51 protein-coding genes and 1 riboswitch (2 of these 52 running past the window's edge) are annotated in these 57671 nt (G+C 59.7%); of the genes, 32 read left to right on the top strand and 19 right to left on the bottom strand.

Features of this window, described 5'->3' with window-relative positions; translation table 11 throughout:
- The 4 genes from AC1RJ3_RS07110 to AC1RJ3_RS07095 form a co-directional block, all read left to right on the top strand.
- Positions 1 to 753: the 3' portion of an L-carnitine dehydrogenase gene (locus AC1RJ3_RS07110; RefSeq protein WP_103320268.1), read on the top strand. Its footprint begins 213 nt before the window's first position; only the last 753 of its 966 coding nucleotides appear in the window; its start codon lies off the left edge, out of view; its stop codon occupies positions 751 to 753.
- Positions 754 to 932: 179 nt separating this feature from the next.
- Positions 933 to 1409: a thioesterase family protein gene (locus AC1RJ3_RS07105; protein WP_054594386.1), complete on the top strand. Its 477-nt coding sequence runs from the start codon at positions 933 to 935 to the stop codon at positions 1407 to 1409.
- A gap of 21 nt (positions 1410 to 1430) precedes the next feature.
- Entirely contained in the window at positions 1431 to 2594 is a 1164-nt protein-coding gene (locus AC1RJ3_RS07100) for a gamma-butyrobetaine dioxygenase (protein ID WP_347928202.1), read from the top strand.
- Positions 2595 to 2982: 388 nt separating this feature from the next.
- On the top strand, positions 2983 to 3246 hold the full coding sequence (locus AC1RJ3_RS07095; protein ID WP_019694012.1) for a hypothetical protein: 264 nt from the start codon (positions 2983 to 2985) through the stop codon (positions 3244 to 3246).
- A gap of 152 nt (positions 3247 to 3398) precedes the next feature.
- Here the strand turns inward: AC1RJ3_RS07095 and gbdR are convergent, their stop codons facing one another.
- Complete coding sequence (gbdR, locus tag AC1RJ3_RS07090) at positions 3399 to 4502, bottom strand: choline metabolism transcriptional regulator GbdR (protein WP_054594388.1); 1104 nt, start codon at positions 4500 to 4502, stop codon at positions 3399 to 3401.
- A 551-nt stretch (positions 4503 to 5053) separates the two neighbouring features.
- Positions 5054 to 6430, bottom strand: a complete 1377-nt coding sequence (locus AC1RJ3_RS07085; RefSeq protein ID WP_054594389.1) for an L-serine ammonia-lyase — start codon at positions 6428 to 6430, stop codon at positions 5054 to 5056.
- Between the two features lie 430 nt (positions 6431 to 6860).
- Here AC1RJ3_RS07085 and AC1RJ3_RS07080 point away from each other — a divergent pair, with 430 nt between their 5' ends.
- From AC1RJ3_RS07080 to choV, 3 genes are all read left to right on the top strand, one after another.
- A complete protein-coding gene (locus AC1RJ3_RS07080; protein ID WP_019694015.1) occupies positions 6861 to 7811 on the top strand; it encodes a choline ABC transporter substrate-binding protein in 951 nt (316 codons plus the stop codon).
- Between the two features lie 66 nt (positions 7812 to 7877).
- Positions 7878 to 8723 (top strand): choline ABC transporter permease subunit, encoded by an 846-nt coding sequence (choW, locus tag AC1RJ3_RS07075; RefSeq protein ID WP_054594390.1) that lies wholly within the window; start codon positions 7878 to 7880, stop codon positions 8721 to 8723.
- A complete protein-coding gene (gene choV / locus AC1RJ3_RS07070; protein ID WP_054594391.1) occupies positions 8720 to 9898 on the top strand; it encodes a choline ABC transporter ATP-binding protein in 1179 nt (392 codons plus the stop codon). The genes choW and choV overlap by 4 nt, the downstream gene beginning before the upstream one ends.
- A 267-nt stretch (positions 9899 to 10165) precedes the next feature.
- Here choV and AC1RJ3_RS07065 read toward each other — a convergent pair whose 3' ends face one another.
- Together AC1RJ3_RS07065 and AC1RJ3_RS07060 are read right to left on the bottom strand one after the other, a co-directional pair.
- Complete coding sequence (locus AC1RJ3_RS07065; protein WP_371917630.1) at positions 10166 to 12106, bottom strand: BCCT family transporter; 1941 nt, start codon at positions 12104 to 12106, stop codon at positions 10166 to 10168.
- Positions 12107 to 12226: 120 nt separating this feature from the next.
- On the bottom strand, positions 12227 to 12364 hold the full coding sequence (locus AC1RJ3_RS07060; RefSeq protein ID WP_493078134.1) for a hypothetical protein: 138 nt from the start codon (positions 12362 to 12364) through the stop codon (positions 12227 to 12229).
- A 225-nt stretch (positions 12365 to 12589) separates the two neighbouring features.
- Here AC1RJ3_RS07060 and betI point away from each other — a divergent pair, with 225 nt between their 5' ends.
- The 10 genes from betI (at position 12590) to yccS (ending at position 27532) form a co-directional block, all read left to right on the top strand.
- Entirely contained in the window at positions 12590 to 13195 is a 606-nt protein-coding gene (gene betI / locus AC1RJ3_RS07055) for a transcriptional regulator BetI (protein ID WP_054594393.1), read from the top strand.
- Between the two features lie 96 nt (positions 13196 to 13291).
- The gene (gene betB / locus AC1RJ3_RS07050; RefSeq protein ID WP_493078132.1) at positions 13292 to 14764 is read left to right on the top strand and encodes a betaine-aldehyde dehydrogenase; all 1473 of its coding nucleotides are present in this window, start codon (positions 13292 to 13294) and stop codon (positions 14762 to 14764) included.
- Between the two features lie 214 nt (positions 14765 to 14978).
- Positions 14979 to 16682: a choline dehydrogenase gene (betA, locus tag AC1RJ3_RS07045; RefSeq protein ID WP_054594395.1), complete on the top strand. Its 1704-nt coding sequence runs from the start codon at positions 14979 to 14981 to the stop codon at positions 16680 to 16682.
- 269 nt (positions 16683 to 16951) lie between these two features.
- On the top strand, positions 16952 to 17647 hold the full coding sequence (locus AC1RJ3_RS07040) for an RraA family protein (RefSeq protein WP_054594399.1): 696 nt from the start codon (positions 16952 to 16954) through the stop codon (positions 17645 to 17647).
- A 144-nt stretch (positions 17648 to 17791) separates the two neighbouring features.
- Positions 17792 to 19234 (top strand): TldD/PmbA family protein, encoded by a 1443-nt coding sequence (locus AC1RJ3_RS07035; RefSeq protein ID WP_493078129.1) that lies wholly within the window; start codon positions 17792 to 17794, stop codon positions 19232 to 19234.
- Entirely contained in the window at positions 19234 to 20571 is a 1338-nt protein-coding gene (locus AC1RJ3_RS07030) for a TldD/PmbA family protein (RefSeq protein ID WP_493078127.1), read from the top strand. Before AC1RJ3_RS07035 ends, AC1RJ3_RS07030 begins: the two co-directional genes overlap by 1 nt.
- Before the next feature lie 195 nt (positions 20572 to 20766).
- Positions 20767 to 22194 carry a multidrug transporter subunit MdtD gene (gene mdtD / locus AC1RJ3_RS07025; RefSeq protein ID WP_493078125.1) on the top strand — a complete coding sequence of 476 codons (1428 nt, stop codon included), beginning with the start codon at positions 20767 to 20769 and terminating at the stop codon, positions 22192 to 22194.
- A 154-nt stretch (positions 22195 to 22348) separates the two neighbouring features.
- Positions 22349 to 23686: an ATP-dependent RNA helicase DbpA gene (dbpA, locus tag AC1RJ3_RS07020; RefSeq protein ID WP_237142987.1), complete on the top strand. Its 1338-nt coding sequence runs from the start codon at positions 22349 to 22351 to the stop codon at positions 23684 to 23686.
- A gap of 192 nt (positions 23687 to 23878) precedes the next feature.
- Complete coding sequence (locus AC1RJ3_RS07015; RefSeq protein WP_054594403.1) at positions 23879 to 25057, top strand: BaiN/RdsA family NAD(P)/FAD-dependent oxidoreductase; 1179 nt, start codon at positions 23879 to 23881, stop codon at positions 25055 to 25057.
- Positions 25058 to 25348: 291 nt separating this feature from the next.
- A complete protein-coding gene (gene yccS / locus AC1RJ3_RS07010) occupies positions 25349 to 27532 on the top strand; it encodes a YccS family putative transporter (protein ID WP_054594404.1) in 2184 nt (727 codons plus the stop codon).
- A 151-nt stretch (positions 27533 to 27683) separates the two neighbouring features.
- On the opposite strand, the gene AC1RJ3_RS07005 is transcribed toward yccS, so the two are convergent.
- Positions 27684 to 28421: a substrate-binding periplasmic protein gene (locus tag AC1RJ3_RS07005; protein ID WP_054594405.1), complete on the bottom strand. Its 738-nt coding sequence runs from the start codon at positions 28419 to 28421 to the stop codon at positions 27684 to 27686.
- 265 nt (positions 28422 to 28686) lie between these two features.
- Between AC1RJ3_RS07005 and AC1RJ3_RS07000 the strand changes: the two genes are divergently transcribed.
- A complete protein-coding gene (locus AC1RJ3_RS07000) occupies positions 28687 to 29139 on the top strand; it encodes a GNAT family N-acetyltransferase (RefSeq protein WP_054594406.1) in 453 nt (150 codons plus the stop codon).
- A 43-nt stretch (positions 29140 to 29182) separates the two neighbouring features.
- Here AC1RJ3_RS07000 and AC1RJ3_RS06995 read toward each other — a convergent pair whose 3' ends face one another.
- From AC1RJ3_RS06995 to AC1RJ3_RS06985, 3 genes are read right to left on the bottom strand one after another with little or no spacing between them, the layout of a single operon-like run.
- Positions 29183 to 29479: a winged helix-turn-helix domain-containing protein gene (locus AC1RJ3_RS06995; protein WP_493078122.1), complete on the bottom strand. Its 297-nt coding sequence runs from the start codon at positions 29477 to 29479 to the stop codon at positions 29183 to 29185.
- Between the two features lie 23 nt (positions 29480 to 29502).
- Positions 29503 to 29994: a M48 metallopeptidase family protein gene (locus AC1RJ3_RS06990; protein WP_019694032.1), complete on the bottom strand. Its 492-nt coding sequence runs from the start codon at positions 29992 to 29994 to the stop codon at positions 29503 to 29505.
- 42 nt (positions 29995 to 30036) lie between these two features.
- A complete protein-coding gene (locus AC1RJ3_RS06985; RefSeq protein ID WP_493078120.1) occupies positions 30037 to 32160 on the bottom strand; it encodes a putative bifunctional diguanylate cyclase/phosphodiesterase in 2124 nt (707 codons plus the stop codon).
- A 313-nt stretch (positions 32161 to 32473) separates the two neighbouring features.
- Between AC1RJ3_RS06985 and AC1RJ3_RS06980 the strand changes: the two genes are divergently transcribed.
- The 3 genes from AC1RJ3_RS06980 to AC1RJ3_RS06970 all read left to right on the top strand — a co-directional run bounded on the left by AC1RJ3_RS06980 (position 32474) and on the right by AC1RJ3_RS06970 (position 35040).
- Positions 32474 to 33145, top strand: a complete 672-nt coding sequence (locus AC1RJ3_RS06980) for a polysaccharide lyase family 7 protein (protein ID WP_054594410.1) — start codon at positions 32474 to 32476, stop codon at positions 33143 to 33145.
- A 527-nt stretch (positions 33146 to 33672) separates the two neighbouring features.
- Complete coding sequence (locus tag AC1RJ3_RS06975; RefSeq protein ID WP_347928208.1) at positions 33673 to 33966, top strand: fructose-bisphosphate aldolase; 294 nt, start codon at positions 33673 to 33675, stop codon at positions 33964 to 33966.
- A 249-nt stretch (positions 33967 to 34215) separates the two neighbouring features.
- Complete coding sequence (locus tag AC1RJ3_RS06970) at positions 34216 to 35040, top strand: aspartyl/asparaginyl beta-hydroxylase domain-containing protein (protein WP_347928209.1); 825 nt, start codon at positions 34216 to 34218, stop codon at positions 35038 to 35040.
- Between the two features lie 292 nt (positions 35041 to 35332).
- On the opposite strand, the gene AC1RJ3_RS06965 is transcribed toward AC1RJ3_RS06970, so the two are convergent.
- The 7 genes from AC1RJ3_RS06965 to tkt form a co-directional block, all read right to left on the bottom strand.
- Positions 35333 to 35704, bottom strand: a complete 372-nt coding sequence (locus AC1RJ3_RS06965) for a hypothetical protein (protein ID WP_493078117.1) — start codon at positions 35702 to 35704, stop codon at positions 35333 to 35335.
- Between the two features lie 281 nt (positions 35705 to 35985).
- The gene (gene fba, locus AC1RJ3_RS06960) at positions 35986 to 37050 is read right to left on the bottom strand and encodes a class II fructose-bisphosphate aldolase (protein WP_019694035.1); all 1065 of its coding nucleotides are present in this window, start codon (positions 37048 to 37050) and stop codon (positions 35986 to 35988) included.
- Between the two features lie 294 nt (positions 37051 to 37344).
- Positions 37345 to 37677, bottom strand: coding sequence for an MliC family protein (locus AC1RJ3_RS06955; RefSeq protein ID WP_054594418.1), 333 nt, complete (start codon positions 37675 to 37677; stop codon positions 37345 to 37347).
- A gap of 59 nt (positions 37678 to 37736) precedes the next feature.
- Positions 37737 to 37958, bottom strand: coding sequence for a hypothetical protein (locus AC1RJ3_RS06950; RefSeq protein ID WP_054594419.1), 222 nt, complete (start codon positions 37956 to 37958; stop codon positions 37737 to 37739).
- Positions 37959 to 37992: 34 nt separating this feature from the next.
- Positions 37993 to 39156 (bottom strand): phosphoglycerate kinase, encoded by a 1164-nt coding sequence (locus tag AC1RJ3_RS06945; RefSeq protein ID WP_493078114.1) that lies wholly within the window; start codon positions 39154 to 39156, stop codon positions 37993 to 37995.
- 25 nt (positions 39157 to 39181) lie between these two features.
- The gene (gene epd, locus AC1RJ3_RS06940) at positions 39182 to 40267 is read right to left on the bottom strand and encodes an erythrose-4-phosphate dehydrogenase (protein ID WP_347928212.1); all 1086 of its coding nucleotides are present in this window, start codon (positions 40265 to 40267) and stop codon (positions 39182 to 39184) included.
- 190 nt (positions 40268 to 40457) lie between these two features.
- The gene (gene tkt, locus AC1RJ3_RS06935; protein WP_054594422.1) at positions 40458 to 42455 is read right to left on the bottom strand and encodes a transketolase; all 1998 of its coding nucleotides are present in this window, start codon (positions 42453 to 42455) and stop codon (positions 40458 to 40460) included.
- Between the two features lie 273 nt (positions 42456 to 42728).
- Here tkt and AC1RJ3_RS06930 point away from each other — a divergent pair, with 273 nt between their 5' ends.
- The 4 genes from AC1RJ3_RS06930 (at position 42729) to AC1RJ3_RS06915 (ending at position 47272) form a co-directional block, all read left to right on the top strand.
- Positions 42729 to 43724, top strand: coding sequence for an ArsR/SmtB family transcription factor (locus tag AC1RJ3_RS06930; protein WP_493078111.1), 996 nt, complete (start codon positions 42729 to 42731; stop codon positions 43722 to 43724).
- Positions 43725 to 43742: 18 nt separating this feature from the next.
- The gene (gene metK / locus AC1RJ3_RS06925) at positions 43743 to 44933 is read left to right on the top strand and encodes a methionine adenosyltransferase (RefSeq protein ID WP_054594424.1); all 1191 of its coding nucleotides are present in this window, start codon (positions 43743 to 43745) and stop codon (positions 44931 to 44933) included.
- A gap of 158 nt (positions 44934 to 45091) precedes the next feature.
- A complete protein-coding gene (gene ligB, locus AC1RJ3_RS06920; RefSeq protein ID WP_493078109.1) occupies positions 45092 to 46780 on the top strand; it encodes an NAD-dependent DNA ligase LigB in 1689 nt (562 codons plus the stop codon).
- A gap of 96 nt (positions 46781 to 46876) precedes the next feature.
- Complete coding sequence (locus AC1RJ3_RS06915) at positions 46877 to 47272, top strand: DUF1090 domain-containing protein (RefSeq protein ID WP_427547169.1); 396 nt, start codon at positions 46877 to 46879, stop codon at positions 47270 to 47272.
- 182 nt (positions 47273 to 47454) lie between these two features.
- Here AC1RJ3_RS06915 and AC1RJ3_RS06910 read toward each other — a convergent pair whose 3' ends face one another.
- Positions 47455 to 47904 carry a c-type cytochrome gene (locus tag AC1RJ3_RS06910; protein ID WP_347928216.1) on the bottom strand — a complete coding sequence of 150 codons (450 nt, stop codon included), beginning with the start codon at positions 47902 to 47904 and terminating at the stop codon, positions 47455 to 47457.
- A gap of 128 nt (positions 47905 to 48032) precedes the next feature.
- Between AC1RJ3_RS06910 and mltA the strand changes: the two genes are divergently transcribed.
- On the top strand, positions 48033 to 49205 hold the full coding sequence (gene mltA, locus AC1RJ3_RS06905; protein ID WP_103316715.1) for a murein transglycosylase A: 1173 nt from the start codon (positions 48033 to 48035) through the stop codon (positions 49203 to 49205).
- Positions 49206 to 49279: 74 nt separating this feature from the next.
- Here mltA and AC1RJ3_RS06900 read toward each other — a convergent pair whose 3' ends face one another.
- Both AC1RJ3_RS06900 and AC1RJ3_RS06895 read right to left on the bottom strand, forming a co-directional pair.
- A complete protein-coding gene (locus AC1RJ3_RS06900) occupies positions 49280 to 49663 on the bottom strand; it encodes an MAPEG family protein (RefSeq protein WP_103316718.1) in 384 nt (127 codons plus the stop codon).
- A gap of 35 nt (positions 49664 to 49698) precedes the next feature.
- A complete protein-coding gene (locus AC1RJ3_RS06895; protein ID WP_493078105.1) occupies positions 49699 to 50532 on the bottom strand; it encodes an EamA family transporter in 834 nt (277 codons plus the stop codon).
- A 198-nt stretch (positions 50533 to 50730) separates the two neighbouring features.
- On the opposite strand from AC1RJ3_RS06895, the gene AC1RJ3_RS06890 reads away from it, so the two are divergent.
- Positions 50731 to 51900 carry an MFS transporter gene (locus AC1RJ3_RS06890; RefSeq protein ID WP_493078103.1) on the top strand — a complete coding sequence of 390 codons (1170 nt, stop codon included), beginning with the start codon at positions 50731 to 50733 and terminating at the stop codon, positions 51898 to 51900.
- A gap of 178 nt (positions 51901 to 52078) precedes the next feature.
- Here AC1RJ3_RS06890 and AC1RJ3_RS06885 read toward each other — a convergent pair whose 3' ends face one another.
- Positions 52079 to 52483, bottom strand: coding sequence for an acyl-CoA thioesterase (locus AC1RJ3_RS06885; RefSeq protein WP_103316724.1), 405 nt, complete (start codon positions 52481 to 52483; stop codon positions 52079 to 52081).
- 198 nt (positions 52484 to 52681) lie between these two features.
- Positions 52682 to 52784: riboswitch (S-adenosyl-L-homocysteine riboswitch) on the top strand.
- Between the two features lie 22 nt (positions 52785 to 52806).
- Here AC1RJ3_RS06885 and ahcY point away from each other — a divergent pair.
- The 5 genes from ahcY to rhlE2 form a co-directional block, all read left to right on the top strand.
- Positions 52807 to 54216: an adenosylhomocysteinase gene (ahcY, locus tag AC1RJ3_RS06880; RefSeq protein ID WP_054594433.1), complete on the top strand. Its 1410-nt coding sequence runs from the start codon at positions 52807 to 52809 to the stop codon at positions 54214 to 54216.
- Positions 54217 to 54408: 192 nt separating this feature from the next.
- Complete coding sequence (metF, locus tag AC1RJ3_RS06875; RefSeq protein WP_054594434.1) at positions 54409 to 55254, top strand: methylenetetrahydrofolate reductase [NAD(P)H]; 846 nt, start codon at positions 54409 to 54411, stop codon at positions 55252 to 55254.
- A gap of 88 nt (positions 55255 to 55342) precedes the next feature.
- The gene (locus AC1RJ3_RS06870; protein ID WP_493078100.1) at positions 55343 to 56425 is read left to right on the top strand and encodes a hypothetical protein; all 1083 of its coding nucleotides are present in this window, start codon (positions 55343 to 55345) and stop codon (positions 56423 to 56425) included.
- Between the two features lie 56 nt (positions 56426 to 56481).
- Complete coding sequence (locus AC1RJ3_RS06865; protein ID WP_347928221.1) at positions 56482 to 57297, top strand: substrate-binding periplasmic protein; 816 nt, start codon at positions 56482 to 56484, stop codon at positions 57295 to 57297.
- A gap of 227 nt (positions 57298 to 57524) precedes the next feature.
- Positions 57525 to 57671, top strand: the beginning of a protein-coding gene (gene rhlE2 / locus AC1RJ3_RS06860) for an RNA helicase RhlE2 (RefSeq protein WP_054594437.1). It continues 1713 nt past the right edge of the window; the window shows 147 of its 1860 coding nt (coding positions 1-147); its start codon is at positions 57525 to 57527; its stop codon lies beyond the right edge, outside the window.

The raw sequence follows: 57671 nt of genomic DNA, 5'->3' as shown, positions 1-57671 counted from the left end.
CGCTTTGTCGCAACCATCGAAGAATGCGTGCGGGATGCCGACTTCATCCAGGAAAGCGCCCCGGAACGCCTTGAACTGAAACTCGAACTGCACAGCAAAATCAGCGCGGCGGCCAAGCCCAATGCACTGATCGGTTCCAGCACTTCAGGGCTGTTGCCGAGCGAGTTCTACGAGGGCTCGACCCACCCGGAACGCTGCGTAGTCGGCCATCCGTTCAACCCGGTTTACCTGCTGCCACTGGTGGAAGTGGTCGGTGGCAAGAACACTGCGCCAGAAGCGGTGCAGGCAGCGATGAAAGTCTACGAATCGCTGGGCATGCGCCCGCTGCATGTGCGCAAGGAAGTACCGGGCTTCATCGCTGACCGTCTGCTCGAAGCGCTGTGGCGCGAGGCACTGCACCTGGTCAACGACGGCGTGGCAACCACCGGCGAAATCGACGATGCGATCCGGTTTGGCGCCGGGCTGCGCTGGTCGTTCATGGGCACGTTCCTGACCTACACCCTGGCCGGTGGCGATGCCGGTATGCGGCACTTCATGGCGCAATTCGGTCCGGCGTTGCAACTGCCATGGACTTACCTGCCCGCACCGGAATTGACCGACAAGCTGATCGACGACGTGGTCGACGGCACCAGCGATCAACTGGGCAAACACAGCATTTCAGCGCTGGAACGCTATCGTGATGATTGCTTGCTGGCGGTGCTGGAGGCGGTGAAGACCACCAAGGCCAAACATGGCATGACCTTCAGCGAGTAAGCGCAATACCCCGTGGCGAGGGAGCTTGCTCCCGCTCGGCCGCGAAGCGGTCGTAAAAACCGGTAAAAGCGTTTTATCTGATAGAACGCAACTGCAGGTTTTGAGACTGCTACGCAGTCCAGCGGGAGCAAGCTCCCTCGCCACATGTGTTAACCCATGAACATTTGTGGAGCGGCACCATGCCAGCCCTAACTACCTATACCACCAAAATCATCCCCGACTGGGTCGACTACAACGGCCATCTGCGCGATGCGTTTTACCTGCTGATCTTCAGCTACGCCACCGATGCGCTGATGGATCAACTGGGCATGGACAGCAACAACCGCGAAGCCAGCGGCAACTCGCTGTTCACCCTCGAACTGCACCTCAACTACCTGCATGAAGTGAAGCTCGGCGCCGAGGTCGAGGTTCACACCCAGATCATCGGTCACGACCGTAAACGCCTGCACCTCTATCACAGCCTTCATCTGGTCGGCGAAGAGCAGGAACTGGCGGGCAACGAACAAATGCTGCTGCACGTCGACCTCGCGGGGCCGCGCTCGGCACCGTTCAGCGAGTCGGTACTGAACAAACTGCGGGCCATGAGCGCATTGCAATCGGACCTGCCCACCCCTGCCTATATTGGCCGCGTGATCGCATTACCGCCGGAAAAATAACAATCAAAACAAGGAGTTCGCATGAACACCGCCGCCGCTGTTGCCGACTTCCGCAGTTACCCTTTGATCAGTGCATTGACCACCGTGCAAACCCTGGCGGATCACGTGCTGGTGAAGTGGGCCGATGGCCGGGTCAGTCCTTTTCATCATCAATGGTTGCGCGACAACTGTCCGTGCCCGGTTTGCGTGTATGCCGTGACCCGTGAACAGGTGCTGGAAATCGTCGATGTCGCTGAAGATCTGTACCCCGTCGTGGCCCAAGTGGATGCTCAGGGCTGTCTGTCTATCGACTGGCTGGACGGCCATACCAGCCGCTTCGACCCCGGCTGGTTACGTGCTCACGCCTATGACGACGAATCCCGCGCCGAGCGCAGCGCCGGCAAACCTAAAAGCCAGTTGTGGAACAACCAACTGAAGCTGCCGGTGTTCGACTATCAGGCGGTAATGGACGATCCCAAGGCGCTGCTGCAATGGCTTCTGGCACTGCGCGATATCGGCCTGACCCAAGTACGCGGCGTCCCCACCGAACCCGGCTCACTGACGCACATTGCCAAGCGGATTTCGTTTATCCGCGAGAGCAATTTCGGTGTGCTGTTCAACGTGCAATCCAAGGCCGACGCCGACAGCAACGCTTACACCGCATTCAACCTGCCGCTGCACAGCGACCTGCCGACGCGCGAGTTGCAACCGGGGCTGCAATTCCTGCATTGCCTGGTCAATGACGCGGACGGCGGCGAGAGCATTTTTGTCGACGGTTTTGCCATTGCCGACGCCTTGCGTCAGGAAGACCCCGAGGCCTTCCGTGCGCTGTGCGAGATCCCCGTGGAGTTTCGCAACAAGGACCGCCACAGCGACTACCGCTGCCTGGCGCCGATCATCGCCCTCGATACGCTGGGACAGGTGTCGGAAATCCGCATGGCGAATTTCCTGCGAGGGCCGTTCGATGCTTCGGTCGAGCAGATGCCCAAGCTGTATCGGGCCTATCGACGCTTTATCGCCATGACCCGCGAAGCGCGTTTCCGGCTCATCACCCGTCTCAACCCCGGTGAAATGTGGTGCTTCGACAACCGCCGAACCCTGCATGCCCGTAACGCTTTCGACCCCACCAGCGGTGCCCGGCATTTTCAGGGCTGCTACATCGATCGCGATGAATTGCTCTCGCGCATCTTGGTGTTGCAACGCTAGACCGTGTCATCGTTCATCGTCGGAACGCCGCCCGGAGCAAGCCTTGCTCCTACGAGGGTATCTGGTTACCTCCCCTGTAGGAGCAAGGCTTGCCCGCGATGGCGTCGCCTCAGACAACACACCCACACCTGATTCACAGACAAAAAAAACCCCGATCAAGCCGTGACAGGATCGAGGCAGAAGTTACTGTTGAGGAGCTGTTGCGCGAGGGTGACCAAACCTTCGTGAAGCCAGCTGAATCCAGTGTGCCTACTCCCCACTCACGCAAGTTAGTCGAAAACGACCTGTTCATAGGTATTGCGGCCATTGCGACAAATCGTCCTTGCCCCGCCCCATCACCGCTACCAGAATCGAACCACGACACCGTTCCCTGAAGAAGGATTGCGTCATGATGCACGCTGATTTGATTGACCAGGAAGACCTGTTGGGCCAGCTCAAGGCACGCGGATTTGAAGTCCCGATGGGAGCCACTGCAGAGCAGGCCTGTGAATGCGCGGTACGTGGCCTGGATGACACGCGAGCCTATGAGCTGCGCAAAATGGTCAAGGATATGTACACCAGCAGCGCGACTATTCTGCCCGCCGTGCGCCAGGCGATCGACAAGCAACTGCTGCCGGCATTGGCGCTGTACCAGCAGAGCCGTAGCGCCTGATCACTCTCTGTGGCGAGGGAGCTTGCTCCCGCTCGACCGCAAAGCGGTCGCAAATCCGGTAAACGCGTTTGACTGACATTGCGCGTTCTTCGATTTGGGGCTGCTACGCAGCCCAGCGGGAGCAAGCTCCCTCGCCACAAAAGCGCGCTCAGTTAGAGCCTTACGCTAGCGAAAGTCGACTCGTTGCGCGCCTGACTCAACGCCGACATCGGTCCGGACAACGGTGCCAATACCAGTGCCTGCGGGATCGGCATCATTGCCACCTGTTGGGTGGTGTTGGAACCGACGCGTTCGTCACGCGGAGGAATGCCGAAGTATTCGCGGTAGCACTTGGAGAAGTGCGGGGTCGACACGAAGCCGCAGACCGAGGCAACTTCGATGATCGACATCGGCGTTTGCTTGAGCAATTGCCGGGCGCGGATCAGCCGCAGCTTGAGGTAGTAGCGCGACGGCGAGCAGTGCAGGTATTTCTGGAACAGCCGCTCCAGCTGACGACGTGATACCGCGACGTACACCGCCAATTCATCGAGGTCGATCGGCTCTTCAAGGTTGGCTTCCATCAGCGCGACGATTTCCTGCAACTTCGGCTGATTGGTGCCCAGCATGTGCTTGAGCGGCACGCGCTGGTGATCCTGTTCGTTGCGGATGCGCTCGTAGACAAACATTTCCGAAATCGCTGCCGACAGTTCGCGGCCGTGGTCGCGGCTGATCAGGTGCAGCATCATGTCCAGTGGCGCGGTGCCGCCAGAGCTGGTGAACCGGTTACGGTCGAGGGTGAACAGGCGAGTGCTCATCGCCACCCGTGGGAAAGCTTCCTGCATCGACGCCAGACATTCCCAGTGCACGCTGCAATCGAAACCGTCCAGCAGACCGGCGCAGGCCAGGGCCCAACTACCGGTGCAGACCGCACCGAGACGGCGCGACTGACGGGCCTGGCTTTGCAGCCACGACACGTGTTCACGGGTCACCGTGCGTTGAATGCCGATGCCGCCACAGACAATCACGGTGTCCAGGGGCGGGGCTTTGTGCATGGAGGCGTCAGGGGTGATTTGCAGGCCGTCACTGGCCCAGACCTGGCCGCCGTCAACGGTGAGCGTGCTCCAGCGATACAACTCGCGACCGGACAATTGGTTGGCCATGCGCAGGGGTTCTACTGCAGAGGCCAGAGAAATCAGCGTGAAATTGTCCAGCAGCAAAAAGCCGATGGATTGAGGCGCACGGTTCTGGGGTTGCGCCCCGGAGTTGAACGACGTCATCGCGGTATCTCCTCACACAAAGCGGGTGATGGCCTCAGGCGGAGGCTCTTGTTATGGCCATCGTTCTCTTGCGTGAGACGGGGCTTTGTTATGACAGAGCAATTGCCATGCCTAAAATTGAATGCTCATTCAATAACTCCTGAAAACGACGTCGCGATGTGTCTATATGTGTCTATAGAGCTCAGTCGATGCGCAAGGGTTATCAGGCTGGCAGATGCCCTACCCCGCGGGGTGTGAGCAAATCGGTAGCACTTTTGGGAAGCGCATCAAAAGTGCCGGGAAAGAGTGTCACCCCAAGCACAGGTGACGAGCGGTCAGCGCCCGGAATGACGTCTGACCGCAGGAGATTTTTGTTGCCTATTTGCGACGCGCTAAAAGGTGGCGCTCTGTTGGATCAGTGTTCACTTAGCGCGCAGTTTTGACTGGTCCACTGTGGCGAGGGAGCTTGCTCCCGCTCGGCCGGTCCGCGCTCGGGCGCAGCAGTCGTAAAGATTCAGGGCCGCTTCGCGCCCCAGCGGGAGCAAGCTCCCTCGCCACAGGGCTCTGCGATCTCAGCACTCAACCGCGCTGACCGCCAACCCACCGCGTGATGTTTCTTTATATTTATCGTGCATGTCGGCGCCGGTATCGCGCATGGTGCGGATCACCCGGTCCAGCGAGATGAAGTGCTGACCGTCGCCGCGCAAGGCCATTTGTGCAGCATTGATCGCCTTCACCGCGGCAATCGCGTTGCGCTCGATGCACGGCACCTGCACCAGCCCGCCGACCGGATCGCACGTCAGGCCAAGGTTATGCTCCAGACCGATTTCCGCCGCGTTGCAGAGTTGCTCCGGCGTCGCCCCAAGAATCTCCGCCAACCCCGCCGCCGCCATCGCGCAAGCCGATCCGACTTCGCCCTGGCAGCCGACTTCAGCGCCGGAAATCGAGGCGTTCTTTTTACACAGGATCCCGACCGCTGCTGCACCAAGGAAATAGTCGACGACGTTAGCGTCCGTCACCGCCTCGCTGAACTTCATGAAGTAGTGCAACACCGCCGGGATGATTCCCGCTGCGCCGTTAGTCGGTGCCGTGACCATCCGCCCGCCTGCCGCATTTTCTTCGTTAACCGCGAGGGCGAACAGGTTGACCCACTCCATGGCGCTCAAGGTCGAGCCGATCACGTTGGGCTTGTTCAGCTCTTGCAGGCTGCGATGCAATTTAGCGGCGCGGCGGCGCACATTCAGGCCACCAGGCAAGATGCCTTCGTGCTTGAGGCCCTGCTCGACGCAGTCCTGCATGGCACGCCAGAGTTTCATCAGGCCGCTGCGGATTTCCTCTTCCGAACGCCAGACCTTTTCGTTCGCCATCATCAACTCGGCGACGCGCAAGTTGTGTTTCTTGCACAGGGCAAGCAGCTCCGCTGCGCTGGAAAAATCGTAAGGCAATACGGTGCTGTCCAGGTCGACGACGCCGCTTGAAGCCTGCGCCTCATCAACGACAAAACCACCGCCGACTGAATAGTAGGTGTCGCGGTGCAACTCAGCGTTTTCGCCTTCAGCCACCAGGGTCATCGCATTGGGATGGAATGGCAGGTTCTCATCGATCAGGCGCATGTCCCGCGCCCAGATGAAGGGCACCGGCAAGCGACCATCGAGCAACAGGGTATGGGTTTCACGCAAGGTGTCGATGCGAATGCCGATTTGCGACGGGTCAATCGCGTCCGGCCATTCACCCATCAAACCCATGATCACCGCATTGTCGCTGCCGTGACCGATGCCGGTAGCCGACAACGAACCGAACAGCTGGACTTCGATCCGGTGCACCTGCTCCAGCAGCCCCTTCTCGCGCAACGATTCGACGAACAACGCCGCAGCGCGCATAGGCCCCACCGTGTGCGAACTAGAGGGGCCAATACCGATTTTGAACAGGTCGAAAACACTGATAGCCATGACTTGCGAGACTCCTCGATGAGCAGATTCCAGGTGTCAAAGCACCCGGTGACGGAGCTGCTACGCTCAAGCTGCGATCCGCCGAGATAACCGCATCATCGGGCTTTTGCGATGTCGTTCGACGTCTCACACCGACGTACCCATGCTCACCAACGCCGCTGGCCGCAGACGGCATGTTTTGGCCGTTTTTTTACAGTTCAGAGGACTAAAAAGCGCTGAATAAAGCTGTAAACGACCTCACCGACACTGGATGCGACCATCCCTGTACTGGATACGACGCACCCTGTAGGCGTCAGAATTTCACTGGTCCATGATCAGTCTCGACTCGATTGCACGGCGCTGTGGTAGAGCAGTCTCCATACGCCGACCAACCGCAACACTCATAAGTGCGGTCAGAACACCGCCCAAAAAAACACTCAGGAGTCCACCCATGAAAATAGGTTCCCCGTCGTTGTTGTTGGCCGCGATGCTGAGTCTGCCGCTTCTGGCTCATGCCGCAGAACCGGCGCAGTGCAGCACCGTAAACTTCTCCGATGTCGGCTGGACCGACATCACCGCCACAACCGCGACCACCAGCGTCGTGCTCGACGCGCTGGGCTACAAGACCAAGACCACCATGATTTCCGTGCCGGTAACCTACAAGTCCCTGGCCGACGGCAAGAACATGGATGTGTTCCTCGGCAACTGGATGCCGACCATGGAAAACGACATCAAGGCCTACCGTGATGCCGGCACCGTGGAAACCGTGCGTACTAATCTCAAAGGCGCCAAGTACACCCTGGCGGTGCCGCAAGCGCTTTACGACAAAGGCCTGCATGACTTCGCCGATATAACCAAATTCAAGAAAGAACTCGACGGCAAAATCTATGGCATCGAGCCGGGTAACGATGGCAACCGCCTGATCCAGAGTATGATCGACAAGAACGCCTTCGGCCTCAAAGACGCTGGTTTCAAAGTGGTCGAGTCCAGCGAAGCCGGCATGCTCTCGCAAGTCGACCGCGCTCAGAAGCGCGATACCGCCGTGGTGTTCCTGGGCTGGGCACCGCACCCGATGAACAAGCGCTTCAAGATCCAGTACCTCACCGGCGGCGATGATTATTTCGGCCCGGATTTCGGTGCGGCGACAGTCCTGACCAACACCCGCAAGGGCTACACCCAGGAATGCAGCAACGTTGGCCAGTTGCTGAAGAATCTGGAGTTCACCGTAGACATGGAAAGCTCGCTGATGGGCAACATCCTGGACGACAAGATGAAACCTGAAGCAGCTGCCAAGGCCTGGCTGAAAAAGAACCCACAGGTACTCGATACCTGGCTCGCTGGCGTGACCACCATTGACGGTAAACCTGGCCTGGAAGCCGTGAAAGCCAAGCTTGCAAAGTAATCGTTGACGCCGGGCGAGTTCGCTCGCCCGGGCTGTTTTTTTCCTCGCATGCGGACGTTCACTACCATGCTGATTGATCAGAAAATCCCTTTAGGCCAGTACATCGCTGCCTTCGTTGAATGGTTGACGCAACACGGCGCCAGCACATTCGATGCGATCGCCACGACACTGGAAACGATGATCCACGGCGTGACGTTTGCGCTGACCTGGTTCAACCCGCTGGCACTGATCGGATTGATCGCACTGCTGGCTCACTTCATCCAACGCAAATGGGGCCTGACCGCTTTCGTGATCGCCTCCTTCCTGCTGATCCTCAATCTGGGTTACTGGCAGGAAACCATGGAAACCCTCGCCCAGGTGCTGTTCGCTACCTTTGTCTGCGTGATCATTGGCGTGCCGTTGGGCATCGTCGCCGCGCACAAACCGATGTTCTACACGATGATGCGTCCGGTGCTCGATCTGATGCAGACCGTACCGACGTTCGTGTACCTCATTCCTACCCTGACCCTGTTCGGTCTGGGTGTGGTCCCGGGTCTGATTTCAACGGTAGTGTTCGCGATTGCCGCGCCTATTCGTCTGACCTACCTGGGCATCCGCGATGTGCCGCAAGAACTGATGGACGCCGGCAAGGCCTTTGGCTGCTCGCGTCGTCAGCTGCTCTCGCGTATTGAACTGCCCCACGCGATGCCAAGCATCGCCGCCGGTATCACCCAGTGCATCATGCTGTCGTTGTCGATGGTGGTGATCGCGGCACTGGTGGGCGCCGATGGCCTGGGCAAACCCGTGGTCAACGCACTGAACACTGCCGATATCGCCCTGGGCTTCGAAGCCGGGTTGGCGATCGTACTGCTGGCGATCATGCTCGACCGTATCTGCAAACAACCCGACGCCAAAGTAGGGGGTGACGCATGAGCATAATTCGCTTCGATAACGTCGACGTTATCTTCTCCAAGGATCCACGCGAGGCCCTCAAGCTGCTGGATCAGGGCATGACCCGCGACCAGATCCTGAAGAAAACCGGGCAAATTGTTGGCGTTGAAAAAGCCAGCCTGGACATCGAGAAAGGCGAAATCTGCGTGCTGATGGGCCTCTCCGGCTCCGGCAAATCCAGCTTGCTGCGCTGCATCAACGGCTTGAACACGGTCAGCCGTGGCAAGCTGTTCGTCGAGCATGAAGGCCGCCAGATCGACATCGCCTCCTGCACCCCGGCCGAGCTGAAAATGATGCGCACCAAACGCATCGCCATGGTGTTCCAGAAGTTCGCCCTGATGCCTTGGCTGACGGTGCGCGAGAACATCAGCTTCGGTCTCGAAATGCAGGGTCGTCCCGAGAAGGAACGTCGCCAGTTGGTCGATGAAAAGCTCGAACTGGTGGGCCTGACCCAATGGCGTAACAAGAAGCCCGACGAACTTTCCGGCGGCATGCAGCAACGTGTGGGCCTGGCCCGCGCGCTGGCGATGGACGCCGACATCCTGCTGATGGACGAACCCTTCTCGGCACTCGACCCGCTGATTCGCCAGGGCCTGCAAGATGAACTGCTGGAACTGCAACGCAAGCTGCACAAGACCATCGTCTTTGTAAGTCACGATCTCGATGAAGCGCTGAAACTCGGCAGCCGCATCGCAATCATGAAAGACGGCCGGATCATCCAGTACAGCAAGCCGGAAGAAATCGTCCTCAACCCGGCCGATGACTATGTGCGGACCTTCGTCGCGCACACCAACCCGCTGAACGTACTGTGCGGTCGCAGCCTGATGCGCACGCTGGACAACTGCAAACGCATCAACGGCTCGGTATGCCTGGATCCGGGTGGCGATTCGTGGCTGGACCTGGCCGAAGGCAACACCATCAAAGGCGCACGCCAGAACGGTTCCAGCCTGGACCTGCAGAACTGGGTACCGGGGCAAGCGGTGGAAGGCCTGGGCCGTCGCCCAACGCTGGTGGACTCGAACATCGGCATGCGCGACGCGCTGCAGATTCGTTATCAGACCGGCAACAAGCTGGTACTGCACGACAACAACAAAGTGGTGGGGATTCTCGGCGACAGCGAGCTGTACCACGCGCTGCTCGGCAAGAACCTGGGGTAAGACAGCAGACACAAAAACGCCGCGAGAGGATCGCGGCGTTTTTGTTAGTGCAACAGTTGGACTGCAAACACAGACTACTGTGGCGAGGGGGCTTGCCCCCGTTGGGTCGCGCAGCGGCCCCAAAATCTGGCACCACGGTGCTTCAGAGAGATCGCGTTATCCGGATTTACGACTGCTGCGCAGTCGAGCGGGGCGTTGCGGCGTTCCGACAAGCCCCCTCACCACAACGGAGCCGCGGTGCAGTTGATGCACCGCGTCACTTAAGTCTTAGCTATAGACACGGCCCAGGAGCTGTCGATGGCTTTCAAACTGATCGAGCACATCACGGGTGATCTGATCCTGAGTGAAACCCATCAAGTCGTACTCCTGGCTGCCGTTGTGCAGGTACACCTCGGCGCGGTAGTAACGCGTGCGCGCTTCATCCGGGTTCGGCGACTCGCTCGGCGCAGCCAGATAGCCGTCCAGGCTCACTTCGTAGACAAACGGATTGCCCTCTTCCATCTCGATCCGCACGCCCATGCAACGCTTGGCTTTACCCAGCAACGTTTGCACGTCCAGCCCCTGAGTACGCAATTGCGCCGCCGCATCTTCCAGCGCCGGGCTGACGTGTTTGTCCATGAAGCGCTGAACGATCGACTGGCTCGGTTGCAGGTCCAGTTGGGTCAGACGCTCGCTGAAACCACGACGACCACGCGCCGCCAGTTCGGCTTGTTCCTGCTCGATCTGCACGTCCTGGCGCATGGCCTTGTGCAAGCCGAACATGAAGAACACCAGCACCACCGAGAACGGCAGACCGGCCAGCACCACCATGGTTTGCATGGCTTCGAAGTTACCGGCGAGCAGCAGGCCAATGGTCACCAGCGTGATCACCACCGACCAGAAGATCCGCAGCCAGTGCGGCGCGTCTTCGTCGACGTTGCCGCCCTTGCAGGACAGGTTCGCCATCATCACCGCGCCGGAGTCGGCCGGGGTCAGGAACAACACGAAGCCGACAAAAATCGACACGCCGATCACGATCTTCGACGCCGGGTAGTGCTCAAGCAGCTGATAGATCGCCATGGACGGCTGTTCCAGCGCCGTCTTCCCGAGCTCCACCGCCCCGTGATTCATCACCAGATCCAGTGCCGAGTTACCGAAGATCGACAACCAGGCCAAGGTGAAGCCCAGCGGAATCAGCAGCACGCCGGCCACCAGTTCACGCACGGTACGACCGCGAGAAATACGCGCGATGAACATGCCTACGAATGGCGCCCAGGAAATCCACCAGGCCCAGTAGAACAGGGTCCACAGGCCCAACCAGCGCTCGGATTTGGCGTTGTCGGCTTCGTACACGTACAGGTCGAAGGTTTTCAGCACCACACCGTTCAGGTAGTCGCCGATGTTCTGCACGAAGCCGTTAAGCAGGTGCAAGGTCGGGCCGAACAGCAGGACGAAAATCAGCAGGCCGCTGAACAGCACGATGTTCAGGTTGGACAGACGGCGGATACCGTTTTCCACGCCCGACACGGCAGCGATGGTCGCCACAGTGCTCATCACGATGATCACGATCAGCAGGTTGGTGTCGCTGTGCGCCATGCCGAACAGGTTCTCAAGACCCGACGACACTTGCAGCGAACCAATCCCCAGGTTGGTCACCAGACCCAGCAGGGTCACGAACATGCCAAAGCCATCCACCGCATGACCGGCCGCGCCTTTGACCCAACGCTCGCCCACCAGCGGATACAGCGCCGAACGCAACGCCAGCGGCTGGTTATGACGGTACGCAAAGTACGCCACGGCCAGACCGACCAAGGCGTAGATCGCCCAGCCATGCAGCCCCCAATGCAGGAACGTCAGCTGTACTGCCTGACGCGCTGCCAGGTTGCTGCCCGCCGCGCCTTCCGGCGGATTGAAGTAGTGATCCAGCGGTTCGGATGCACCGAAGTACAGCAGCGAGATACCGATACCGGACGAGAACAGCATCCCGGCCCAGGCGCCATAGCTGAAGTCCGGGGTATCGTCCTTGCTACCCAGCTTGAGCTTGCCGTAGGACGAGAACGCCAGGCCGACGACGAATACCAAATAGGCGGCGATCACCACCATGTAGTACCAGCCGAAGCTGCGCGACAACCACGCCTGAGCGATCCCCAGCATTCTCCCGGCTTCTTGCGGCGCGGCGATGAGGATGGCGGTCAGCAGCAGGATCAATGCGGTCGAGGTGTAGAACACCCAACCGTTGACCGTCACCTTCTCGGGTGGGGTCTTTATAAGAGAGGCAGAACTCATTGCACAGATGCTCCAGGCAGTGCGAGAGAAAGACACAAGGCAAAGCAGTACCCGACCAATCGGTTAGTTGGCAGCCGACCTGCGGGTGATATAAAGACACCCCGAAAAAAGCCCGAAACCGCGGCAGCCGTGTTGAAAACCGACCTCGAAGATCGCGCGCGCGTACATGACGCAGCGCATGACCCTGAGCGTCTTGCCCATACAACGCGTCCATTGAAATCGGTTCGCAGCATGCCCTGTGCGGGTTTCGAGCATTTTTCGGATGTCGTTTTTCCGCCAACCACATGTAGGAAAAACCTGTAGGCAGCGACGATTTGTCGCAGATCTTATTCTTTGTTGATTGAACGTTCAATCAAAACAAAATAGACTGGCCCTCAATCCGGTAGCCGTTTTTCGCCCACCGGGAGGCCTAAGGAGATGTGCAAGATGCCCAAGGTCGGTATGCAACCCATCCGCCGTCAGCAGTTGATCGAAGCCACATTGCAGGCCGTCGATCGAGTCGGGATGGGGGACGCCAGCATTGCGCTGATCGCCCGTTTGGCTGGTGTCTCGAATGGCATCATCAGTCACTATTTTCAGGACAAGAATGGCCTGATCGCCGCCACGATGCGGTATCTGATGAGCGTCCTCAGCGAGAACGTCACCGCGCGCCGCCTGGCGCTGGGAGATAACAGCCCGCGGGCTCATCTTCAGGTGATTATCGAAGGCAACTTCGACGCCAGCCAGGTCAATGGCCCGGCAATGAAAACCTGGTTGGCCTTCTGGGCAACCAGCATGCACCAACCGTCTTTACACAGGTTGCAGCGGATCAACGATCACCGCCTGTATTCCAACCTGTGCTGCGAGTTCCGCCGAGTGCTGCCGCTTGATCAGGCACGCAACGCAGCACGCGGGCTGGCGGCTCTGATTGACGGTTTGTGGTTGCGCGGCGCGCTGTCGGGAGACGCTTTCGACACCGAGCAGGCGCAACGAATCGCTTACGAATATATGGATATCCAACTGGCTAAACAGGAGCTGCTAGAGCACACATAACCGCTCGGCCCCTGAACGGCGACTGATCAACGTGCCCAGGTTTTACGGCACGTCCAGTGGCTGACGCCAATAACTAAATGCACTTGCGAGGACTCTATGGCCCGTTTCGAACTGCAAAAACTCTACATCGACGGCGGTTACTCCGACGCCAGCGGCGACGCCACCTTCGAAGCCATCAACCCGGCTAACGGTGAAGTTCTCGCCACAGTGCAACGTGCAACCTTCGCCGACGTCGAGCGCGCTGTCGTCAGCGCCGAAAAGGGCCAGAAAATCTGGGCCGCGATGACGGCCATGGAGCGTTCGCGCATCCTGCGTCGCGCCGTAGAAATCCTGCGCGAGCGCAACGATGAACTGGCCGCACTGGAAACCCTGGACACCGGCAAGGCGTACTCCGAAACCCGCTACGTCGACATCGTTACCGGCGCTGACGTACTGGAATACTACGCAGGCCTGGTGCCAGCCATCGAAGGCGAACAAATCCCGCTGCGCACCACCTCGTTCGTCTACACCCGTCGCGAGCCTCTGGGCATCGTGGCCGGTATCGGCGCGTGGAACTACCCGATCCAGATCGCCCTGTGGAAATCCGCTCCAGCCCTGGCGGCCGGTAACGCGATGATCTTCAAGCCAAGCGAAGTCACTTCCCTGACCACCTTGAAACTGGCTGAGATCTACACCGAAGCGGGCCTGCCAGCAGGCGTGTTCAACGTTCTGACCGGTAGCGGCCGTGAAGTCGGCACCTGGCTGACCGAGCACCCACGCATCGAAAAAATCTCCTTCACCGGCGGCACCGACACCGGCAAGAAGGTCATGGCCAGCGCTTCCGGCTCGTCCTTGAAAGACGTGACCATGGAACTGGGCGGCAAATCCCCGCTGATCATTTTCGACGACGCCGACCTCGATCGCGCCGCCGACACCGCGATGATGGCCAACTTCTACAGCTCCGGCCAGGTCTGCACCAACGGCACTCGCGTGTTCGTACCGAGCCACCTGAAAGCCGCTTTCGAAGCCAAGATCGTGGAACGTGTTGCGCGCATCCGCGTCGGCAACCCGGAAGACGAAAACACCAACTTCGGCCCGCTGGTCAGCTTCGCCCACATGGAAAGTGTGCTCGGCTACATCGCCAAAGGTAAGGAAGAAGGCGCGCGCCTGCTGTGCGGCGGCGAGCGTCTGACCGAAGGCGAATTCGCCAAAGGCGCCTTCGTGGCACCGACCGTGTTCACCGACTGCACCGACGAGATGACCATCGTTCGTGAAGAAATCTTTGGCCCGGTGATGAGCATCCTCACCTACGAAACCGAAGACGAAGTGATCCGCCGCGCCAACGACACCGAGTTCGGCTTGGCTGCCGGCGTCGTGACCCGCGACCTGAACCGCGCTCACCGCGTGATTCATCAACTGGAAGCCGGTATCTGCTGGATCAACGCCTGGGGCGAGTCCGACGCCAAGATGCCGGTCGGCGGCTACAAGCAGTCGGGCGTGGGCCGTGAGAACGGCATCAGCTCGCTGAACAACTTCACCCGCATCAAATCGGTACAGGTCGAGCTGGGCGATTACGCCTCGGTGTTCTGATCTGACGCACAACCTGTGGCTGGGGCCTTTTGTGGCGAGGGAGCTTGCTCCCGCTGGGCCGCGAAGCGGCCCCAACCCAGGCGCTGTGTTTCTTCAGACAAATCACAGTCGCTGATTTTGCGACTGCTGCGCAGCCGAGCGGGAGCAAGCTCCCTCGCCACAATTGGGTGGCGCCAGGCTCGCGACCTGACCACAATTCAAGAGGGTGCATTCAATGTCCCACGAATACGACTACATCATCATCGGGGCCGGCTCTGCCGGTAACACCCTGGCGACCCGTCTGACTGAAGACGCGGGCGTCACCGTCCTGCTGCTCGAAGCCGGCGGCCCGGACTACCGTTTAGATTTCCGCACGCAAATGCCTGCGGCACTGGCGTTCCCGCTGCAAGGCCGTCGCTACAACTGGGCCTACGAGACCGATCCGGAGCCACACATGGACGGCCGCCGGATGGAATGCGGTCGCGGCAAGGGCCTGGGCGGTTCTTCGCTGATCAACGGCATGTGCTACATCCGCGGTAATGCCATGGACTACGATGGCTGGGCGAAAAACCCTGGCCTGGAAGACTGGACCTACCTGGACTGCCTGCCGTATTTCCGCAAAGCGGAAACCCGCGACATCGGCCCGAACGACTACCACGGTGGCGAAGGCCCGGTCAGCGTGACCACGCCTAAAGCCGGCAACAACCCGCTGTTCCACGCGATGGTTGAAGCAGGCGTACAAGCCGGTTACCCGCGTACCGAAGACCTGAACGGCTACCAGCAGGAAGGTTTCGGTCCGATGGACCGTACCGTAACGCCTAAAGGCCGTCGCTCCAGCACCGCGCGCGGCTACCTGGACATCGCCAAAAAGCGTTCGACGCTGAACATCGTCACCCACGCCCTGACCGACAAGATTCTGTTCGAAGGCAAGCGTGCGATCGGCGTACGTTACCTGGTGGGCAGCGCCGAAGAACCTGTTGAAGCCCGTGCACGCAAAGAAGTGTTGCTGTGCAGCGGCGCGATTGCTTCGCCGCAAATCCTCCAACGCTCCGGCGTCGGCCCGGCCAAGCTGCTCAAGAGCCTCGACATTCCGGTGGTTCACGATCTGCCAGGCGTCGGCGAGAACCTGCAGGACCACCTGGAGCTGTACCTGCAATACGCGTGCACCCAGCCGGTTTCGCTATACCCGTCGCTGCTCTGGTACAACCAGCCGGCCATTGGTGCCGAGTGGTTGTTCAATGGCACCGGTATCGGCGCCAGCAACCAGTTCGAGGCTGGCGGTTTTATCCGTACGCGTCCGGACTTCGAATGGCCGAACATTCAGTACCACTTCCTGCCGGTGGCGATTAACTACAACGGCAGCAACGGCGTGAAAGAGCACGGTTTCCAGGCGCACATGGGCTCCATGCGTTCGCCAAGCCGTGGCCGCATCCAGGTCAAATCCAAGGATCCGCGCCAGCACCCGAGCATCCTGTTCAACTACATGGCCACCGAGCAAGACTGGCAGGAATTCCGTGACGGCATCCGCCTGACCCGTGAAATCATGCAGCAGCCGGCACTCGACGCGTTCCGTGGTCGCGAGCTGAGCCCAGGCATCGAAGTGCAAACCGATGAGCAACTCGACAAGTTCATCCGTGAACACGCCGAAACCGCGTTCCACCCGTCCTGCTCGTGCAAAATGGGCACCGACGAAATGGCCGTGGTCGATGGCCAGGGTCGCGTCCACGGAATGCAGGGTCTGCGTGTGGTCGATGCCTCGATCATGCCGCTGATCACCACCGGTAACCTGAACGCGCCAACGATCATGATCGCCGAGAAAATCGCCGACAAGATCCGTGGTCGTCAGCCACTGCCACGCAGCAAGGCCAAATACTACGTCGCGGGCGACGCCCCGGTGCGTGGCAAGCCGTTGCGTGAAGTGGGCCCTACCGCGCAGTAACACCGCGCCTGCGGCGCATCGCGAGCAGGCTCGCTCCCACATTGGATTTGCATCGAATCGCTATTTAGCGTTCAACACAGATCAAGTGTGGGAGCTTGCTCGCGATGGCTTTCTAGCAAACAACACACCTCTCCCCGCCTTACATCCTTCCCACACCGCTTCACCCTTGATCCCACCCCCCGCGCAGGCCTACTCTAGTCACCGCGCAAACGTTTTACCCCCCCGCCCCCATCGACAAGCCGCCACCTGGCTGGCCACGAGGCTTACTCATGTTTGATGTCGTGTCTTCGAGCAAATGGCCCACCGGCTACCTGATCAACCCCAACGTAGAACCCCTCGATCCGAAATGGCTGAAGGAATTCAGCAAGATCCCCGCCGCCGCCGTCAGCGACTGCCTGGGTCGCAACGTCGGTGGCCTGGGTTTGAAAGCCTTCCACGGCAATGCGCCGATGCTCGGCAGTGCGCTGACGGTTCGCGTGCGCCCCGGCGACAACCTGATGATCCTCAAAGCCATGCAGATGGCCCGCCCGGGCGATGTGCTGGTGATCGACGGCAGCGCCGACCTGACCCGCGCGGTGTTCGGCGGCATCATGCGCGCCATGGCCCTCAAGGCCGGGATCGTCGGCGTGGTGATCAACGGCGCCCTGCGTGACCTCGACGAGTGGCAAACCGGTGAACTGCCGGCCTACGCCATCGGCGGCGTACACCGTGGCCCGAGCACCGACGGTGGCGGCGAAATCAACGTACCGATCTCCTGCGCTGGCATGCTGGTTGCTCCTGGTGACCTGATGATTGGCGACGGTGACGGCGTGGTAGCTGCCTCGCGCAGCGAACTGCCGGAACTGCTGGTGCGTTGCCACGACCTGCTGGCGCGGGAACAGGCTACGCTTGCGGCTATCGAAGCCGGAACGCTGGACCCGGATCGTTTCGACGCCATCCTGCGCGCCAAGGGTTGCCCGGTTTAACTGCCAAAGGCATCGCGGGCAAGCCTTGCTCCTACGGTTTTGTGGTTAATCTCACATCGATGATTCAACCCTGAACCTGTAGGAGCGAGGCTTGCCCGCGATGAGTCCCTCAAGGTCGCCGCTTCTCACAAGGAGGTTCCTCGCATGTTCGATTTCCACCCCCAGCTCAAGCAGCGCTTCGCTGCCTTGCGCACGGGCGCCGAGTTTTTTTCGCTGCGCTATGTGCGCGAGTCGGGTCAGTACCTGTCGGTACGCAAAAACGTTGCCGAGCCTCCAAGCCTGAGTCGCGATGAAGGGGCGATGCTGACTGCACGGGTCAATGGCGTCGAAGCCTATGCCGCGACCAACGACCTGTCGCCATCCGGCCTGCAAGCCGCCCTCGACCGCGCCGAACGACAGGCCCGTTCGATTGCCGCCCATGCCCTGCTCGACCTGCGCCAGCAGCCGGTTTCCAGCGAGCGCGCCGATTACCTGTCACCGAATCTGGAACAACCCTTCCCGTCCCTCAGCGATTGCTACCAACTGCTCGGCGCCGAATCCGCCGCCGTGCCCAAGGACGAGCGACTGGTGAACTGGCAGGTCAGCATCGGCATCACCCATGTCGAGCAGATCTACCTCAACAGCGCCGGCGCCGAACTGCGTCAGGCACAACGCTTCGTCTACCCGGGGCTGGATGTCACCGCCTACGACGGTAACGACAGCCAGACCCGCAGCCTGGGCCGCGAAAACTTCGGCCAGCAAGGTGGCGCGGACGTGATCAGCCGCTGCGGCCTGATTGGCGCCGGCCCGCACGTCGCCGACCAGGCGCTGCAATTGCTGCTGGCACCCAACACTCCGCAAGGCAAACGCGACCTGCTGCTGATGCCGGACCAGATGATGCTGCAGATCCACGAGTCCATCGGCCACCCGCTGGAACTGGACCGCATCCTCGGCGACGAGCGCAATTACGCCGGCACCAGTTTCGTCAACACCAGTGATTTCGGCAGCCTGCAATACGGCTCCAAACTGCTCAATGTGACCTTCGACCCGGACATTCCCGAGCAGCTCGCCAGCTATGGTCATGACGACGATGGCACGGCGGCGAGCAAACAATTCCTGATCCACGAAGGCTTGCTGATCCGTCCGCTGGGTGGTGCGCTGTCGCAATTTCGTGCGGGCCTCGACGGCGTCGCCAACAGCCGCGCCTGCGGCTGGAACCGTCCGCCCATCGACCGCATGGCCAATCTCAACATCGAGCCTGGCGACCAGTCGCTCGAACAGCTGATCAGCGGCATTGAACACGGCGTGCTGATGTCGACTAACCGCTCATGGTCAATTGACGATGCGCGGAATAAATTCCAGTTCGGCTGCGAGTGGGGCCAGTTGATTGAAAACGGCGAACTCAAAGGCGTGGTGAAGAACCCGAACTACCGAGGCATTTCCGCGCAGTTCTGGCGCAACCTCAGCGCCGTTGGCGACACCAGCACCTTCAAGGTGCTGGGCACGCCGAACTGCGGTAAAGGCGAACCGAACCAGGTGATCCGCGTCGGCCATGCCTCACCGGCCTGCGTGTTCAGCAACATTGATGTGTTTGGAGGAGACGCCTGATGAGTACGACGTTGAGTCAGGTCGAGCAATTCAAAGGACTGGTGGCCTGGTTGCGCAGCGAGGTGCGCGAGCCTGAGCAATTCACCCTGAGCTACGCCGCCGAATCGTCGGCGTTTGTGCGCTTCAACCACGCCAAGGTGCGTCAGGCTGGCCAGGTCCAGCAAGCCAGCGTCGGTTTCAAATTGATCAATGACGGTCGACACGCGGACCTGAGCATCACCCTCGCCGGTGATCCCGAGGTCGACCTTCAGCGCCTGGCCGAAGGTCTGCAACAGCTGCGCGAGACCCTGCCGCTGTTACCGCAGGATCCGTATCTGCTGCTCAACCACACCGGCTGGCAGAGCAAGAACATTCAGGATCACCCATTACCGGACACCGAGCAGGTGGTTGCCGAAATCGCCCGCGCTGCCGAAGGGCTCGATCTGGTTGGCTTCTACGCCGCCGGGCCGATCAGCCGGGGTTTCGCCAGTTCATCCGGTGCCTTTGGCTGGCATCAGGCCAACAGCTTCAATTTCGACTTCAGCCTGTTCCACGCCAACGGCCAGGCGGTGAAAGCCAGCTACGCCGGGCACGACTGGAACAGCGAAGGTTTCGCCAAACGCTTCCAGCAGGCCCGCGAGCAACTGGAGTTCTTGGGGCGGCCACTGCGCACGTTGGCGCCGGGTCAATACCGCGCCTATCTGGCGCCAGCCGCTTTGGAGGAGATCGTCGGCATGCTCTGCTGGGGTGGTTTCTCCGCGCAGTCGATTGCCAGCAAAAGCAGCCCGCTGCAAAAACTCTACGCGGGTGATAGCGCGTTCAGCCCATTGCTCTCGCTGGATGAAAAAGTCAGCGGTTCCCTGAGCCCGGCGTTTTCCGGCGAAGGCTACCCGCGCAGCGATCTCGGGTTGATCGTTGCAGGCAAGGCGGGCGAGCGGCTGGTGGGTTCGCGCAGTGCCGCCGAATATGGCCTGACTGCCAACGGTGCCGGTGGCGGTGAGTCACCAAGCGCGTTGAACATGGCCGCCGGTGTATTGCCGGAAGCCGAGATTCTCAAGCAGCTCGGCACTGGCCTGTACATCAGCAACCTGTGGTACCTGAATTACTCGGACCAACCGGCCGCACGCTTGACCGGCATGACCCGCTTCGCGACCTTCTGGGTCGAAAACGGCGAGATTCAGGCACCGGTCAGCACCATGCGCTTCGATGACAGCGCCTACAGCCTGCTCGGTTCGCAGCTGGAAGCACTGACGAGTGAGCGTGAGCTGATTCTGTCGCCCAGCACCTACAGCCAGCGCAACACGGCTTCGGCGGTGTTGCCGGGAGCGCTGGTCAGCCGCCTGACGTTGACCCTGTAAACACATAACACCTTGTGGCGAGGGAGCTTGCTCCCGCCGGCCGGTCCGCGTTCGGGTGCAGCAGTCGTAACCCAGCCAGTGCGGTCCGTCTGGTGAACCGCGTTTGCTGATTTCGGGGTCGCTGCGCGACCCAGCGGGAGCAAGCTCCCTCGCCACAAAGAGCAAGTATTACCTGTCCAACCCACACGAGGTCCCATGCCCAACCATCCGGCTCTTGATGCAGTCACCGCCCGCTGGGTCCCCTGGGTGGTGGCGATTGCGTTTTTCATGCAGTCCCTCGACGGGACCATCCTCAACACCGCCCTGCCCGCCATGGCCCTCGATCTGGCAGAAGACCCACTGCGCATGCAGGGCGTGATCATCGCCTACATGCTCACGGTCGCCTTGCTGATTCCGGCATCGGGCTGGGTCGCCGACCGCTTCGGCACCAAGAAAATCTTCTTCGGCGCCATCCTCTTGTTCAGCCTCGGCTCTCTGCTCTGTGCGCTCTCCAGCACCTTGACCATGCTGGTCGGCGCCCGGGTGATTCAGGGGCTGGGCGGCGCATTGATGCTGCCGGTCGGGCGACTGGTGGTGCTGCGTGCTTACCCGCGTTCGGAACTGGTGCGGATCATGGGCTTCATCACCATTCCCGGCCTGCTCGGGCCGTTGATCGGTCCGACCATGGGCGGCTGGATGGTGCAATACCTGACCTGGCACTGGATCTTCCTGATCAATCTGCCGGTCGGGCTGATCGGCTGCTACGCGGTCTGGAAGTTCATCCCGGATCTGCGCGGCTCTGAGCGCACGCGCTTCGATGGCTTGGGTTTCCTGCTGTTCGGCGCGGCGATGGTGCTGATCACCATTGCCATGGAAGGCCTGGGCGAACTGCACCTTCCGCATTTGCGGGTGATGTTGCTGCTGTTTGGTGGCATGGCGTGCCTGGCGGCGTATTGGCTGCGGGCCGGGCATATCGACAATCCGTTGTTCGCACCGGCGCTGTTCAAGACCCGGACTTTTGCCGTGGGCATTCTCGGCAACCTGTTCGCCCGGCTGGGCAGCGGCGCCCTGCCGTTTCTGGTGCCATTGCTGCTACAGGTCGCCTTGGGCTACTCGCCGTCCCTGGCCGGGATGAGCATGTTGCCGCTGGCCGCCGCGGCAATGTTCGCCAAGTCGATCGCGCGACCGCTGATCGAGCGCCTGGGTTACCGCATCGTGCTGACCGGTAACACCCTGGCGCTGGGAATCATGCTGGCGAGCATGGGCCTGGTCAGTGAGCAGACGCCTTATTGGCTGCTGCTGGTGCAACTGGCGATACTCGGGGCGATCAACTCCTTCCAGTTCACAGCGATGAATACCGTGACCCTGATCGACCTCGACGACGCCAGCGCCAGCAGCGGCAACAGCCTGCTGTCAGTGGTCGCGCAGTTGTCGCTGAGTCTCGGCGTTGCCTGCGCCGGCGCCCTGCTGGGTGGTTTCACGGCGGAGGTCGGCAATGATGGCGTGAACACGGTGCTGGGCGCCTTCCAACTAACCTTCGTCACCATCGGCATCATGGCAATGCTGGCCGCAACGATCTTTTCCCAGCTGTCCCCAAAGGATGGCCGACGGATGGTCAGCCGCGAGCACGATGTCGAGCACTAACTCGGCAGCTGCTACGACGATTTGCTACGGCTATTCGTCCAGAATTTGCAGGTGGAGCGCGCGGGACTGGTACACTGCGCGACATTTTGTTTTGCAGGCCAGTCCCGTGACCACCATCGCCACCGCTTTTAATACTTTGCCGCTGTCCGCCGCCATGCTGGCTAACCTCGACTCCCTCGGTTATGCCCAGATGACGCCGATCCAGGCGCAAAGCTTGCCGGTGATCCTCAAGGGGATGGACCTGATCGCCCAGGCCAAGACCGGCAGCGGCAAAACCGCCGCCTTCGGTATCGGCCTGCTGAACCCGATCAATCCGCGCTTCTTCGGCTGCCAGGCACTGGTGATCTGCCCGACTCGTGAGCTGGCTGACCAGGTTGCCAAGGAAATCCGTCGCCTGGCCCGCGCCGAAGACAACATCAAGGTCCTGACCCTGTGTGGCGGCGTGTCGTTCGGTCCGCAGATCGGCTCGCTGGAGCACGGCGCGCACATCATCGTCGGCACTCCGGGGCGCATCCAGCAACACCTGCGCAAGGGTTCGCTGGTGCTCCACGGCCTGAACACGCTGATCCTCGACGAAGCCGACCGCATGCTCGACATGGGGTTCTACGATTCCATCGAAGAAATCATCGCCCAGTGCCCTGAGCGTCGCCAGACCCTGCTGTTCTCCGCCACGTATCCGGTAGGCATCAAGCAGCTGGCGTCGAAGTTCATGCGTAACCCGCAGCAAGTGAAGGCCGAGGCGTTCCACGACGACACACAGATCGAACAGCGTTTCTTCGAGATTTCGCCGGAAGAGCGCATGGACGCAGTGGTCAAGGTCCTCGCCCATTACCGCCCGCAGTCCACCGTCGCTTTCTGCTTCACCAAGCAACAAGTGCAGGAAACCGTCGACCACCTGACGGCCAAAGGCATCTCGGCCGTTGGCCTGCACGGTGACCTGGAACAGCGTGATCGCGACCAGGTGCTGGCAATGTTCGCCAACCGCAGTACTTCGGTACTGGTCGCCACCGACGTCGCCGCCCGTGGTCTGGACATCGATGCGCTGGACATGGTGGTCAACGTCGAACTGGCCCGCGACTCGGAAATCCACATCCACCGCGTTGGCCGTACCGGTCGTGCCGGTGAGAAAGGCATCGCCATCAGCCTGGTAGCGCCGTCCGAAGCGCATCGCGCCCAAGCCATCGAGCAACTGCAAAAGTCGCCGCTGAGCTGGGATCAACTGGACAGCCTGACCTCCCAGGGCGGCGCCCCGCTGCTGCCGGCCATGAGCACCCTGTGCATCGGTGCCGGCCGTAAAGACAAGGTTCGCCCGGGCGACATCCTTGGCGCACTGACCGGCGATGCCGGTGTTCCAGGCGCCCAGGTCGGCAAAATCGCGATCTTCGACTACCAGGCCTATGTCGCCGTGGAGCGCAGCATCGCCAAGCAAGCCGTGCAGCGCTTGAGCGACGGCAAGATCAAAGGCCGCTCGCTGCGCGTACGGATTTTGTAACAAACGCTGCCCACCTCTGTGGCGAGGGAGCTTGCTCCCGCTGGGTCGCGCAGCGGCCCCGAAACCAGCAAACGCGATTCACCAGACGGACCGCACTTGCCGGATTACGACTGCTACGCACTCGAGCGGGAGCAAGCTCCCTCTCCACAAAAGCACTTGCCAGCCTTGCTAACGAAACTTGAGGACACCGTTTTGCGCTCTACCGAAGTCGTGATCATTGGCGCTGGCGCCGCTGGGTTGATGTGTGCACTGACCGCCGCCGGGCGCGGGCGCAAGGTGATGTTGCTCGACCACGCAAACAAGGCCGGCAAGAAAATCCTCATGTCCGGTGGTGGCCGCTGCAATTTCACCAACATGTACACCGAGCCGAGCAATTTCCTCTCGCAAAACGCTCACTTCTGTAAATCCGCACTGGCGCGCTATACCCAGTGGGATTTCATCGGGATGGTGGCCAAGCACGGCGTGCCGTACCACGAGAAAAAGCTCGGCCAGCTATTCTGCGATAACAAATCCAGCGACATCCTCGGCATGCTCCTCGACGAGTGCGATCAGGTCGGCGTCAGCCTGCATCTCGACACCTCGATCCAGCAGATCGAAAAACTCGACAGCGGCTACCTGCTGGAAACCACGTTGGGCCAGTTGACCTGCGAATCGCTGGTGATCGCCACCGGCGGCCTGTCGATTCCAACCCTGGGCGCCACCGGTTTCGGCTATCAAGTGGCCAAGCAGTTCGGCCACCAGTTGCTGCCCACCCGCGCCGGCCTGGTGCCGTTCACCATCACCGACCAACTCAAAGAGCTGTGCACCGAGCTGTCCGGTACGTCGGTGGATTGTCTGGTGAGCTGCAACGATCAGAGCTTTCGCGAGAACATCCTGTTCACCCACCGTGGCCTCAGCGGCCCGGCGATTTTGCAGATTTCCTCGTTCTGGCAATCCGGCGACGCCGTCGAAATCAACCTGATGCCCGACCACGACGTGCCGAGCTGGTTGCAACAGCAGCAAGCCGAGCGCCCGAACAGCGAACTGAAAACCCTGCTCGGCGAAATCTTCACCAAGAAGATGGCCAACCTGCTGGCCGACAACTGGTTCGTCTCCAAGCCGATGAAGCAGTACACCCACGCCGAGCTGGCCGATATCGCTGCCAAACTGGCGAGCTGGACACTGGTCCCGGCTGGTACCGAAGGCTATCGCACAGCCGAAGTCACGCTCGGTGGCGTCGACACCCACGAAGTCTCGTCCAAAACCATGGAATCGCTGAAAAGCCCTGGCCTGTACTTCATCGGTGAAGTGCTGGACGTCACCGGGCACCTGGGCGGCTTCAACTTCCAATGGGCCTGGGCCTCGGGTTACGCAGCGGCGCAGTACGTCTAACGCCATCGCATGCGGTGATCAGGCTTTTGTGGCGAGGGAGCTTGCTCCCGCTGGCCTGCGAAGCAGGCCCAAAACCTGTCACCACTGTCTGCCAGACACACCGCATGCATAGGGTTTACGACGGCTACGCCGCCGAGCGGGAGCAAGCTCCCTCGCCACAGGGTTCAATGCAGACCTGACAGTTTTACTCAGGAAGGAACAGTTTTTGCTGTCAGATGTGATCGGCGCCATTGCGTCGTCGTCATTACTGGCTCAATTTAGCTGCATTGCCCCGGAAGGCCTCCGCACTTCATGTCATCAACCTCGTTTCGTCAGACTCTGCGTCGCCTTTGGGCGCTGGATAAATTCAGCTACAGCGTGCGGGTGTTCATCGCCCTGACCGGCACCATGGCGCTGTGTTGGTATCAAAATGAAATGGGCCTGCTGATCCCGCTGTTCCTGGGGATTATCGCCAGCGCCCTGGCCGAAACCGACGACAGCTGGCAGGGCCGTCTGAATGCATTGGCGGTGACGCTGGTGTGCTTCAGCGTTGCCGCGTTCTCGGTCGAGTTGTTATTCCCCTATCCGTACATCTTCGTGGTTGCCCTGGCACTCGCCAGTTTCGGCCTGACCATGCTCGGCGCCTTGGGCGAACGCTATGGCGCGATTGCCTCGGCGACGTTGATTCTGTCGGTGTACACCATGATCGGCGTGGACCAGCGCGGTGGCGCGGTCACCGATTTCTGGCATGAACCGGTGTTGCTGGTGGCCGGTGCCGCCTGGTATGGCTTGCTCTCGGTGCTGTGGCAGGCGCTGTTTTCCAACCAGCCGGTGCAGCAGAGCCTGGCGCGCTTGTTTCGCGAGCTGGGGTTTTACCTGAAGCTCAAATCGTCACTGTTCGAGCCGATCCGCCAGATGGACGTCGAAGCCCGCAGGCTGGAACTGGCGCAGCAGAATGGCCGAGTGGTCGCGGCGCTCAACGCCGCCAAGGAAATCATCCTGCACCGGGTCGGCAACGGCCGGCCGGGGTCGAAAGTCAGTCGTTACCTGAAGCTGTATTTCCTCGCCCAGGACATCCACGAACGCGCCAGCTCTTCGCACTATCCATACAACGCCCTGGCCGAGGCCTTTTTCCACAGCGACGTGCTGTTCCGCTGCCAACGCCTGCTCCGCCAGCAAGGCAAAGCCTGCCGGGCATTGGCCGAGTCGATCCAGATGCGCCAGCCGTTCGTCTATGACGACAGTTTTGCCGAAGCCCTGAGCGACCTGCACGCCTCCCTCGAACACTTGCGCATCCAGAGCAATCCGGCCTGGCGCGGTTTGCTGCGCTCATTGCGTGCACTGGCAGCCAACCTCAGCACGCTTGACCGCTTGCTCAGCGACGCAAGCAATCCCGACAGCCTGGCCGACGCCACCGACAGCAGCCTGCTCGACCGTTCACCGCGCAACCTCAAGGACGTCTGGACGCGCCTGCGCACGCAGCTGACGCCGACTTCGTTGCTGTTTCGGCATGCCCTGCGTTTGCCTCTGGCCCTGACCGTCGGCTACGGCATGGTGCACTTGATCCACCCGTCGCAAGGCTACTGGATCATCCTCACCACACTGTTTGTCTGCCAACCGAACTACGGCGCCACCCGGCGCAAACTCGGTCAGCGGATCCTCGGCACCGCGATCGGCCTGACCCTGGCCTGGGCGTTGTTCGATCTGTTCCCCAATCCACTGGTGCAGTCGAGTTTCGCGATTGCCGCCGGCGTGGTGTTCTTTATCAACCGCACCACCCGCTACACGCTGGCGACTGCGGCAATCACCTTGATGGTGCTGTTCTGCTTCAATCAGGTCGGCGACGGCTACGGGCTGTTCCTGCCAAGGCTGCTCGACACCTTGCTCGGCGGTCTGATCGCGGGGCTCGCGGTATTGCTGTTCCTGCCGGACTGGCAGGGCCGCAGGCTGAACAAAGTGCTGGCCAACACCCTGACCTGCAACAGCATTTACCTGCGCCAGATCATGCAGCAATACGCTGTCGGCAAACGTGATGACCTGGCCTATCGGCTGGCTCGACGCAATGCCCACAACGCCGATGCGGCGCTGTCGACAACCTTGGCCAACATGCTCATGGAGCCGGGGCATTTCCGTAAGGAAGCCGATGTCGGCTTCCGTTTCCTGGTGCTTTCCCACACCTTGCTCAGCTACCTCTCGGGCCTCGGTGCGCACCGCGAAATCCAGCTACCCGCTGACATTCGGGAACAGTTGATCAACGGTGCCGGCGTCAGTCTGGCGACCAGCATCGACGAAATCGCCCAAGGGCTGGCGAGCAAATCGCCGATTGCGATTCAGAGCGACGACGAAGAAGCCCTGGCCGCCGGGCTTGAACAAATGCCTGACGAGATCGACGAAGGTCAGCGTCTGGTGCAAACCCAACTGGGGTTGATCTGCCGGCAACTGGGACCGTTGCGCACGCTGGCGGCACATTTGATCAAGGATACGAGCGAGGAGTGAGCGCGCGCCTGTGGCGAGCGAGCTTGCTCACGCTCGGGTGCGCAGCAGCCGTAAAACCGGTAAATGGTTTTCTACCTGACACATCGAGCAGCTTGTCTTGGGTCGCTTCGCAACCCAGCGGGAGCAAGCTCCCTCGCCACAACAACAGACGTCACATTCCATGCTGCCTGAGCAATCGCTCATAGCTGCCATCCTCCTTCATCGCTGCAATCTCGCGGTCGAATCCGGCAACAATCTGTTCATGGTCGGGGTTCTTCAGGCTGACCAGAATATGCAGGCTGTTTTCACTCAGAGGATTGGGCAGGAACTCCACGGCATTGCGCACCTTGGAGGATTCGCGCGCCAGGTAATAGCGGGCAACGTATTCGTCTTCCAGGGTCAGCTTCACCCGGTCAGCGGCGAGCATGCGCACCGCCATGGGGAAGTTGTGCACCTGCACTTTCTGCAAGGCGGCGTCACCGTCAAACGCGGGTGAATAGGCGTAGCCGCGCACCACGGCAACCGGATAGGTGTGCAGCTGCTGCAAGTTGTTGTATTCGATCGGCGTGTCTTTACGCTTGAGGAAACGTATCCGGTTGAGCAGGTACTCACTGGAAAACTGCCCGATATGGGTGCGCTCCTCGTTGAACCAGGCATTGACCAGCACGTCGTAACGCCCTTCGCCCACACCCAGCAAAGCCCTGGCCCAAGGCACCTGCTCGAAATCACTGGCATAACCCGCCCGCGCCAGCGCAGTACTGACAATGTCGGTTGCCACCCCGCCATTGACCAGCGTGGCATCGGTAAAGGGGGGCCAGGCATCGGCCACCAGTCGCAGTTTTTCTGCTGTGGCGGCCTGGCTCAGCAACAGCAATCCAATCAAAGCAACAGCTCGATGCAATCGCGGCATGCTAAAAAATCCTTAGCGGGCGGGCAGCCCAGCGTGTTTTTAGCCAAAACTCGAAGGCCTGTGTGCCCAATAGCGGCCACAACCCAGGCCCTAACAGTAGTTCATTGAAGCCACAACAAACCGCTAAAAATCAGATTACACAAAGAAGACAACGTCGCGAGAAATGAATGATGGCATTTTGGCCTTTGTCACAGTTTTTTATGCCGCAAGACATCCGGTAGCGGGACGCTTAGTATCGGAGCAACGTTGTTCAAGGAATGTGAAGATGACAATCGATTGGGTCTGCAAACACCACAGCGATCTGGGCAAAGAGCAGTTGTACGCCATTCTGCAGTTGCGCACGCAAGTGTTCGTCGTTGAGCAGAAATGCGCCTATCAGGAAGTCGATGGGCTGGACCTGGACGGTGACACCTGCCACTTGATGGCCTGGGACGGCGATCAGCTGGTGGCCTACCTGCGGTTGCTCGACCCGATCTCACAGGGCGGCGACGTGGTCATCGGCCGTGTGGTGATTGCCCCTCAGGCGCGGGGCCAGGGCCTGGGTCATGAGTTGATGGCGCAGGGGCTCAAGCAGGCTGAGAAATACTGGCCTGAAGTGCCGATCTATCTGTCGGCCCAGGCACATTTGCAGGGGTATTACGGGAGGTACGGGTTTGTCGTGGTGGGCGAGGAATACCTGGAGGATGACATTCCGCATATCGGGATGCGCCGTCCCTAGTGATCGTTCCCATGCTCTGGGTGGGAACGATCAAGCACCTCCGTCAGGGATACTCCAGCACCGCTTTGATCTGCTGAAGATTGCGCTCGATCCAGCGCGGATCAATCGCCCCCCAGCTCAGAATCCGATAACGCCCGGCATGATTGCGCGCGCCCTCTTCCTGCTCGAACTCGCACACGATATCCAGATCCGCCAAGGCGGCGATGGTGTCCTGGGCTGTACGCCGCGGCATGCCGGTGACCTCGGTGAGTGCCGGGACGTTGCTGGCCAGACCACTGTCGATCAGGTACGCCACGTACAAACGGCGGTAGAAGCTGCTTTTGGTCTTGCTGACGTCCATTCCCACACTCCCGATTCCAATGTTTACTGCATATCCCGCCACGTCAGGTACACCCGCAAGTCGAACTCCAACTGGTGATAGCCCGGCAGCATATGCTCGCACAGCTTGTAGAAAGCCTTGTTGTGATCGGACTCCTTGAAGTGCGCGAGTTCATGCACCACGATCATTTTCAGAAACTGCGGCGCGGCGTCCTTGAATAACGAGGCGATACGAATTTCTTTCTTGGCCTTGAGCTTGCCGCCCTGCACGCGCGAGATCGCCGTGTGCAGGCCGAGGGCACGGTGGGTCAGGTCGAGACGGTTGTCGAACAGCACTTTGTCGATGGCCGGCGCATTGCGCAGGTATTCCTGTTTCAACTCCAGCGCGTAGCTGTACAGCGCCTTGTCACTCTGCACCGCGTGCTTGTCCGGGTAACGCTGGCTCAGGTAGTCGCCCAGTCGATCCTGATCGATCAACTGGCGCACTTGGTCTTGCAAGGCAGCGGGATAAGCCTGGAGGTACTTCAGCGCGGTCATGGGTCAACAACAGAGTGACGAAAGACCGCCAGTGTAGCGAATTCAGGCGGTCAGCGCGCTCCAGTCAAACGGCTGCGCAAAGCCACCGGCATCCTCGGCCATCAGCGGCCTGGCCACCAGGAACCCTTGCACATACTGGCAACCGTTGGCCTCAAGCCATCGATACTGTGCAACGGTCTCCACGCCTTCGGCGATCACCAACATTCCGAATTCCCCGCACAACTCTATGACACTGCGCACCAGCGCTGCATCCCGAGGCGAATCGGGTAGCCGGGCAATCAGGTGCCGGTCGAGCTTGAGCGTGTCCAACTGCAGATCGCGTAAATGCGCCAACGAGCACGGCCCCGAACCAAAGTCATCCAGTGCCACGCGCACCCCGAGGTGGCGCAACAGACGCAGCTGTTTACGTGACTCATCAACATTTTGTATCAACGCATCTTCGGTGATTTCAACTTCCAGCTGACACGGCTGCAGCTCATGACGCTCCAGCACCTGACGCAACTCGGTGACCAGGTTCGGCATGCCGAACTGGGTGCTGCTCAAACTCACAGCAAGTACCAGATCCTTGGCAAACAGGGTTTCCCAGGCTTTACGCTGCTTGGCGCCGCGATGGTAAATCCAGCTGCCGAGACGACTGATCAGCCGCGCCTCTTCCAGCAGTGGCAAAAACAACCCCGGCGGGACATCGCCGACACTCGGGTGCTGCCAGCGCAGCAACGCTTCAAACCCGCGTACACGACCGTCGGCAATCGCAACCTGGGGTTGATACACCAGGTTGAAATCCTGATTTTCGATGGCTGTGCGCACGCTTTCTTCGAGCATTAGCCGCGAGCGCGCGCGACCGTTCATTTCATGGTCGTAGAAGCGATATTGCTGGCGCCCGGCACGCTTGGCCTCGTACATCGCGATGTCTGAGGCGCGCAGCAAGCCGTCAAGGTTAGAACCGCAATCGGGATAGGTTGCAATGCCGATGCTCGCGCCGAGCACCACATCCAGTCCTTCAATTTGCTGACAGATCGAGATTCGCTCGATGAGCTTCTCGGCAATCTTCGCCGCTTGCTCGGGAAACTCCAGATCGAGCAACGCCGTGAACTCATCACCGCCCATGCGCGCCAGAATATCGAATGGCCGAAGACAGGCTTTCAACTGCTCGGACACCCAACGCAGCACCCGGTCACCGGCATCGTGGCCCAGGGAATCGTTGACCCGTTTGAAGCCATCCAGGTCCAGGTACAACAACACCCACGCGCTGTCGGAACGCTCACCGCGCAATAGCAGGTTTTCCGCAGTCTGGTAGAAGCCACGGCGATTGAGCAGCCCGGTCAGCGGGTCTGTGACGGCCTGGAACTCCAGCTGTTGATGCAGATGGCGCACCACCGACATATCGAGCACGGTCACCACCATCGCCCGCTGTTCGGACGGCAATGGCGCGCAGGACAGCGCCACCGGCACTTGCTGACCCGGCGCGGTGCGCAGGATTGCATCGTGCACGCGCCAGGTCTCACCCCGTTGATAACCGGCATAAATGTCAGATTCAGCCCACACCGGCACGTGCGGTTTTTGCAGGAAGTCCACGAACTCCGCGCCTTGCAATTCGGTGACCGTCGCATTGAGCAGGCGGGACATGGCCGGGTTGGCGAAGCGGATCAGGCCGTCATCACCCACCACCAGAATCCCTTCGGCGGCGTTATCCAGCACCGAGGCATTGAAAGCGCGCGCGGCTTCCAGATCCTGGCTCAAGCGCTGCAAGGCGCGGCGATTGCGCTGGTGTTCAAGCAGGGCCTGAACTTTCGGTTTGAGGATTTGCGGGTCAAACGGTTTGAACAGGTAATCCACTGCGCCACTGGCATAGCCCTTGATCACAGCATCCTGGGACTGTTCGTTGGCGGTCAGGAAAATGATCGGGGTCAAACGGGTCCGCTGGCTACCGCGCATCAAACGTGCCACTTCAAAACCGTCCATCTCTGGCATCTGCACATCAAGCAGCACCAGGTCGATTTCATGTTCGAGTAACAGGCTCAAGGCTTCAAAGCCGGAAGCCGCGGTCATCACCTGCCAGTCCTGGCGCTGTAACAACGCACGCATACTGATCAGGTTTTCAGGGTAATCATCCACGATTAGAAGAACTGAGCTGCCTTCAACTGGCTTGGGTTGCGCGCATTCCATGCTGCTTCTCTTTTGGTGACGTCAGGCCGGTACCGTCGAAAAAAACCGGACAACTCCACTCTAGACCGGGATCTGCCAAAGCAGTAGGCATCATCACGCCATCACCGATGGCAAAGCCTCAGACTCCGACTAACGGTCAGTTCCGAAGCCAGCAATACCGGGAAAAGCGCTAACTCGACAGAACATTGACGCCAGTTATCCGCCAGACGGGCATTAACAAGCACCCGTTCTACGCTTATAAAGACTGCCCTCTAACGCGCGGGCTAGAGCTTCTGGTACGCGCGTGCAGCTAGCATTCGCGGAAGCTTTGACCATGATCGATCTCGCAACCTGGAACCTCAGTGTTCCTGTCGGCAGCCCACCGTACACCGTTGATACCGCCAAACTGGTGGACGGTTTCAAGGATCAATACTTCCACTCCGACACCGGCACGTTGTTCTTCTGGGCACCGGTGACCGGCTCCCGCACGGAAAACGCGATTTACCCACGCACCGAGCTTCGCGAAACCTACAGCAACGGCACTTTGCGCAACTGGCTCTACCCCGACGCTGACAACTTGCTGCATGCGACCCTCGCGGTGAACCAGGTGCCGAGTTCGGGCAAGATCGTCATCGGCCAGATCCATGCCTACAACAGCCAGAAACCCTTGGTGAAAGTCGAGTACCAGTACAAAACCAGCACCTCGACCGGCAACATCGTGGCCAAGGTGCGCATGCACCCGGACGACGATGTTGGTCGGGTGATCACCATCGCCACGGGGGTGAAGCTGGACCAGAGTTTCTCCTACCTGATCCACCTCTCCCCCGGCGGCGCCTTGGGCATCAGCGCCGCGGGCTACTCATGGGACACCCAGATCAGCGCCACCTGGCGCGACAAGCCGCTGTACTTCAAGGCCGGGGTGTATGTGCAGGACAACACCGGATACACCAGCGAGGGTGGGAAAGTGACGTTCAGCAAGCTGAATATTGATCACAACCCGAGCTGACAACTTGATCTCAACCCTTGAGTACGGCTCGACAGCTGCTACGGGCATGGGAACAATCTGAGCGTCCGCAAATCTCGTAGGATTGCTCCCACTGTGGCGAGGGAGCTTGCTCCCGCTGGGTTGCGAAGCAGCCCCAAACCCTGCCACCTCATTTCCTCAGACACACCACACCGCCCGGTTTACGACGGCTGCGCCGTCGAGCGGGAGCAAGCTCCCTCGCCACAATGGTCGCCGCACCGTCCTACACCCCGGTTGCTACCACCAAAATCGGCGCTTACAGTCAATCCCGTCAGCTGGCTTCGGTCAGCGGCAGGGTTTCGCAGCCCTTGCAAAAGAATTATCCAGCACCGTCAAAAGACAGCACAGGTAAACTCCCCTGCGTTTCGTTTCATGGCGGCTGTGCGTGGGAGGCTTTCGGGTCTGCCGGGGTTTTAATTCTTTTCCTGGTCTGCGAACCCGCGCACAGCTGCCACCCAATTTGTTTCGCAGCGAACGGTGGCCATTCTTTTTCTTGAAAGGATTCCGCTATGACTACTCAAACCCCGCCCCGCCGCTTCACCCCCTTCACCCAGATCGCTACCGACTACCCCGTCCTGCTCATCGACAGCCACGCCCCGCTCCGCGAACTCCACGCCTGCGTCAGCGAACGCCTGCACGCAGTCCTCAGCTACCTTACCCTCATGGCCTGCACCAACCTGCCCGACTACGCCGAGCGCGACATCAACACCGTCACCAACGTGGCGCGCTTGATGGTTCAGGACATTACCGATGTGTTCGGGGTGATTGAGCAGCGAGGGTTTGACGAGCCAGCGAATCGCTGAGACTTAGGCTTATACGAACAAAAAAGGGGGGCCGACTGAAAGAGTCGGCGCCCTTTCAACTCAAAAAAATCCGCCTCACTGTGCTTTTCTGACTGATGCCAAAAAAAACCGCCCCTTTACATCTGAGAAATCTTTACAAACAAGAAACATTTATTACAGAATGAACCCTTATGATGGCGAATATAATGTCTGTCCTATAGGTATTTTTCACATCCAAATACCCGCACCGCCTCAGGGGAACTGAGTTCCATGAACACTCGAGTCATCCGCAAGAAAGCAGTCTCGGCAGTCACCATTCTCGGTATTGCCGCCATTATTTATAGTTTCCCGGTGGCCACCCTTTGGTTTCTTGCTGTGCTTTGTATTTGCGGCATCTATGACTTCCTGCGCAATGGCATCTTCGACAAAGACATCATCAAAAAGTATTTTATAGGTGGCGGCCGCAATACGTGGTTGCTCGCACCCCTGAATACCTTTTTCGATCTACTGTCCAAGCCAAGCCGTTACGTTTACAAGCTGCGCGATCTTCCCGAAAGCCATCAGCAAGACATCAACTACGTGATTGAAACTGCGATGGCTCACAAGGAAGAGATCATTGCATTCCTCGATGCGCGCATGGCCCAGAAAAAGCGTGGCATGTTGTTCTTCCAATGGTATGGCCGCAAGATCGATACCGAACTCAACATTCCCGCACTTCAGAAGAAACTGCCTTATATAAAGACCATCGGCGTATCGGTTTTCAATGAAAATCAGTCGACGTCCTTTCACTTCGGGCCTTTGCGCATGATGTACCGCGTGCTCTACAACATCATGCCCGCCGCTCACCATGACGGCGTGTACATCCAAGTCAGGAAGAAAAAACACTACTGGCACGATGATCCGCTGTTCATCTTTGATGACACCCTGCTGCACGCCTCCTTCAACAAGAATGACGCCAAGCGCTACTGCCTGTTCCTCGACATACTGCGCCCGTCCTGGGCCTCTTTTATCCTGAACGGCATCGTCGCTTCGTTTGCGGGCGTAGCCTTCGCCTTGCGCCGGTTCTTTTACAAGAACTGGAAACTTATTCAGTAAGCGTGAACAACGGGAAACCTTAGTTACCCCGTCACCCTTACCCAAAAAACCCGCCTCTTGGCGGGTTTTTCGTTAGTGCTATTAAACGCTCAGATTTAGTTAACCTTGGCGCTCAATTCACCTATCAAGTGCGCTGGAACATCGCCCAGCGATGAGGTTTCGCAGCCCCTCTGGATTGAGCCACCCAGGTTTGATACACCCGCGAATGGATGAGGATTCAGTTTATATAATCAAAGGCGGGGGCGGATTAATGAATCCACACCCTCACCTTAAATAAGCTGCCCTAGCGATTTCACGGCGTAAATTGTGCGCTCAATACTTCAAATTGATGCCGGTTGCTATTGGCACCTGAAACCACTTCAAATTCCAGAAAGGCTCGATGTTTCTCAGAGAAATAATAGCCCCCTTGGAAGAGGGTCCCCGTACCTCCAGACGGGATTACCCCCAAACTTTTACTCTGCCCTGCGCCGGTCAGAAGAACTATTGCACCCACTGCCGCTGTCTTTAGCTTCACAAAATATGTCACGCTCAAAAGACCATTCCGCCCCCAATCTTTTGTATACGAAATTACAGTGCTCACCGAACCCGCGCTATTGCCGGAACTGGATGATGTTTCCTGTACCGAATCGTCGCCATCCCCATATGTATTATCTGCCATAGACATAGCCGCTATCCTTTCACTCAAAGATATAAGAGGGAGTAGATTCAAATATCTGGACACCCACACTTTTGCGTTACGATGCGAATGGTAGCCCTCTCCTGACACTGAACCAACTGTCAGAAATAACAGTCCTTAATACACATTCAGATTAACCAGACAATACATCTATCACAAAAAGTATAAGTCGTTCATCAATAACTCCGAGAGATAATCTCCACTTTTTAGCGCCAACAAAAAACCCGCCTCTCGGCGGGTTTTTTATTAGTGCTATCAAACGCTCAAACTTAGTTAACCTTGGCGTTCAACTCACCTTTCAAATAACGCTGGAACATCGCTTCCAACGAGATCGGTTTGATCTTCGAAGCATTACCGGCAGTCCCGAACGCTTCATAACGTGCGATGCACACGTCGCGCATGGCCGTTACAGTGGCGCCGAAGAATTTACGCGGATCGAATTCGCTCGGGTTGGTGGCCATCAGGCGACGCATCGCGCCAGTGGAGGCCAGACGCAGGTCGGTGTCGATGTTGACCTTGCGCACGCCGTGCTTGATGCCTTCGACGATTTCTTCAACCGGTACACCGTAGGTTTCTTTGATGTCGCCGCCGTACTGGTTGATGATCGCCAGCCACTCTTGCGGTACCGAAGAAGAACCGTGCATCACCAGGTGGGTGTTCGGGATGCGTTTGTGGATTTCCTTGATACGGTCGATAGCCAGCACGTCGCCGGTGGGTGGCTTGGTGAACTTGTAGGCGCCGTGGCTGGTGCCGATGGCGATGGCCAGGGCGTCGACCTGGGTGCGCTTGACGAAGTCAGCGGCTTCTTCCGGGTCGGTGAGCATTTGGCTGTGATCGAGCACGCCTTCTGCACCGATACCGTCTTCTTCACCGGCCATGCCGGTTTCCAGCGAACCCAGGCAGCCCAGCTCGCCTTCTACCGATACGCCGCAGGCGTGAGCCATGGCTACGGTTTGTTGGGTGACACGGACGTTGTAGTCGTAGTCGGTCGGCGTCTTGCCGTCTTCGCCGAGGGAGCCGTCCATCATCACCGAGCTGAAGCCCAGCTGGATCGAGCGCTGGCAGACGTCAGGGCTGGTGCCGTGGTCCTGGTGCATGCACACCGGGATGTGCGGGAACTCTTCGATCGCCGCCAGAATCAGGTGACGCAGGAATGGCGCGCCAGCGTATTTACGGGCGCCGGCCGAAGCCTGGACGATCACCGGGGAGTCAGTCTTGTCAGCGGCTTCCATGATGGCGCGCATCTGCTCAAGGTTGTTGACGTTGAAGGCTGGAACGCCGTAGCCGAACTCGGCTGCGTGGTCCAGCATCTGGCGCATGCTGATAAGTGCCATGGTGTGTGTCTCTCCCGGTTGAGGGTCGTTAATCGTGCAAGCCTGCCGTAGCGGCGGCTGCTATTCAAGTTAATGCAGATCGGGGGTAAGGCCGGCCTGCGAATCCGGTACAACATAAATCCTGTGTGTTACGAAGAACCCTGTGGCGAGCGAGCTTGCTCGCGCTCGGCTGCGAAGCAGTCGTAAACCAATTGACTCGGTCCTTCTGGATCGCTGAGTCGACTGGCTTTGTGACCGCTTCGCGCTCCAGCGGGAGCAAGCTCCCTCGCCACAAAAGCTCTGTGATCAGCGGTGTTACTTGGCTTTACAGCCGCGGCCGATCAAATCGTTGGTGGCGACCCAGTACACCAGGCCTTCGTCATCTTTTACGTGAAACGCCAACTGGTCGTCGCTGTACAGCGAACCAGAGCCTGCCGGATCAAGCTTCAAGCGATGAACCTGGTCGTCGCTGAGCCGCACATCCACGGTGTTGTGCGTGGCGTCGGTGTAGCGCCAGTGCACGGGGGCCTGGCTATCGCAAACCCAGTTCGTCCAATTATCGGACGCAACAGGCGACGACGCGAACGGGTTCATAGTGGCGCAACCGGCAAGTACTGCCAGCGACCCCACGGCTATCAAGCCTTTCATCCATTTTCCTCGGCAGTCGGCACACGCCAACTGCGCTGGGTATCAGTGAGTCAGACCGGTCAAGGGCAACCATGTTCCTTGGCCGGGGTCCGTGTCTCGTATTTATCCAGGCCATCTGGCCCGGAACGCTTGTTGAGCACCGGGTTGGTTTCGGCTTGCCAGTCGGCCTGGTAACAGCCTTTGTCCGGCGCGCCGGTATCCGATTCCTGCGCGGCTTTCGGGGTGCTCCCGCAGCCGGCCAGTACACCCGCTGCGATCAATGTCGCTAACGTCTTGACCATGTAAACACTCCTTTGCCTGGCCAATGGATGACCCTTAGGCCTTTGCGCGGCTTTCCAAGACTTCAACCGCTGGCAGCACTTTGCCTTCGACGAACTCGAGGAACGCGCCGCCGCCGGTAGAAATGTAGGAGATTTGATCCGCAACGCCATACTTATCGATGGCTGCCAGGGTGTCGCCGCCGCCCGCAATGGAGAACGCCGAGCTGTCTGCAATGGCCTGAGCCAGGACTTTGGTGCCGTTACCGAACTGGTCGAATTCGAATACGCCGACCGGGCCGTTCCACAGAATGGTTTTCGACGACTTCAGCAGCTCAGCGAATTGCGCTGCGGTCTGTGGGCCGATGTCGAGGATCATGTCGTCTGCTGCTACGTCGGCGATCAACTTGACGGTCGCGGTAGCGCTTTCAGCGAATTCCTTGGCAACCACCACGTCGACTGGCAACGGCACGCTGACTTTGGCAGCGATGGCACGGGCGGTGTCCAGCAGGTCTGGCTCGTACAGCGATTTGCCGACCGGGTGACCGGCAGCGGCCAGGAAGGTGTTGGCGATACCGCCACCGACGATCAGTTGGTCGCAGATCTGGCTCAGGCTGTTCAGCACGTCGAGTTTGGTCGAGACCTTGGAGCCGGCGACGATGGCTGCCATTGGCTGGGCCGGGGCGCCAAGGGCTTTGCCCAGTGCGTCCAGCTCGGCAGCCAGCAACGGGCCAGCTGCAGCGACTTTGGCGAACTTGGCCACGCCGTGGGTCGAACCCTCGGCACGGTGAGCGGTGCCGAAGGCGTCCATCACGAACACGTCGCACAGGGCGGCATATTGCTTCGCCAGTTCGTCAGTGTTCTTTTTCTCGCCTTTGTTGAAGCGCACGTTCTCGAACAGCACGATGTCGCCGGCCTTGACGTCAACGCCGTCCAGGTAGTCGGAGACCAGCGGCACTTCACGGCCCAGGGCCTTGCTCAGGTAGTCAGCGACTGGCTTGAGGCTGTTCTCGGTCGAGAACTCACCCTCGGTCGGACGGCCAAGATGCGAGCAAACCATCACCGCCGCGCCTTTTTCCAGGGCCAGCTTGATGGTCGGCAGCGAGGCCAGGATTCGCGCATCGCTGGTGACAACACCGTCCTTGACTGGGACGTTGAGGTCTTCGCGGATCAATACGCGCTTACCTTGCAGATCGAGGTCGGTCATCTTCAACACGGTCATGGGTCGCATTTCCTGGATAGCTGTTTTAGAGAGCAGGTTTTTTAGAAGCAGAGAGTTCAGAAACAGAGAGCTTGATAGCGGTTTGCAGATAGTGTCCTGCAACATCCAGCATTCGGTTGGCAAAACCCCATTCGTTGTCGAACCAGGCCAGTACGTTCACCAGCCTCGGGCCGGAAACACGGGTCTGACTGGCATCGACGATCGCCGAATGCGGGTCATGGTTGAAATCACAACTGGCATGAGGCAATTCGGTGTAAGCCAAAAGCCCCTTGAGCGGGCCATAGGTGGCGGCCTCGCGCAGGATCCGGTTGACTTCACTCGCGTCGGTGTCGGTAACGGTTTGCATCGTGATATCGAGGCAAGACACGTTGACCGTCGGCACGCGTACAGCTTTGGCCTGAATTCGTCCGGCAAGTTCCGGCAACAAGCGTTCGATACCGCGCGCCAGGCCGGTGGACACCGGGATCACCGACTGAAACGCCGAACGGGTGCGGCGCAAGTCTTCGTGGTGGTAGGCGTCAATAACCGGCTGATCGTTCATCGCCGAGTGAATCGTGGTGATCGACACGTAGTCCAGGCCAAAGGCCTGATCCAGCAGGCGCAACAGCGGCACGCCGCAGTTGGTGGTGCAGGACGCGTTGGACACCAGCAGTTCATCGCCGGTCAGGCACTCCTGATTGACGCCGTAGACGATGGTGGCGTCGACATCCGCCTCGCTGGCCATCGGCTGGGAAAACAGCACCCGCGGGGCGCCGGCGTCGAGGAAACGCTGGCCGTCTGCGCGCGTGTGGTAAGCACCAGAGCATTCAAGCACCAGATCGACGCCCAGCGACGCCCAATCGATGCCTTCGGGGGTGGCACTGCGCAGGACCTTCACGCAGTTGCCATTAATATGCAGACAATCGCCGTCAACCCTCACCTCACCGGGAAAACGCCCGTGGGTGGAGTCGAAGCGTGTCAGGTATTCGACGCTGGCCATGTCAGCCAGATCGTTGATTGCCACAATTTCAAACCCGGCAGCCGCCCCTCGCTCGAACAAAGCACGCAAGACGCAACGACCAATCCGGCCGTAGCCGTTGAGTGCAACTTTGTAAGGACGCGGTTGAGGCATGGGGTTCTCGATTACCGTGGTGAATCCGTCAGTTCAACGTTGAATGTTCCATTGTCATCGTCGGAACGCCGCCCGGGGCAAGCCTTGCTCCTACGGATAGATGATTGCCACGGGATTCGGGCACGACATCAATCTGTAGGAGCAAGGCTTGCCCGCGATGGCTTCAGAACAGGCAATACTTCACCTGGACTTAGTCTTCCAGCAGCTCTTCAGCCTGACCCAGGATGTTTTCCAGGGTGAAGCCGAACTCTTCGAACAAGGCAGGCGCAGGCGCTGACTCGCCGTAGGTGGTCATGCCGATGACGCGACCTTCCAGGCCCACGTATTTGTACCAGTAGTCCGCGTGTGCGGCCTCGATGGCGATACGGGCGCTGACCTGCAACGGCAGAACCGCTTGCTTGTAGCCGGCATCCTGAGCATCGAACACGCTGGTGCATGGCATGGAAACCACGCGCACCTTGCGACCCTGTTCAGTCAGCTTGTCGTAGGCCTGAACGGCCAGGCCGACTTCCGAACCGGTGGAGATCAGGATCAGCTCAGGCTCGCCAGCGCAGTCCTTGAGCACATAACCACCACGGTTGATCAGTTCGATCTGCACCGCGTCACGGGTTTGGTGCTGCAGGTTCTGACGCGAGAAGATCAGTGCCGTAGGACCGTCTTTACGCTCCAGGGCGTTCTTCCAGGCCACTGCCGATTCAACGGCATCGGCTGGACGCCAGGTGTCGAGGTTCGGCGTGCAGCGCAGGCTGGCCAGTTGTTCGATTGGCTGGTGAGTCGGACCGTCTTCGCCCAGACCGATGGAGTCGTGGGTGTAGACGTGGATCACACGCTGCTTCATCAGGGCGGACATACGCACGGCGTTGCGGGCGTATTCCATGAACATCAGGAAAGTTGCGCCGTAAGGCACCAGGCCGCCGTGCAGGGCTACGCCGTTCATGATGGCAGTCATGCCGAACTCGCGAACGCCGTAGTACATGTAGTTGCCGCTGGCGTCTTCAGCGCTGACACCTTTGCAACCTTTCCACAGGGTCAGGTTGGAACCGGCCAGGTCAGCCGAACCGCCAAGCATTTCCGGCAGCAGCGGGCCGAACGCGTTCAGGGCGTTCTGGCTGGCTTTACGGCTGGCGATGGTTTCGCCCTTGGCTGCGACTTCAGCGATGTAGGCCGAGGCTTTTTCAGCGAAGTCTTCTGGCAGCTCACCGCTCAGACGACGGACCAGCTCGTTGGCCAGCTCCGGGAATTCGGCGGAGTAGGCAGCGAAACGCTGATCCCACTCGGCTTCGACAGCGCGACCGGCTTCCTTCGCGTCCCACTCGGCATAGATGTCGGCCGGGATTTCGAACGGGCCGTAGTTCCACTTCAGCGCAGTGCGGGTCAAGGCGATTTCCGCGTCACCCAGTGGGGCACCGTGGCAATCTTCCTTGCCTTGCTTGTTCGGCGAACCGAAGCCGATGGTGGTTTTGCAGCAGATCAGCGTCGGTTGCGCGCTTTTGCGTGCCGTCTCGATCGCGATCTTGATCTCTTCCGGGTCGTGACCGTCAACGTTGCGGATCACTTGCCAGTTGTAGGCTTCGAAACGCTTCGGGGTGTCATCGGTGAACCAGCCTTCGACTTCGCCGTCGATGGAGATGCCGTTGTCATCGTAGAAAGCGATCAGTTTGCCCAGGCCCAGCGTACCGGCCAGGGAGCTGACTTCGTGGGAAATGCCTTCCATCATGCAGCCATCACCCAGGAACACATAGGTGTGGTGATCGACAACGTTGTGACCTGGACGGTTGAACTGCGCCGCCAGGACTTTTTCTGCCAGGGCAAAGCCCACGGCGTTGGCCAGGCCCTGACCCAACGGGCCAGTGGTGGTTTCAACACCCGGGGTATAACCGAGTTCCGGGTGGCCCGGTGTGCGGCTGTGCAGTTGGCGGAAGTTTTTCAGGTCATCGATCGACAGGTCGTAGCCGGTCAGGTGCAGCAACGAGTAAAGCAACATCGAGCCGTGACCGTTGGACAGGATGAACCGGTCGCGGTCGGCAAACGATGGATTGCTCGGGTTGTGCTTGAGGTAGTCACGCCAAAGCACTTCGGCGATATCCGCCATACCCATAGGGGCACCGGGATGGCCGCTGTTGGCTTTTTGCACGGCATCCATGCTGAGGGCACGAATGGCGTTGGCACGCTCACGACGGCTGGGCATCGCTGTTCTCCTGCTGGTACTGAATCGAGAGTGAATAAAACGAAACGGAAAAAAGGCGAGCATTTTCCCTCAGCGGACAGCCTCGGGGCAATGACAGATAGTCATCTGGAGACGTTTTTCCCACGGATAACGACGGTTTCGGGTGATGAAACCTTTCCGCTGTACGTTTGTAGAGTTAATCATCCCGTGAGAAGTGCCATCCATCGAGCAATATCAAAACTTTTTGATATTGCCCTTGCAGGGATTTCTACGCATCACTAGACTGCTGGCCTTATGAACTTACGCGTGCCTTCCATTCGTCATGACGATTGCGATGAGCTGGCGGCCTTGTGCAAGGCCGGCGGCGATCCGTTGCGGCTGAATGTTTTGCGCGCACTGGCCAACGATTCGTTCGGCGTGCTGGAGCTGGCGCAAATCTTCGCCACCGGCCAATCGGGCATGAGCCACCACTTGAAGGTGCTGGCCCAGGCTGAGCTGGTAGCGACCCGCCGTGAAGGCAACGCGATTTTTTACCGTCGCGCCCTGCCCCACACCGAATTGTTGGGCGGCAAGCTGCATGCAGCACTGCTCGACGAAGTGGACAACCTGACCCTGCCCAGCGATGTGCAGGCGCGGATCAGCCAGGTCCACGGACAACGAGCCGCTGCCAGCCAGGACTTTTTCTCACGGGTTGCGGAAAAGTTTCGCGCCCAGCAAGACTTGATCGCCGGCTTGGCGCAGTACCGTGAAAGCGTGCTGGCCCTGCTCGACAAGTTGAGCTTCAGCGAAGGTGCCACCGCGATTGAAGTCGGCCCCGGCGACGGCAGTTTTCTGCCGGAACTGGCGCGCCGCTTCAGTCAGGTCACAGCGCTCGACAATAGCCCGGCGATGCTCGAACTGGCGCGCCAGGTCTGCGAACGTGAAAAGCTGGCTAACGTCAGCCTGCAATTGGCCGATGCATTGGATGGCGTAAGCCTTGAGGCCAATTGCGTTGTACTGAACATGGTCTTGCACCATTTCGCCGCGCCAGCCGATGCGCTCAAGCACATGGCCGACTTGCTGCAACCAGGCGGTAGCCTGTTAGTGACAGAGTTATGTAGCCACAACCAAAGTTGGGCCAAGGAGGCCTGCGGTGATCTTTGGTTGGGGTTTGAACAGGACGATTTGGCCCGTTGGGCCACCGCTGCGGGACTCGTTCCCGGGGAAAGCCTCTATGTAGGCTTACGTAATGGTTTCCAGATCCAGGTCCGCCACTTTCAGCGACCGGCTGGCGACACTCACCATCGGTAAATTCAGGAAAACATCGAGATGAGCGAATACTCCCTTTTCACCTCCGAGTCCGTGTCTGAAGGGCATCCGGACAAAATCGCCGACCAGATTTCTGATGCGGTGCTGGACGCCATCATTGCTGAAGACAAGTTCGCCCGTGTGGCGTGCGAGACTCTGGTGAAAACGGGCGTGGCGATCATCGCCGGCGAAGTCACCACCTCGGCCTGGGTCGATCTGGAAGACATCGTCCGCAACGTGATCCTCGACATCGGCTACAACAGCTCGAACGTCGGCTTCGACGGCGCGACCTGCGGCGTGATGAACATCATCGGCAAGCAGTCCCCCGACATCAACCAGGGTGTTGATCGTGCCAAGCCTGAAGACCAGGGCGCCGGCGACCAGGGCCTGATGTTCGGCTACGCCAGCAACGAAACCGACGTGCTGATGCCAGCACCGATCACCTTCTCGCACCAACTGGTTCAGCGCCAGGCCGAAGCCCGCAAGTCCGGCCTGCTGCCTTGGCTGCGTCCAGACGCCAAGTCGCAAGTGACCTGCCGCTACGAAAACGGCAAGGTTGTCGGTATCGACGCCGTTGTACTGTCGACCCAGCACAACCCGGAAGTATCCTACAAAGACCTGCGCGAAGGCGTGATGGAACTGATCGTCAAGCACGTGCTGCCTGCCGAGCTGCTGTCCAAGGACACCCAGTTCCACATCAACCCGACTGGCCAGTTCATCATCGGTGGCCCGGTGGGCGACTGCGGCCTGACCGGTCGCAAGATCATCGTTGACAGCTACGGCGGCATGGCCCGTCACGGCGGCGGCGCGTTCTCCGGTAAAGATCCATCGAAGGTTGACCGTTCGGCTGCCTACGCCGGTCGTTATGTGGCCAAGAACATCGTGGCTGCCGGCCTGGCCGAGCGTTGCGAGATTCAGGTTTCCTACGCCATCGGCGTCGCTCAGCCGACTTCGATTTCGTTGAACACCTTCGGCACCGGCAAGATCAGCGACGACAAGATCGTCAAACTGGTCCGCGAAGTGTTCGACCTGCGTCCATACGCAATCACCACCATGCTCGACCTGCTGCACCCGATGTACCAGGACACCGCTGCGTACGGCCACTTCGGTCGCACCCCGGAAATCAAAACCGTGGGCGACGATACGTTCACCACGTTCACCTGGGAAAAAACCGACCGCGCCGACGCCCTGCGCGCTGCTGCCGGCCTGTAAGACTTTCCTGGCTGCACAAAAAGCCCCGCACGGTTCGCCGTGCGGGGCTTTTTCATGGGCGCTGGTCCAGCCTGGACACACCCTGAAAACTACCTGTGCTCGCCAGCCTCCCTGCTGATCTAGCCTTCAGGCATTCCCCTCGAGCAAGGATGCTCATGATGCTGCCTACGCTTCGTCTATTGATCGGTTTCTGGTTGATCGTTGCCTGCCTGAACGCCAACGCCAACACCAATAGCTGTCCCGACTGGCTCCCCATACGAGCCCAGGCCGAAATCACCGCGCTGCAAGCGCAAATCGAGCGCTGGGACGACAGCTATCACCGGCAAGGACACTCACTGGTCGCCGACGAAATCTACGACCAATCCCGTGCCCACCTCAAAGCTTGGCGAGCATGTTTTGGCGGGACCACAACACCTGAGAATCCGTTGCGTGCCGCCCGCGGCACGGTTACCCATCCGATTCCCCACACCGGCCTCGAAAAGCTCATCGACGGTCGTGCCGTCGAAGCCTGGCTCAAGACTCGCGACGATATCTGGGTTCAGCCCAAAGTCGATGGCGTAGCGGTCACGTTGATTTACCGCGAGGGTCAGCTCCAGCAGGCGATCAGTCGCGGCGACGGTATCAACGGCCAGGACTGGACCGCCTCGGCGCACAAGATCGCCGCGATCCCCCAGCAACTGCCGCAGCCACTGGACTTGCTGCTGCAAGGCGAACTCTATTGGCGCCTGACGGATCATGTACAAGCCAAGAGCGGCAGCCTGAACGCCCGTAGCGCCGTGGCCGGGTTGATGTCCCGTAAAGAACTGAACCCTGTGGACGCCAACGGGATCGGGCTATTTGTCTGGGATTGGCCGCAAGGTCCGACCAGCTTGCCGGAGCGCCTGCTCGCCCTGAAAGTATTGGGCTTCCCTGACAGTGAGTTCTACAGCCAGCCCGTCGGCGCACTTGCCGATGCTGAGCATTGGCGCGATCACTGGTATCGCACACCCCTGCCGTTTGCCAGTGACGGTATTGTCTTGCGTCAGAGCCAACGTCCGGCGGCAGAGCGCTGGGAGGCGAAAACTCCGTTCTGGAGCGTGGCCTGGAAGTACCCTTTCGCCCAGGCGTTGGCTGAAGTGCGCAAGGTCAACTTCAAGATCGGGCGCACCGGGCGCGTCACTCCGGTGCTTGAGCTTGCGCCGGTCATGCTCGATGACCGACAGATCAAACGTGTCAGCGTGAGTTCGTTGCAGCGCTGGCAGGCCATGGACATTCGCCCCGGCGATCAGGTCGCCATCAGCCTTGCCGGGCTGACCATCCCGCGACTCGACAGGGTCGTGTTGCGCAGCACTGAACGACCCGAGGTGAACGCACCACGCGCAGAAGACTTTCATCACCTCAGCTGTTGGCAACCGACACCGGGCTGCGAAAGCCAGTTTCTCGCACGACTGACCTGGCTCAGTGGCAAGCAAGGCCTGGCGCTGCGCCATATCGGCCCCGGCACCTGGGAAAAACTGATCAGTGCCGGACGCCTCAAGGGTTTGCTCGATTGGTTGACCCTCGACGCCCAAGAGCTTGCTAACATTGACGGCTTCGGCGAGCGCAGCAGTGTCCGCTTGCTGAACAGCCTGCAAAGCGCCCGACAACAGCCCTTTTCACGCTGGCTGAAAGCATTGGGTTTGCCGCCTACAGGTGAGGCCATACTTGCAGACTCATGGCATTTACTGGCGCAACGAGACACTGAGCAATGGCAGACCGAAGCCGGAATCGGCCCGGGGCGCGCGGCGCAGTTGAGCGCATTTTTCCGCGACCCGCAGGTGCTGGCCTTGAGCGAACAATTACACGCTGCCGGAATAGACGGCTTCTAGCTATGCAGAGAGCTGGCAGTTTTGAACCCAATGAGTGTCGATGCGCTCCAACAGCCCATCTGCTGCCGACCTGATGATTTTTTAAACGGAGCCTTTATGAAATTTCTTTCACCGCTCGTCATGCTGACCCTTTGTGGCGTCATGACGGCACCGCTGATGGCTGCCGAAGAAACTCCGCAACTCACTGGCTGCGCCGCCAAACGCCAGTCCATCAGCAACCAGATCGAACAGGCCAGGGCCCATGCCAACGCCGGGCAACAGGCGGGCCTGGAAAAAGCCCTGAGCGAAGCCACCGAGCACTGCAACGACGCCTCCTTGAAGAAAGAGCGCGAGAACAAGGTGCTCGACGCCAAGCACGAAGTCAGCCGCCGTCAGGCCGACCTCGACAAGGCCATGAAACAGGGCGACGCCGAGAAAATAAACAAACGCAAAGACAAACTCGCCGAGTCCCGCAAGGAATTGCAGCGAGCGCTGGATGAGCTGGATAAGTAAATCCGAGATCGATGAGTGCAGCAGCTTTTGTGGCGAGGGAGCTTGCTCCCGCTCGGACGCGTAGCGTTCGCAGTCCGGCTATCGCGATTTCCCGGGATAATCGCGATAGCCGATGTTGGGGCGGCTTCGCCACCCAGCGGGAGCAAGCTCCCTCGCCACAGAGTTATCAGTTGAACCTGAAATCAGTGATCACGAAACTGTTTATGGCACGCACTACAGGCGTCTTCGACTTTCTGCACGGCCGGGCCCAGGTTACTGGCCTTGTACGGCTGAACCTGGCTGGCGATCACCAATTCACCGGTGGCAGCCTCAAGCGTGCGGGCCATTTCCTGGAAACGTGCCTGCTGCTGCCAGACATCGTCTTTGGCGCTGGTTTTGCCGTCCTCACGAACCTGTGGGAAATGCTTCCACGGCTCATGGGACAAGGCGTCGAGCTTGACTGCGCCGGCGGTAAAACGCGGGCCATCGAACGGGATACGTCCCCGCAACATGCCGCCCAGGTCTTCGCCAGTCTTGAGCATTTGCTTGAAAATCGCCTTGCGCTGACCCAGCGGCGAGTTCGGATCGACACCGCCACAGGCGGACAGCGTCAGGCAGGCCAGCAATACAACAGAAAGTCTTTTAAGAGTCATGGTGGCTTCAGGTCACGGGAAACGGCGGCCAGTATCCTCGCGTCGTCGGCAAAGACCAATAGCCCTATTAACAATACGGGTTGCCTGAACGCTGGAAGCGCTCGGGCAACCTGCACAGGAAATACTGCATGAACAGCCGTTTCAAGGCCTGGCGCAACACTCTGCTCTGGACCGTACCGATGGTCGCCCTGCTCGCCGGTTGCAACAGTGGCGACACCGCAAAACCACAAACCCACGCCATTGCCACCTATTCCAGCGCGACGTGGGAAGCTTTGCCGGCGGTATCTGATAATGACTTGCTGGCCGGCTTCGGTTCCTGGCGCAGCGCCTGCACCCGCCTGAAATCCGACCCGGTCTGGGGCGCGACCTGCGCAGCGGCCGCCAATGTGCCGCAAACCGCAGACGCCATCCGCGGCTTTCTCAAGGAACAGCTGGCGGTCTACGGCCTGCGCTCCTCCAGCGGCAATGCGAATGGCTTGATCACCGGCTATTACGAGCCGGTCTATCCGGGCAGCCTGACGCAGAACCCGGTGGCCAATGTGCCGGTTTACGGTGTACCGGACGACATGATCATCGTCTCGCTCGAGAGCATTTACCCCGAACTCAAAGGCAAGCGCCTGCGCGGTCGCCTTGAAGGCCGGGTGCTCAAGCCTTACGACGATGCCGCCGCCATTGAAACCAAAGGGGTCAAGGCGCCTGTGCTGGCGTGGCTGACCGATCCGATGGACCTGCAGTTTCTACAAATCCAGGGCTCGGGCCGCATTCAGCTGGAAGATGGCCGCCAACTGCGCATCGGTTATGCCGACCAGAACGGTCACCCGTACCGCCCAATTGGCCGCTGGCTGGTGGATCAGGGCGAACTGAAGAAGGAAGACGTGACCATGGGCGCCATCAGTGCCTGGGCCAAGGCCCACCCGACGCGCATTCCTGAACTGCTCGGCAGTAACCCGAGCTACGTGTTCTTCAGCCGCAATCCTGACAGCAACGAAGGCCCGCGCGGCTCGTTGAACGTGCCGCTGACCTCGGGTTACAGCGTGGCGGTGGATCGCAAGGTGATTCCGCTGGGCAGTCTGCTGTGGTTATCCACGACCCGCCCTGATGGCAGCGCACTGGTACGCCCCGTCGCCGCACAGGACACCGGTGGCGCGATCACCGGCGAAGTTCGCGCCGACCTGTTCTGGGGCACCGGCGATGCCGCCGGGCAACTGGCCGGCGACATGAAACAGCAAGGGCAAATCTGGATGCTCTGGCCAAAAGGCGCGGCACTACCGCAACTGCCGCAGGTGACCGACACAAAGTAAGTCGCACCCAATACGCTGTTGACTCCTGTAGCAGCTGGCGAAGCCTGCTGCTACAAAAACGGTTCCGCATCGCGTCAGATCGACACAAAAAAGAAGGCGGCAATCAATCCCATGCCGACAAACCACACCAGCGAACGCAGGATCGCCCAGTCTGCCAGGTAGCAGATGATGTAAAGCAGGCGGCTGGTGATGAACAGCACCGACAGCACGTTGATCGTCACCAGTTCGGCATTGCCGACCAGGTGCGCGACGATGACCGCGGCGGCAAACGCCGGGGTGACTTCAAAGCTGTTCAACTGGGCCCAGTGGGCACGCTTGGCGAACCCTTCGAGGGACTCAAGAAAATCTCGCGGATCATGATTATCCCGAAGCCCGAACTTGCCGCCGATCTTGGCAATGGCGGTGCAAACGTACGGCAAGAAAATCGCGATCAATACACACCACAGGGCAACGTTCATTGCAGATTCCTTTTTAGAGTTTCGTAAACACTCGCTCAGAACTTCATCACGAGCATGCCGGCCAATACCAGCCCACAAGCCAAGAGCCTGGGCCGGCCGAAAGGTTCCTTGAGGTAACGCATGCCGAACAGCACCACCAGAATCACACTGATTTCGCGCAGCGCCGCCGCTTCGGCGATCGACCCCAACTGCATGGCCCAGAGCACCAAAGCGTAGCTGAACAACACGCAGAACCCGACACCCAAGCCCAGTCGCCACTGCTCACGCCAGAACAGCATAAAAGCCGGACGCTTGCGCACCAGTGCCAACAGCGGAAACGGCCAGGCACTGAGCAGCGTCACCCAGACCAGGTAATCGAGCGGGTGCGACCAGCGCCGCAACGCCTGCCCATCGATAAAGGTGTAGCCGCCGATGCACAAGCCGATCAGCACCACTACCGGCAACATCGACCACGGCAAACGCTCCCCGCCACCGCCCTGCCAAAGCAGGCACAGCATGCCGAACGGGATCAGCAAAATGCCGAGGATCTGCTGGGTCGTCAGCACTTCGCCGGCAAAGATCAGTGTCAGCGCCAGGACCACCAACGGCGACAAACCGCGCATCAGCGGATAGACCAACCCGAGATCGCCGACCCGATAGGCCTGGATCAGCAGATAGCGATAGAGCAACTCGAAGGCGGCCGAAGCGAGTATCCACGGCCAGATGCCCATCGGCGGCAGCGCGACGAAACCCAGCATCAGCGCGACAAACAGCATCGCTACACTGTCCATGCAGGCCACGACCAATAACCGCTCAGCACTGAACTTGATCAGGGTATTCCAGGCTGCGTGCAACAACGCCGCCACCAACACCAGAATCGTCGCAAGCACCCTGCTCTCCTTGCCCGCATCAACCGAATTGATTCGCCATATGTCAGCAGCTGTTTATACTGCAACCGACCACGCCGCACTCAGTTGCGCACATACTTATTCCAATAAATTTCTGCTGCTACCCGATTCTCACGGAACCGGGAGCTCGCATGCGTATGCCTGATCAGAGCGTCAAGACTACCGACAGAGACCTTGCGCATGCCACTCGCCTTGCTTGCACTGGCTGTTGCCGCCTTCGGCATCGGCACCACTGAATTCGTCATCATGGGCTTGCTGCCCGATGTCGCCCGCGACCTCGCCGTGAGCATCCCCGAGGCCGGCCTGCTGATTACCGGCTACGCCCTTGGCGTGGTGTTCGGCGCGCCGATCCTCGCGGTCGGGACGGCCAACATGCCACGCAAAGCCACGCTGCTGGGCATGACGCTGATGTTCATCCTTGGCAACATGCTCTGCGCACTCGCCCCGAACTACGCCACATTGATGGCCGCACGGGTGATTACTGCGTTGTGCCACGGTGCATTCTTCGGCATCGGTTCAGTGGTCGCTGCAGGTTTAGTGGCACCGAACAAACGCGCCCAGGCAATTGCGATGATGTTCACCGGCCTGACCCTCGCCAACGTACTCGGCGTACCGCTGGGCACCGCGCTCGGGCAATACGCCGGCTGGCGCTCGACCTTCTGGGCGGTGTCGGTGATCGGCGTGATCGCGGCCATCGCCCAGTGGGTCTGGTTGCCGAAAGAGATCGCCATGGACAAAGCCAACCTGGCCAGCGAATTCAAGGTACTGGGCAAAACCAATGTGCTGCTGGCGTTGGGCATGAGCGTGCTGGCGTCGACCAGCCTGTTCAGTGTCTTCACCTACATAGCACCGATCCTGCAGGACATTACCGGCGTCAGCCCGCACGGCGTAACCATCATGCTGTTGTTGTTCGGTGTGGGCTTGACCGCCGGCAGCATGCTCGGCGGACGCTTGGCCGACAGCCGTTTGCTGCCGTCATTGGTCGGCATGGCCCTCGCGGTCGTGCTGGTGCTGGCCGCGTTCAGCCAGACCAGCCACTCGGTGATCCCGGCCGCCATCACCCTTGTACTGTGGGGTGTGTTCGCCTTCGCACTGTGCCCGATCCTGCAACTGCTGATCATCGACCAGGCTCATGAGGCGCCGAACCTGGGTTCGACGCTAAACCAGAGCGCCTTCAACCTGGGCAATGCCGCCGGAGCGTGGATCGGCGGACTGGTCGTCGCCAGCGGCGCCAACCTTGCAGACCTGCCATGGACCGGTGCACTGGTCAGCGGCTTGACCGTGCTGACGGCGCTGTTCTTTATCTACCTGCAACGCCGCAGCGCAGTGACAGCCAACGTCCCCGGCTAAGTCTTTGGATGAAGCTGTGCAACGACACAAAACCCTTGTGGCGAGGGAGCTTGCTCCCGCTGGGGCGCGCAGCGGCCCTAAAACCTGCAATCGAGTTTTGTCAGACACAACGCATTAATCGATCTGCGACCGCTTCGCGGCCGAGCGGGAGCAAGCTCCCTCGCCACAGGGGCCGCGGTCATTCGACGGCGGGGTCATCCTGGAACTGGTCCTTGACGTACTTGATCTCGGTCCGGCCATGGGGCGTAGGCAAGCCGTCTTCGCCCAGGTTGACGAAAACCATCTTCTCGACCGTCAGGATGCTTTTGCGGGTGATCTTGTTGCGCACCTCGCACGTCAGGGTGATCGAGGTACGACCGAATTCGGTAGCGGTGATACCCAGTTCGATGATGTCGCCCTGGCGCGAGGCGCTGACGAAGTTGATTTCGGAAATGTACTTGGTGACCACGCGCTGATTGCCCAGCTGGACGATTGCGTAAATGGCGGCCTCTTCGTCGATCCAGCGCAGCAGGCTACCGCCGAACAGCGTGCCGTTGGGGTTAAGGTCTTCGGGTTTTACCCATTTGCGGGTGTGGAAATTCATGCTCGCTCCTGACCGTCTTGCCGATTGATGCCGGCCATCATGGCAGACCGGGCAGTCATGCTCCATGAGGCTTCGACTATCGTCGCCATTAACGATCTTCATCTGGCCGACAGAAACCCTTTGGAAGTCTGGCCCAGACGGCTATAATCGCCCCCGTTTCAAAACGGTCATCTTCGATTGATACCGTTTTCCCGCCACCTGTCCGAGGGGCGCTGCAGCAGGTTCGACCTGTCAGGCTCGGATGGGGCGTTGCCCGGCCATGATCGGCTGGACACTAAACGCACAACGGCGCCCATTCGCATACTTACGAATGGAGGCTCTTCATGAGCGCTGTAATCACGCCTGCAGATTTTAACGACTACAAAGTTGCCGACATGTCCCTGGCTGCCTGGGGCCGTCGTGAAACCATCATCGCCGAATCGGAAATGCCAGCCCTGATGGGTCTGCGCCGCAAGTACTCCGTCGAGCAACCGCTCAAGGGCGCGAAGATTCTCGGCTGCATCCACATGACCATTCAGACTGCCGTGCTGATCGAAACCCTGGTTGCCCTGGGTGCCGAAGTACGCTGGTCGTCCTGCAACATTTTCTCGACTCAGGATCAGGCCGCCGCTTCGATCGCCGCTGCCGGCATCCCGGTATTCGCCTGGAAGGGCGAGACTGAACAAGAGTACGAGTGGTGCCTGGAGCAAACCATCCTCAAGGATGGTCAGCCTTGGGATGCCAACATGATCCTCGACGATGGCGGCGACCTGACCGAGCTGCTGCACAAGAAGTACCCACAAGTACTGGACCGCGTTCACGGCGTGACCGAAGAAACCACCACTGGCGTACACCGCCTGCTGGACATGCTGGCCAAGGGCGAGCTGAAAATCCCGGCCATCAACGTCAACGACTCGGTGACCAAGAGCAAGAACGACAACAAGTACGGCTGCCGTCACAGCCTGAACGACGCGATCAAGCGCGGTACCGACCACCTGTTGTCCGGCAAGCAAGCGCTGGTCATCGGTTACGGTGACGTGGGCAAGGGTTCGGCCCAGTCCCTGCGTCAGGAAGGCATGATCGTCAAAGTCTCCGAAGTTGACCCGATCTGCGCCATGCAAGCCTGCATGGACGGTTTCGAACTGGTTTCGCCGTTCATCGACGGTATCAACAACGGTACCGAAGCGAGCATCGACAAGGCCCTGCTGGGCAAGATCGACCTGATCGTGACCACCACCGGTAACGTCAATGTTTGCGACGCGAACATGCTCAAAGCCCTGAAGAAACGCGCCGTGGTCTGCAACATCGGTCACTTCGACAACGAAATCGACACGGCTTTCATGCGCAAGAACTGGGCATGGGAAGAAGTGAAGCCACAGGTTCACAAGGTTCACCGTACTGGCGCGGGCGATTTCGACCCACAGAACGACGACTACCTGATCCTGCTGGCCGAAGGCCGTCTGGTTAACCTGGGCAACGCCACTGGCCACCCAAGCCGCATCATGGACGGTTCGTTCGCCAACCAGGTCCTGGCGCAGATCTTCCTGTTCGGCCAGAAGTACGCCGACTTGTCGCCAGCCCAGAAAGCCGAGCGCCTGACCGTTGAAGTACTGCCGAAGAAACTCGACGAAGAAGTGGCCCTGGAAATGGTCCGCGGTTTCGGTGGCGTGGTCACTCAACTGACCAAGCAACAGGCTGAATACATCGGCGTGACCGTCGAAGGCCCGTTCAAGCCGCACGCTTACCGCTACTGATAGGCACAGACTGTCCGCTCCCCTGTGGGAGCGGGCTTATGTAGGAGCCCTGTTTACTGTAGGAGCAAAGCTTGCTCGCGATAGCATCACCACGGTGTTCCTGAAACACCGCGGCGCTTGCATCGCGAGCAAGCTTTGCTCCTACAGTGAGCGCGGCGCCTACAAGGCTTACGAGTTTCAAAGGGTATTCCTATGTCCCAAGACCGCCGCTACAGCTTCGAGTTCTTCCCGACGAAGACCGATGCCGGGCATGAAAAGCTCATCGCCACTGCCCGCCAGCTGGCCACGTACAACCCCGATTTCTTCTCCTGCACCTATGGCGCTGGTGGTTCGACTCGTGATCGAACCCTCAACACCGTGCTGCAGCTCGAAAGCGAAGTCAAAGTTCCTGCCGCACCGCATCTGTCTTGCGTGGGCGACAGCAAGGCTGACTTGCGCGGCCTGCTGGCTCAATACAAGGCGGCCGGCATCAAGCGGATCGTTGCTTTGCGCGGTGACCTGCCTTCAGGCATGGGCATGGCCAGCGGCGAATTGCGCCATGCCAATGACCTGGTGAGCTTCATTCGTGAAGAGACCGGCGATCACTTCCACATCGAAGTCGCCGCTTACCCGGAAATGCACCCGCAAGCACGCAACTTCGAAGACGATCTCACCAATTTCGTGCGCAAGGCCAACGCCGGCGCCAACAGTGCGATCACCCAGTACTTCTTCAACGCCGACAGCTACTTCTACTTCGTCGAGCGTGTACAGGCGATGGGCGTGAACATCCCGGTTGTTCCGGGCATCATGCCGATCACCAACTACAGCAAGCTGGCACGCTTCTCCGACGCCTGCGGTGCGGAAATCCCGCGCTGGGTCCGCAAACAGCTGGAAGCCTACGGTGACGACACCCAAAGCATTCAGGGTTTCGGCGAGCAGGTGATCACCGAAATGTGTGAACGTTTGTTGCAAGGCGGCGCACCAGGGCTGCATTTCTATACCCTGAACCAGGCCGAACCTAGCCTGGCCGTCTGGAACAATCTGAAACTGCCACGCTGAAACAGGCGTAGCATTCAGAACGAGGCCCTGGCGAAACCCAGGGCCTTTTTTTTTCATTCTCCCAATTCGCCAGGGATGATCGCAGTAGATGTCCACAATTACCCCAGCCACAAACCCTCAACTGATTTATCTGGTTTATGGTGCCAACACCTACCACCAGGAAGCAGTGTTCAGTATCGCCAGTGCCTTGGCAGGGTTGCGCGAAACACCCGGAGAAAGCTTGGACATCCAGGTTTTCACCGACAACCCGGCGCCTTACCGCGACTTGCCGGTTCGGGTTCGAGAGCTGGATGAAAGCACCCGTCAGACGTGGATCGCCCCGCATGGTTATCACTTCCGCGCCAAGCACGTGGTGATGCAGCAGGTGTTGCGCGAGTCCGAGCGTGCGCTGCTGATCGACACGGATACATTCTTCCACTGCTCACCGCTGGAACTGTTCCGTCGCGTCAAGCCGGGCACCCTGCTGTGCAATGCCTTTGGATTGCAATACGGCAGCAACAAAGAGGCGGGGCTGTATCGGACACTGGCCGGCGTACTGCAGCAAAGACAGCTGGCAGATGACCAGATGCCGCTGCTGAACTCGGGAGTCATCGGCCTTGATCGCGTCGATGCCGGCGTTCTCGATCATTCGATCGCCTTGATGGATGAGCTGTACCCTCTGGCGCAAGGCGCCTATACCCTTGAAGAGTTCTGCCTGTCGGTAGCGGCCTACCGCACAACGCAGGTGCGCGAGTGTCCGGACCTGATCCATCATTACTGGAGCCGCAAGCAGCTGTTTCGCGCCAAGATCAATGCATGGCTGGACAAGCATGGTGCCGACCCGATCAGCACCTTCGCGCTGGATGAAACCCGCCTGGTGACCGCGACACTGCCGCGACCACCAACGCTCCAGCGTCTGGCCTATAAAATCGTGACCCTGGCGTTGCCCAGGCATCAGCGCCAGTTCATGCGTGAAATCCTCTACGGCTGCTACCAGCACACCAACCCGTTCGATCAGGCCTGCACGCCAGTCTGGTGGGAAAAGGCTCGTGACAACGTCGAGCGGCGCCTCGATAACCCCCTTGAAAACCATCAACTCGAACACTGGTTCAATCACCCGATGATTCGCCTGGTGCTGGGTGAACGCCGCAAGGCCATTTACTTGCACCTGGTTCAGACAAAGGGCGACTAGCCCTCGGGCTAGACCGCCTCTAGCTATTTCACCGGCTCTCGTCGTAATCTCCAGCGATGCCCGTCATTGCCCAATTGCTGACAGCCGTGCTTTTTGCTTGCCTGAGCTTTACCGCTCGGGGCGAGAAGCTGCGCATTGTCACCGAGCCCTGGGCGCCCTACGTCTACGAGGAAAACGGCCAGGCCCTCGGGCTGGACTACGAAACCACGGCGATCGTCTTCCAGCGCCTGGGGATTGAGGTGGAGTGGCAGTTCCTGCCATGGAAACGCTGCCTGGCCATGCTTGATCAAGGGTTGGCCGACGGCGCGCTGGATATCTTCCACAGCAGCGAACGCGACGCCACCTTGCTCTATCCCAGCGAACCACTCTCGGAAGTCGAGTTCGTGTTGTTCTATGCCAATGATCGTCCTCACCCCTTCCGCACCCTTGAAGACCTGCGAGGCCTGACCATCGGCACCTCGCCCGGCTACCTGTACAGCCAGGACTTCAGGGACTCGACCCTGTTCACCCGCGAGCCTGCGCCGACCCATGAAGCCAACTTTGGCAAGCTGCAGCGCGGTCGTATCGACCTGCTGATCACCGACCGTCGGGTTGGCCAAACCCTGCTCGACACCTTGAAACTGCGCGACCAGATCAGCGAAAGCCCCACGGTCATCAGTCACCAAAGCCAGTTCCTGGCCCTGCGCCGCAATGCCGGCATGGACCTGCTGGTGCAGCGTTTCGGCGCCGAGCTCAAGCGTTTCAAACGTGAACCGGCCTACGCTCAATTGAGTGCGCGTTATGGTGCCGGCCCGGTACCTGACGCCACACAGATCACGCCGCAAGCCAGCAACGGGAAAACCGTTGAGCAGCAGGAAAGCAGCGCTCCGTGATTGCTCTGTTATACTCCGGCCTTCCCGCCAGGCTTACGCCCGGACGCTCGGTCTTGTTTAAGGCATCCCGACACTGCTACAGCGCAGCTTTTCAGCCCGCGCGAGTACTCGAAGATGAGCCTTCAAGCCCCAGCAGGACCGGACGCGATTGCGCTTCTCCATAAACGCCATTCGCGCCAGGCAAGACTATCCCATTGGGCCAAGCCCTAACTAAAACAGGATTACTCATGTCCTTTGCTTCCCTCGGTCTCTCCGAGGCTTTAGTCCGCGCCATCGAGGCAGCGGGCTACACCCAGCCTACCCCGGTGCAACAGCGGGCCATTCCCGCCGTGTTGCAAGGTCGCGACTTGATGGTTGCGGCGCAGACAGGTACG

The organism is Pseudomonas sp. GW822-FHT04C11 (genome assembly GCF_058800905.1).
This window is presented reverse-complemented; position numbering and strand designations above follow the sequence as displayed.

Excerpts from the sequence above, each read along its gene's own strand:
- betB (WP_493078132.1), top strand. The coding sequence starts at position 13,292 with ATGGCCCGTTTCGAACTGCAAAAACTCTACATCGACGGCGGTTACTCC.
- AC1RJ3_RS06890 (WP_493078103.1), top strand. The coding sequence starts at position 50,731 with ATGCCACTCGCCTTGCTTGCACTGGCTGTTGCCGCCTTCGGCATCGGC.
- AC1RJ3_RS06990 (WP_019694032.1), bottom strand. The coding sequence starts at position 29,994 with ATGACCGCGCTGAAGTACCTCCAGGCTTATCCCGCTGCCTTGCAAGAC.
- AC1RJ3_RS07060 (WP_493078134.1), bottom strand. The coding sequence starts at position 12,364 with ATGGGCAAGACGCTCAGGGTCATGCGCTGCGTCATGTACGCGCGCGCG.
- betI (WP_054594393.1), top strand. The coding sequence starts at position 12,590 with ATGCCCAAGGTCGGTATGCAACCCATCCGCCGTCAGCAGTTGATCGAA.
- AC1RJ3_RS06870 (WP_493078100.1), top strand. The coding sequence starts at position 55,343 with ATGTCCACAATTACCCCAGCCACAAACCCTCAACTGATTTATCTGGTT.
- dbpA (WP_237142987.1), top strand. The coding sequence starts at position 22,349 with ATGCTGGCTAACCTCGACTCCCTCGGTTATGCCCAGATGACGCCGATC.
- ahcY (WP_054594433.1), top strand. The coding sequence starts at position 52,807 with ATGAGCGCTGTAATCACGCCTGCAGATTTTAACGACTACAAAGTTGCC.
- metK (WP_054594424.1), top strand. The coding sequence starts at position 43,743 with ATGAGCGAATACTCCCTTTTCACCTCCGAGTCCGTGTCTGAAGGGCAT.
- AC1RJ3_RS06865 (WP_347928221.1), top strand. The coding sequence starts at position 56,482 with ATGCCCGTCATTGCCCAATTGCTGACAGCCGTGCTTTTTGCTTGCCTG.
- AC1RJ3_RS06975 (WP_347928208.1), top strand. The coding sequence starts at position 33,673 with ATGACTACTCAAACCCCGCCCCGCCGCTTCACCCCCTTCACCCAGATC.
- fba (WP_019694035.1), bottom strand. The coding sequence starts at position 37,050 with ATGGCACTTATCAGCATGCGCCAGATGCTGGACCACGCAGCCGAGTTC.
- AC1RJ3_RS07035 (WP_493078129.1), top strand. The coding sequence starts at position 17,792 with ATGTTCGATTTCCACCCCCAGCTCAAGCAGCGCTTCGCTGCCTTGCGC.
- metF (WP_054594434.1), top strand. The coding sequence starts at position 54,409 with ATGTCCCAAGACCGCCGCTACAGCTTCGAGTTCTTCCCGACGAAGACC.
- AC1RJ3_RS07080 (WP_019694015.1), top strand. The coding sequence starts at position 6,861 with ATGAAAATAGGTTCCCCGTCGTTGTTGTTGGCCGCGATGCTGAGTCTG.
- AC1RJ3_RS06970 (WP_347928209.1), top strand. The coding sequence starts at position 34,216 with ATGAACACTCGAGTCATCCGCAAGAAAGCAGTCTCGGCAGTCACCATT.
- AC1RJ3_RS06995 (WP_493078122.1), bottom strand. The coding sequence starts at position 29,479 with ATGGACGTCAGCAAGACCAAAAGCAGCTTCTACCGCCGTTTGTACGTG.
- AC1RJ3_RS06915 (WP_427547169.1), top strand. The coding sequence starts at position 46,877 with ATGAAATTTCTTTCACCGCTCGTCATGCTGACCCTTTGTGGCGTCATG.
- AC1RJ3_RS07105 (WP_054594386.1), top strand. The coding sequence starts at position 933 with ATGCCAGCCCTAACTACCTATACCACCAAAATCATCCCCGACTGGGTC.
- AC1RJ3_RS06980 (WP_054594410.1), top strand. The coding sequence starts at position 32,474 with ATGATCGATCTCGCAACCTGGAACCTCAGTGTTCCTGTCGGCAGCCCA.
- AC1RJ3_RS06910 (WP_347928216.1), bottom strand. The coding sequence starts at position 47,904 with ATGACTCTTAAAAGACTTTCTGTTGTATTGCTGGCCTGCCTGACGCTG.
- AC1RJ3_RS07040 (WP_054594399.1), top strand. The coding sequence starts at position 16,952 with ATGTTTGATGTCGTGTCTTCGAGCAAATGGCCCACCGGCTACCTGATC.
- choV (WP_054594391.1), top strand. The coding sequence starts at position 8,720 with ATGAGCATAATTCGCTTCGATAACGTCGACGTTATCTTCTCCAAGGAT.
- gbdR (WP_054594388.1), bottom strand. The coding sequence starts at position 4,502 with ATGACGTCGTTCAACTCCGGGGCGCAACCCCAGAACCGTGCGCCTCAA.
- AC1RJ3_RS07030 (WP_493078127.1), top strand. The coding sequence starts at position 19,234 with ATGAGTACGACGTTGAGTCAGGTCGAGCAATTCAAAGGACTGGTGGCC.
- AC1RJ3_RS07095 (WP_019694012.1), top strand. The coding sequence starts at position 2,983 with ATGATGCACGCTGATTTGATTGACCAGGAAGACCTGTTGGGCCAGCTC.
- mdtD (WP_493078125.1), top strand. The coding sequence starts at position 20,767 with ATGCCCAACCATCCGGCTCTTGATGCAGTCACCGCCCGCTGGGTCCCC.
- AC1RJ3_RS07085 (WP_054594389.1), bottom strand. The coding sequence starts at position 6,430 with ATGGCTATCAGTGTTTTCGACCTGTTCAAAATCGGTATTGGCCCCTCT.
- AC1RJ3_RS07000 (WP_054594406.1), top strand. The coding sequence starts at position 28,687 with ATGACAATCGATTGGGTCTGCAAACACCACAGCGATCTGGGCAAAGAG.
- AC1RJ3_RS06900 (WP_103316718.1), bottom strand. The coding sequence starts at position 49,663 with ATGAACGTTGCCCTGTGGTGTGTATTGATCGCGATTTTCTTGCCGTAC.
- AC1RJ3_RS06930 (WP_493078111.1), top strand. The coding sequence starts at position 42,729 with ATGAACTTACGCGTGCCTTCCATTCGTCATGACGATTGCGATGAGCTG.
- yccS (WP_054594404.1), top strand. The coding sequence starts at position 25,349 with ATGTCATCAACCTCGTTTCGTCAGACTCTGCGTCGCCTTTGGGCGCTG.
- choW (WP_054594390.1), top strand. The coding sequence starts at position 7,878 with ATGCTGATTGATCAGAAAATCCCTTTAGGCCAGTACATCGCTGCCTTC.
- AC1RJ3_RS07100 (WP_347928202.1), top strand. The coding sequence starts at position 1,431 with ATGAACACCGCCGCCGCTGTTGCCGACTTCCGCAGTTACCCTTTGATC.
- ligB (WP_493078109.1), top strand. The coding sequence starts at position 45,092 with ATGCTGCCTACGCTTCGTCTATTGATCGGTTTCTGGTTGATCGTTGCC.
- betA (WP_054594395.1), top strand. The coding sequence starts at position 14,979 with ATGTCCCACGAATACGACTACATCATCATCGGGGCCGGCTCTGCCGGT.
- AC1RJ3_RS06955 (WP_054594418.1), bottom strand. The coding sequence starts at position 37,677 with ATGAAAGGCTTGATAGCCGTGGGGTCGCTGGCAGTACTTGCCGGTTGC.
- epd (WP_347928212.1), bottom strand. The coding sequence starts at position 40,267 with ATGCCTCAACCGCGTCCTTACAAAGTTGCACTCAACGGCTACGGCCGG.
- AC1RJ3_RS06965 (WP_493078117.1), bottom strand. The coding sequence starts at position 35,704 with ATGTCTATGGCAGATAATACATATGGGGATGGCGACGATTCGGTACAG.
- mltA (WP_103316715.1), top strand. The coding sequence starts at position 48,033 with ATGAACAGCCGTTTCAAGGCCTGGCGCAACACTCTGCTCTGGACCGTA.
- tkt (WP_054594422.1), bottom strand. The coding sequence starts at position 42,455 with ATGCCCAGCCGTCGTGAGCGTGCCAACGCCATTCGTGCCCTCAGCATG.
- AC1RJ3_RS06885 (WP_103316724.1), bottom strand. The coding sequence starts at position 52,483 with ATGAATTTCCACACCCGCAAATGGGTAAAACCCGAAGACCTTAACCCC.
- AC1RJ3_RS07005 (WP_054594405.1), bottom strand. The coding sequence starts at position 28,421 with ATGCCGCGATTGCATCGAGCTGTTGCTTTGATTGGATTGCTGTTGCTG.
- AC1RJ3_RS06950 (WP_054594419.1), bottom strand. The coding sequence starts at position 37,958 with ATGGTCAAGACGTTAGCGACATTGATCGCAGCGGGTGTACTGGCCGGC.
- AC1RJ3_RS06945 (WP_493078114.1), bottom strand. The coding sequence starts at position 39,156 with ATGACCGTGTTGAAGATGACCGACCTCGATCTGCAAGGTAAGCGCGTA.
- AC1RJ3_RS06985 (WP_493078120.1), bottom strand. The coding sequence starts at position 32,160 with ATGGAATGCGCGCAACCCAAGCCAGTTGAAGGCAGCTCAGTTCTTCTA.